This window comes from Paraburkholderia sp. UCT31 (assembly GCF_014397655.1).
In the GTDB taxonomy this organism is placed as follows: domain Bacteria; phylum Pseudomonadota; class Gammaproteobacteria; order Burkholderiales; family Burkholderiaceae; genus Paraburkholderia; species Paraburkholderia tuberum.
Genome location: NZ_VZQP01000029.1, coordinates 1 through 54993, shown reverse-complemented (window position 1 = coordinate 54993; position 54993 = coordinate 1). Strand labels below are relative to the sequence as shown.

The 54993-nt window shown below is 59.5% G+C and carries 59 protein-coding genes (1 of these 59 only partly in view); 29 read left to right on the top strand and 30 right to left on the bottom strand.

Annotated elements, in window-relative coordinates; translation table 11 throughout:
• The 7 genes from F6X40_RS23720 to F6X40_RS23690 form a co-directional block, all read right to left on the bottom strand.
• Positions 1-247 carry the 5' portion of a hypothetical protein gene (locus F6X40_RS23720; RefSeq protein WP_187629454.1) on the bottom strand. The gene continues 143 nt to the left of window position 1, outside the view, so the window shows 247 of its 390 coding nt (coding positions 1-247); its start codon is at positions 245-247; the stop codon falls past the left edge of the window.
• Between the two features lie 245 nt (positions 248-492).
• On the bottom strand, positions 493-2829 hold the full coding sequence (locus tag F6X40_RS23715) for an ATP-binding protein (RefSeq protein WP_187629453.1): 2337 nt from the start codon (positions 2827-2829) through the stop codon (positions 493-495).
• A 785-nt stretch (positions 2830-3614) separates the two neighbouring features.
• Positions 3615-4283, bottom strand: coding sequence for a hypothetical protein (locus F6X40_RS23710; RefSeq protein WP_187629452.1), 669 nt, complete (start codon positions 4281-4283; stop codon positions 3615-3617).
• Positions 4284-4312: 29 nt separating this feature from the next.
• Complete coding sequence (locus F6X40_RS23705) at positions 4313-4906, bottom strand: hypothetical protein (protein ID WP_187629451.1); 594 nt, start codon at positions 4904-4906, stop codon at positions 4313-4315.
• A 20-nt stretch (positions 4907-4926) separates the two neighbouring features.
• Entirely contained in the window at positions 4927-5085 is a 159-nt protein-coding gene (locus F6X40_RS23700) for a hypothetical protein (RefSeq protein WP_187629450.1), read from the bottom strand.
• 199 nt (positions 5086-5284) lie between these two features.
• Positions 5285-7243 carry a peptidoglycan D,D-transpeptidase FtsI family protein gene (locus F6X40_RS23695; RefSeq protein WP_187629449.1) on the bottom strand — a complete coding sequence of 653 codons (1959 nt, stop codon included), beginning with the start codon at positions 7241-7243 and terminating at the stop codon, positions 5285-5287.
• Positions 7244-7420: 177 nt separating this feature from the next.
• Positions 7421-8311, bottom strand: a complete 891-nt coding sequence (locus tag F6X40_RS23690; protein WP_187629448.1) for a hypothetical protein — start codon at positions 8309-8311, stop codon at positions 7421-7423.
• A 592-nt stretch (positions 8312-8903) separates the two neighbouring features.
• Between F6X40_RS23690 and F6X40_RS23685 the strand changes: the two genes are divergently transcribed.
• The 7 genes from F6X40_RS23685 to F6X40_RS23655 all read left to right on the top strand — a co-directional run bounded on the left by F6X40_RS23685 (position 8904) and on the right by F6X40_RS23655 (position 14215).
• Positions 8904-9422 (top strand): glyoxalase superfamily protein, encoded by a 519-nt coding sequence (locus tag F6X40_RS23685; RefSeq protein WP_187629447.1) that lies wholly within the window; start codon positions 8904-8906, stop codon positions 9420-9422.
• A 122-nt stretch (positions 9423-9544) separates the two neighbouring features.
• Entirely contained in the window at positions 9545-9724 is a 180-nt protein-coding gene (locus tag F6X40_RS23680) for a DUF3563 family protein (RefSeq protein WP_187629446.1), read from the top strand.
• 78 nt (positions 9725-9802) lie between these two features.
• Positions 9803-10054, top strand: coding sequence for a hypothetical protein (locus F6X40_RS23675; RefSeq protein ID WP_187629445.1), 252 nt, complete (start codon positions 9803-9805; stop codon positions 10052-10054).
• A gap of 102 nt (positions 10055-10156) precedes the next feature.
• Positions 10157-10783 (top strand): hypothetical protein, encoded by a 627-nt coding sequence (locus F6X40_RS23670; protein ID WP_187629444.1) that lies wholly within the window; start codon positions 10157-10159, stop codon positions 10781-10783.
• 196 nt (positions 10784-10979) lie between these two features.
• Positions 10980-11294 (top strand): hypothetical protein, encoded by a 315-nt coding sequence (locus tag F6X40_RS23665; protein WP_187629443.1) that lies wholly within the window; start codon positions 10980-10982, stop codon positions 11292-11294.
• Positions 11295-11697: 403 nt separating this feature from the next.
• Positions 11698-13698 carry an SUV3 C-terminal domain-containing protein gene (locus F6X40_RS23660; RefSeq protein ID WP_187629442.1) on the top strand — a complete coding sequence of 667 codons (2001 nt, stop codon included), beginning with the start codon at positions 11698-11700 and terminating at the stop codon, positions 13696-13698.
• Between the two features lie 115 nt (positions 13699-13813).
• Positions 13814-14215 carry a hypothetical protein gene (locus F6X40_RS23655; protein ID WP_187629441.1) on the top strand — a complete coding sequence of 134 codons (402 nt, stop codon included), beginning with the start codon at positions 13814-13816 and terminating at the stop codon, positions 14213-14215.
• A gap of 153 nt (positions 14216-14368) precedes the next feature.
• On the opposite strand, the gene F6X40_RS23650 is transcribed toward F6X40_RS23655, so the two are convergent.
• Positions 14369-14944, bottom strand: a complete 576-nt coding sequence (locus F6X40_RS23650) for a YpsA SLOG family protein (protein ID WP_187629440.1) — start codon at positions 14942-14944, stop codon at positions 14369-14371.
• 90 nt (positions 14945-15034) lie between these two features.
• On the opposite strand from F6X40_RS23650, the gene F6X40_RS23645 reads away from it, so the two are divergent.
• Positions 15035-16771 (top strand): ATP-binding protein, encoded by a 1737-nt coding sequence (locus tag F6X40_RS23645; RefSeq protein WP_187629439.1) that lies wholly within the window; start codon positions 15035-15037, stop codon positions 16769-16771.
• Positions 16772-16954: 183 nt separating this feature from the next.
• Here the strand turns inward: F6X40_RS23645 and F6X40_RS23640 are convergent, their stop codons facing one another.
• Complete coding sequence (locus F6X40_RS23640; protein ID WP_187629438.1) at positions 16955-17233, bottom strand: hypothetical protein; 279 nt, start codon at positions 17231-17233, stop codon at positions 16955-16957.
• Positions 17234-17408: 175 nt separating this feature from the next.
• Between F6X40_RS23640 and F6X40_RS23635 the strand changes: the two genes are divergently transcribed.
• Positions 17409-17861, top strand: coding sequence for a hypothetical protein (locus tag F6X40_RS23635; protein ID WP_187629437.1), 453 nt, complete (start codon positions 17409-17411; stop codon positions 17859-17861).
• 22 nt (positions 17862-17883) lie between these two features.
• Positions 17884-18519 (top strand): M48 family metalloprotease, encoded by a 636-nt coding sequence (locus F6X40_RS23630; protein WP_187629436.1) that lies wholly within the window; start codon positions 17884-17886, stop codon positions 18517-18519.
• A gap of 14 nt (positions 18520-18533) precedes the next feature.
• Here the strand turns inward: F6X40_RS23630 and F6X40_RS23625 are convergent, their stop codons facing one another.
• Complete coding sequence (locus F6X40_RS23625; RefSeq protein WP_187629435.1) at positions 18534-18941, bottom strand: surface-adhesin E family protein; 408 nt, start codon at positions 18939-18941, stop codon at positions 18534-18536.
• Between the two features lie 200 nt (positions 18942-19141).
• Here F6X40_RS23625 and F6X40_RS23620 point away from each other — a divergent pair, with 200 nt between their 5' ends.
• Positions 19142-19558, top strand: a complete 417-nt coding sequence (locus F6X40_RS23620; RefSeq protein WP_187629434.1) for a hypothetical protein — start codon at positions 19142-19144, stop codon at positions 19556-19558.
• A gap of 43 nt (positions 19559-19601) precedes the next feature.
• Here the strand turns inward: F6X40_RS23620 and F6X40_RS23615 are convergent, their stop codons facing one another.
• The 3 genes from F6X40_RS23615 to F6X40_RS23605 all read right to left on the bottom strand — a co-directional run bounded on the left by F6X40_RS23615 (position 19602) and on the right by F6X40_RS23605 (position 20906).
• On the bottom strand, positions 19602-20153 hold the full coding sequence (locus tag F6X40_RS23615; RefSeq protein ID WP_187629433.1) for an RNA 2'-phosphotransferase: 552 nt from the start codon (positions 20151-20153) through the stop codon (positions 19602-19604).
• Complete coding sequence (locus tag F6X40_RS23610; protein ID WP_187629432.1) at positions 20150-20518, bottom strand: hypothetical protein; 369 nt, start codon at positions 20516-20518, stop codon at positions 20150-20152. Before F6X40_RS23610 ends, F6X40_RS23615 begins: the two co-directional genes overlap by 4 nt.
• Before the next feature lie 106 nt (positions 20519-20624).
• Positions 20625-20906, bottom strand: a complete 282-nt coding sequence (locus F6X40_RS23605) for a hypothetical protein (RefSeq protein WP_262421522.1) — start codon at positions 20904-20906, stop codon at positions 20625-20627.
• A gap of 379 nt (positions 20907-21285) precedes the next feature.
• Between F6X40_RS23605 and F6X40_RS23600 the strand changes: the two genes are divergently transcribed.
• Together F6X40_RS23600 and F6X40_RS23595 are read left to right on the top strand one after the other, a co-directional pair.
• Complete coding sequence (locus F6X40_RS23600; RefSeq protein ID WP_187629431.1) at positions 21286-21561, top strand: HU family DNA-binding protein; 276 nt, start codon at positions 21286-21288, stop codon at positions 21559-21561.
• Positions 21562-21686: 125 nt separating this feature from the next.
• Positions 21687-23414, top strand: a complete 1728-nt coding sequence (locus F6X40_RS23595) for an EAL domain-containing protein (RefSeq protein WP_187629430.1) — start codon at positions 21687-21689, stop codon at positions 23412-23414.
• A gap of 12 nt (positions 23415-23426) precedes the next feature.
• On the opposite strand, the gene F6X40_RS23590 is transcribed toward F6X40_RS23595, so the two are convergent.
• From F6X40_RS23590 to F6X40_RS23575, 4 genes are all read right to left on the bottom strand, one after another.
• Positions 23427-24572, bottom strand: coding sequence for a heavy metal-binding domain-containing protein (locus F6X40_RS23590; protein WP_222946143.1), 1146 nt, complete (start codon positions 24570-24572; stop codon positions 23427-23429).
• A gap of 115 nt (positions 24573-24687) precedes the next feature.
• Positions 24688-25770 (bottom strand): hypothetical protein, encoded by a 1083-nt coding sequence (locus F6X40_RS23585; protein WP_187629429.1) that lies wholly within the window; start codon positions 25768-25770, stop codon positions 24688-24690.
• Between the two features lie 529 nt (positions 25771-26299).
• Positions 26300-26824 carry a glyoxalase superfamily protein gene (locus F6X40_RS23580; RefSeq protein ID WP_187629428.1) on the bottom strand — a complete coding sequence of 175 codons (525 nt, stop codon included), beginning with the start codon at positions 26822-26824 and terminating at the stop codon, positions 26300-26302.
• 348 nt (positions 26825-27172) lie between these two features.
• A complete protein-coding gene (locus F6X40_RS23575; protein ID WP_187629427.1) occupies positions 27173-27688 on the bottom strand; it encodes a hypothetical protein in 516 nt (171 codons plus the stop codon).
• A gap of 171 nt (positions 27689-27859) precedes the next feature.
• Between F6X40_RS23575 and F6X40_RS23570 the strand changes: the two genes are divergently transcribed.
• Together F6X40_RS23570 and F6X40_RS23565 are read left to right on the top strand one after the other, a co-directional pair.
• The gene (locus F6X40_RS23570; RefSeq protein WP_187629426.1) at positions 27860-28480 is read left to right on the top strand and encodes an HAD family hydrolase; all 621 of its coding nucleotides are present in this window, start codon (positions 27860-27862) and stop codon (positions 28478-28480) included.
• Between the two features lie 64 nt (positions 28481-28544).
• A complete protein-coding gene (locus F6X40_RS23565; RefSeq protein ID WP_187629425.1) occupies positions 28545-29333 on the top strand; it encodes a metallophosphoesterase in 789 nt (262 codons plus the stop codon).
• 131 nt (positions 29334-29464) lie between these two features.
• Here F6X40_RS23565 and F6X40_RS23560 read toward each other — a convergent pair whose 3' ends face one another.
• On the bottom strand, positions 29465-29707 hold the full coding sequence (locus F6X40_RS23560) for a hypothetical protein (RefSeq protein WP_187629424.1): 243 nt from the start codon (positions 29705-29707) through the stop codon (positions 29465-29467).
• A 265-nt stretch (positions 29708-29972) separates the two neighbouring features.
• Here F6X40_RS23560 and F6X40_RS23555 point away from each other — a divergent pair, with 265 nt between their 5' ends.
• The 3 genes from F6X40_RS23555 to F6X40_RS23545 all read left to right on the top strand — a co-directional run bounded on the left by F6X40_RS23555 (position 29973) and on the right by F6X40_RS23545 (position 33369).
• Positions 29973-30695, top strand: a complete 723-nt coding sequence (locus F6X40_RS23555; RefSeq protein WP_316251840.1) for an AAA family ATPase — start codon at positions 29973-29975, stop codon at positions 30693-30695.
• A gap of 154 nt (positions 30696-30849) precedes the next feature.
• Positions 30850-32598, top strand: coding sequence for an ATP-binding protein (locus F6X40_RS23550; RefSeq protein ID WP_187629422.1), 1749 nt, complete (start codon positions 30850-30852; stop codon positions 32596-32598).
• Positions 32599-32694: 96 nt separating this feature from the next.
• Positions 32695-33369, top strand: coding sequence for a hypothetical protein (locus tag F6X40_RS23545; RefSeq protein WP_187629421.1), 675 nt, complete (start codon positions 32695-32697; stop codon positions 33367-33369).
• Between the two features lie 221 nt (positions 33370-33590).
• On the opposite strand, the gene F6X40_RS23540 is transcribed toward F6X40_RS23545, so the two are convergent.
• A complete protein-coding gene (locus F6X40_RS23540; RefSeq protein ID WP_187629420.1) occupies positions 33591-34274 on the bottom strand; it encodes a hypothetical protein in 684 nt (227 codons plus the stop codon).
• A gap of 88 nt (positions 34275-34362) precedes the next feature.
• On the opposite strand from F6X40_RS23540, the gene F6X40_RS23535 reads away from it, so the two are divergent.
• The gene (locus F6X40_RS23535; RefSeq protein ID WP_187629419.1) at positions 34363-34947 is read left to right on the top strand and encodes a DUF262 domain-containing protein; all 585 of its coding nucleotides are present in this window, start codon (positions 34363-34365) and stop codon (positions 34945-34947) included.
• Positions 34948-35029: 82 nt separating this feature from the next.
• Here the strand turns inward: F6X40_RS23535 and F6X40_RS23530 are convergent, their stop codons facing one another.
• Both F6X40_RS23530 and F6X40_RS23525 read right to left on the bottom strand, forming a co-directional pair.
• Positions 35030-35542, bottom strand: coding sequence for a hypothetical protein (locus F6X40_RS23530; protein ID WP_187629418.1), 513 nt, complete (start codon positions 35540-35542; stop codon positions 35030-35032).
• Between the two features lie 9 nt (positions 35543-35551).
• Complete coding sequence (locus F6X40_RS23525; RefSeq protein WP_187629417.1) at positions 35552-35977, bottom strand: hypothetical protein; 426 nt, start codon at positions 35975-35977, stop codon at positions 35552-35554.
• Positions 35978-36415: 438 nt separating this feature from the next.
• Between F6X40_RS23525 and F6X40_RS23520 the strand changes: the two genes are divergently transcribed.
• Positions 36416-37225: a radical SAM protein gene (locus F6X40_RS23520; RefSeq protein ID WP_262421521.1), complete on the top strand. Its 810-nt coding sequence runs from the start codon at positions 36416-36418 to the stop codon at positions 37223-37225.
• A gap of 78 nt (positions 37226-37303) precedes the next feature.
• On the opposite strand, the gene F6X40_RS23515 is transcribed toward F6X40_RS23520, so the two are convergent.
• Together F6X40_RS23515 and F6X40_RS23510 are read right to left on the bottom strand one after the other, a co-directional pair.
• Positions 37304-37972: a glyoxalase superfamily protein gene (locus tag F6X40_RS23515; protein ID WP_187629415.1), complete on the bottom strand. Its 669-nt coding sequence runs from the start codon at positions 37970-37972 to the stop codon at positions 37304-37306.
• Between the two features lie 231 nt (positions 37973-38203).
• A complete protein-coding gene (locus F6X40_RS23510) occupies positions 38204-38914 on the bottom strand; it encodes a hypothetical protein (protein WP_187629414.1) in 711 nt (236 codons plus the stop codon).
• Positions 38915-39041: 127 nt separating this feature from the next.
• On the opposite strand from F6X40_RS23510, the gene F6X40_RS23505 reads away from it, so the two are divergent.
• Both F6X40_RS23505 and F6X40_RS23500 read left to right on the top strand, forming a co-directional pair.
• On the top strand, positions 39042-39677 hold the full coding sequence (locus F6X40_RS23505; RefSeq protein WP_187629413.1) for a hypothetical protein: 636 nt from the start codon (positions 39042-39044) through the stop codon (positions 39675-39677).
• 90 nt (positions 39678-39767) lie between these two features.
• On the top strand, positions 39768-42218 hold the full coding sequence (locus F6X40_RS23500) for a DUF2339 domain-containing protein (RefSeq protein WP_187629412.1): 2451 nt from the start codon (positions 39768-39770) through the stop codon (positions 42216-42218).
• 115 nt (positions 42219-42333) lie between these two features.
• Here the strand turns inward: F6X40_RS23500 and F6X40_RS23495 are convergent, their stop codons facing one another.
• The 5 genes from F6X40_RS23495 to F6X40_RS23475 all read right to left on the bottom strand — a co-directional run bounded on the left by F6X40_RS23495 (position 42334) and on the right by F6X40_RS23475 (position 47813).
• Positions 42334-42786, bottom strand: coding sequence for a phage protein NinX family protein (locus tag F6X40_RS23495; protein ID WP_187629411.1), 453 nt, complete (start codon positions 42784-42786; stop codon positions 42334-42336).
• Positions 42787-42833: 47 nt separating this feature from the next.
• Entirely contained in the window at positions 42834-43847 is a 1014-nt protein-coding gene (locus F6X40_RS23490; protein WP_187629410.1) for a sensor domain-containing diguanylate cyclase, read from the bottom strand.
• A gap of 236 nt (positions 43848-44083) precedes the next feature.
• Positions 44084-44842 (bottom strand): hypothetical protein, encoded by a 759-nt coding sequence (locus F6X40_RS23485; protein ID WP_187629409.1) that lies wholly within the window; start codon positions 44840-44842, stop codon positions 44084-44086.
• Positions 44843-44936: 94 nt separating this feature from the next.
• Positions 44937-46877 (bottom strand): type II secretion system protein, encoded by a 1941-nt coding sequence (locus F6X40_RS23480; RefSeq protein WP_187629408.1) that lies wholly within the window; start codon positions 46875-46877, stop codon positions 44937-44939.
• A gap of 120 nt (positions 46878-46997) precedes the next feature.
• On the bottom strand, positions 46998-47813 hold the full coding sequence (locus tag F6X40_RS23475; RefSeq protein WP_187629407.1) for a hypothetical protein: 816 nt from the start codon (positions 47811-47813) through the stop codon (positions 46998-47000).
• Positions 47814-48189: 376 nt separating this feature from the next.
• On the opposite strand from F6X40_RS23475, the gene F6X40_RS23470 reads away from it, so the two are divergent.
• The 5 genes from F6X40_RS23470 to F6X40_RS23450 all read left to right on the top strand — a co-directional run bounded on the left by F6X40_RS23470 (position 48190) and on the right by F6X40_RS23450 (position 51220).
• Positions 48190-48744, top strand: coding sequence for an alpha-ketoglutarate-dependent dioxygenase AlkB (locus F6X40_RS23470; protein WP_187629406.1), 555 nt, complete (start codon positions 48190-48192; stop codon positions 48742-48744).
• Between the two features lie 77 nt (positions 48745-48821).
• On the top strand, positions 48822-49073 hold the full coding sequence (locus F6X40_RS23465) for a hypothetical protein (protein WP_187629405.1): 252 nt from the start codon (positions 48822-48824) through the stop codon (positions 49071-49073).
• 107 nt (positions 49074-49180) lie between these two features.
• Positions 49181-50293, top strand: a complete 1113-nt coding sequence (locus F6X40_RS23460) for a saccharopine dehydrogenase family protein (protein ID WP_187629404.1) — start codon at positions 49181-49183, stop codon at positions 50291-50293.
• Positions 50290-50856: a DUF4166 domain-containing protein gene (locus F6X40_RS42495; RefSeq protein ID WP_187629403.1), complete on the top strand. Its 567-nt coding sequence runs from the start codon at positions 50290-50292 to the stop codon at positions 50854-50856. Before F6X40_RS23460 ends, F6X40_RS42495 begins: the two co-directional genes overlap by 4 nt.
• On the top strand, positions 50834-51220 hold the full coding sequence (locus F6X40_RS23450) for a thiol-disulfide oxidoreductase DCC family protein (RefSeq protein WP_187629402.1): 387 nt from the start codon (positions 50834-50836) through the stop codon (positions 51218-51220). The genes F6X40_RS42495 and F6X40_RS23450 overlap by 23 nt, the downstream gene beginning before the upstream one ends.
• A gap of 72 nt (positions 51221-51292) precedes the next feature.
• Here the strand turns inward: F6X40_RS23450 and F6X40_RS23445 are convergent, their stop codons facing one another.
• Both F6X40_RS23445 and F6X40_RS23440 read right to left on the bottom strand, forming a co-directional pair.
• A complete protein-coding gene (locus F6X40_RS23445; protein ID WP_187629401.1) occupies positions 51293-51535 on the bottom strand; it encodes a hypothetical protein in 243 nt (80 codons plus the stop codon).
• 72 nt (positions 51536-51607) lie between these two features.
• Positions 51608-53692, bottom strand: coding sequence for a YadA family autotransporter adhesin (locus F6X40_RS23440; protein ID WP_187629400.1), 2085 nt, complete (start codon positions 53690-53692; stop codon positions 51608-51610).
• Between the two features lie 308 nt (positions 53693-54000).
• On the opposite strand from F6X40_RS23440, the gene secB reads away from it, so the two are divergent.
• Complete coding sequence (gene secB, locus F6X40_RS23435) at positions 54001-54474, top strand: protein-export chaperone SecB (RefSeq protein ID WP_187629399.1); 474 nt, start codon at positions 54001-54003, stop codon at positions 54472-54474.
• Positions 54475-54798: 324 nt separating this feature from the next.
• On the top strand, positions 54799-54993 hold a 195-nt coding region (locus F6X40_RS23430), incomplete at its 3' end, for a hypothetical protein (RefSeq protein WP_187629398.1).

The following is a 54993-nucleotide window of genomic DNA, read 5'->3' as shown; positions in this document are numbered from 1 at the left end:
GCTCACGCCACAGGTCGACGTGCGCGAGCCATGCGAGGCGGCGCTGTTCCTTGAAGCGGGCCGGGTCCCAAATCTGTTTCGGCAGCATTCCGTTCTGGTCGTACAGGGCACCGTCGTGCGCGCGGAAAAGGTAGCCGAGAATGCACGGCTCCCCGCCGGCGGAGGCGCCCGTGTGCGCGACAGGATAGCCGGTGGCGGTGTGGGCGTCAGCACAGGCCTTGCGAGAAGCCCATAAGGCAACCGCCACACCTTCGATTTGCGCGATTACGCTGTGTGCTGAGTCCATTCTTTCCTCTGTGCGCCGAAGGCGCGGGGTAAAACTTGGTTCGAAGGTTCGGGGAACCCGATAGCCTCCATTGGTCGGCAATTTCCCGGGGTTCGGCTTTACATACCGGACCTGCTCTCGGCGGGGGTGCCGACGGCATCCGTACGGCGCGCACATGCTGAGAATTTAGCGACCTTAGTCAATTTTGTAAAGGAGACTAAGTGATGTCAACGGAAGTCTGCGACACTCAGGCTGACGTCGTCCGGTGAGTTCGACCGTAGCGCACGAGAAATTGCGACTTTTTCCGCTGCTCGCACGAAATGCACCAAATCCCGGCCTGACCAGCCTTCGGTCTGCCCTGCAACATGCTGGGCGAACGCATCCAGGTCAAATTGAACCCGCTTGGACCCAATAAACCGGCGTACCAGCCGTGCACGTGCTGGCAAATCCGGCAATCCGATAGTCCATTGCTCTGCGAATCGCGACAGGACGGCAGAGTCGATGTTTTCAGGTCGATTTGATGCGCCGAGCACGAACACCTCCCCCGGGCGACTGCGCACCCCGTCCATCTGGGTCAGCATTTCTGCGACGAGGTCGTCCGTGAAAGAGTCGCCTTTCTGTCCTCCGCGCGACGGAAACATCACGTCAGCCTCGTCGAAGAACACTATCGAGGGGCTGGCGGCGCGCGCTCGCTCAAACAGGGCAGCGAGCGCTGTGCCTGACTGCCCCACGAACCCTGCCTTGATATCAGCCACGGACACGCCAACGAAGGTCATCCGTGATTCGTTCGCAAGCGTTCGCGCAATTTCGGTCTTCCCCGTTCCGGGCGGACCGGCGAGCAGCAGCGTGCTGGTCACGGAGAAGCCTTTCGCTTTGAGCCGCTCCGCGTGCTGAAGGGTCAGGCATATCTCCTGAAGGCTCTGCTTCGTCGACGCGGGAAGAATCAGGTTGTCCCACGAAGACTCGCTGCCTACGGAGTGTCCGGCCTGTCTGCGCAGCGCGTCGGCGCGCGCCGCCAGCGCATTCGAATCGACAGGTGCTCCATCACGGGGCAAGTCCCGCACTAGCGCCTTGAGCTGTCGGCCAGAGAAGCTTTGCGTCGCAGCGGCGGCGGCCTGCGCCAGCTCCTGCGAGGGTTCCCTACGAAATACGTGCTGATATTCAAGACGGAAAATTGTCGCACGGCCCTGCTCATCCGGTAGGGCGATTTCCAGTTCCTTCAGCCGTCCAACGATGCGGGTATCGACCACCTCCTTGCGGTTGGTCGCGCCGATGAAAAGCACATTGCCGCCAGTCGCGGTACCGTCAAGCTCCGGGAGGAAAGAATTGACGATTTCCAGAACCATCGGGTCGTTTCGGCCGTTGTGCGGGTCGGCAAGTGCTGCCTCGCACTCGTCCAGGAAGATGATGGCGCCGCGCGCGCTAGCACGAGCTTGTCGCCACACCGATTGAGCGTGTTGTGCGCTTTCGCCGATATTCGACCGCTTGAGGTCCGCAAGGCTCAGGCTGAACAGTTGAGCGCCGGAGGCATCGGCGAAGGCCTTGGCAATTCGCGTTTTTCCGGTTCCGGCCGGGCCATGAAGTAGAAGCCCACGTGGCGTGCGGACGTCGCGCGTCATGAAGTCCGCCAGAGTCTCGTCGAGCTCGTCGCGGACAGCGTTTTGCAGATAGAGCGCATGCCACGGGTCTGAGGGGCGGCTGATGAGGGCCTCGAGCATGGATATTTCGGCGCAAATAGTGGCAAGCTCCCGGCTGAGCGCCGCAAACTCCACTAGCGCCGAACGAGCGCCGAGCTTTTCGAGATTCTCAACAAGAGCATCGCCTGCGCGCAGCCCATGCTCCTGCAACGGGTCCAGCTTCGGGGCCATCCAACTGTACTGGCCCGACTCCGGGGCGAGGGCAAAGAAGGGTATGTACTCGTGGGAGGCTGTCTTCCCGGGCGAGAATACGATGAGCGCCGTATGGTTGACTTCGCCGACCGCGTTCCCGACCGGAAAGAGGCGGGACCGTTGGATGGGCCGCCGCTCACCGGGAACCCAGCAGTCGCCGGCGAACGGATAGTCGTCGTCCTTCCCCATGTTTTCTGTGAGTAGCCAGAAAGAGAGCGGCGCGTCGGACAGCAAACCCACGGAGGGTCGTTCGCGTTTTGTACGTCTGACCAGCCCTCGCAGCAGTGGCCGAAGGCCTCGGGCCAGCACGGCGCCCGCCATCGCAGGAACGGCTAACGTTGCGAGGATTACAGGAGCGGCGGCGAATACGTGGCCGCCTGCGTATTCGCGTAATCCAACCAGTGCTCCGACAGTCACCCAGCCCAGCGTAAGCTTGGGCCGATGGCGCGCGGTGAATAGCCAGTTGCGGGCAAACCCCGTGACCGAGCGAACGGTTGCGGAACCCGGTACGCGCTGCTCTACCGGGAAGGCCTCACGAATGGCGCTCGTGCGGGCTTTCTCGATACGCGGCATGAGGGTTGGCAGCGCCTTTGTGGCAGACTTCAGATTTCTCTGGAGTTCAGCCCGGCGGGCGAGTCTGATTTCCAGCTTCCGGTTCAGGATGTCAACAAACATGTCGTGGGTAAAGGGTGACGATGTTTTTGTGTAGACAAGGGGTTAGTTCGACCGCCGGAACAGGTGGCGCAAAGAAGCATGGCGGCATTTTGTAAAGCTGCGCACCATGAAAATTGCCGACGAGTGGTCGGCAATTGAGTCCCCTGCGGTCCTGGACACGCTCTCGGCGGGGGACGCCGACGCCATACGTACGGCGCGCACGTGCAACGAAATCGGAGGTGGTGACCCGTTTGTCAGCGCGGCGGGAGCGCTCATTCCCCCCCGGTGTCTCCCAGGAGGCACGCCTGCTGTTTTGTCAGTCACCTACGGACGACGCGTATCCGTCCGCGCCCGAAGCACATAGCTCCGAGCGGTAAGCCGAAGTGCCTGGCGTTTCACCAGGTGCAAGACCGGACGAACCTTTGGATGCGGTTCCTTGCCCGGCGTGGTTGCCCACTTATCTCGCGCAACGCTCCCCATCTTTCGAAGCGGAGCTGCCCCCAGTACTGGGAAAGCACTTCAGCGGTAAAGCGCGGGGTATCACACGACATGGAGTCAAAGGCATCCACGGTGCTCCTACGCGGGCTATTGCTCCTTTGAAGCAGCCCGTTTCGCGCCCGCCCACAAGTGGGCGCCACCGCCGCCGCCGGCTCGCATAGCGTTACCGGCAACAACGGGGGCAGCGCCCTCCTGAGGTTCAATATAGAGAAGCGGTTTAAACGGCGTCGGCGGGAGCGGCGTGCGCTTCGCCCGAACACCGCTTCGGCGGTTTCAGCGTCCTCGCGGCGAGCTAACAGTGCCCGTGCTCACAGTGCGGGCACCCCTGGTCCGGCGTTGCGGACGCGATGCCACTTGGCGATTTTCTTCTCGAGCAACAGCAGCAATCGGTGCTCAAGTGCGCCGGCAGATTGCTCGGCGCCCCCTGCGATGCGCGTATGCATCATGCGCACGGCCATCTTGTAGGCTTCCAGCAGGGTGGTGCCCAGCCAGTCAGAGCGGTCAAGGTCCTCGGGCGCGTTGGTGGCTTCGACCAGCGCGTCCTGTGCGGTGAGCAGACGTCGGGAAAAGACCCACAGGCGTGCAGAGAAATCGTCAAAGGCGGCTGGCTCGCCGACGGTCCAGAGGATGGCGTCGGCGGATGCCCGCATGTGCATCCCTTCTTCCGAGCGCACCGCCGGCAGGTGTCGAATGTACTCGAACAACGCATCGGCCATTACGAGGAAAACGTCCACCACTTCTTCCTGAAGGTCGTCGAGCGTCTTGCCTTTTCCGTTCTTGCCTGTCAGATTGAGGAAGGCCTCCGCAACCTCGCCCTGCTCTTCCAGCGCTTTGATGAGACGGCGGGCAATACCGTCAGGCTGCGGCTCGACGCCGCCTACCTCCCATATAGCGGTGTGGAGCACGGTCGCGCGCTGCGGAAGGTTCGCGGGGCTGCCATCGGCGTTGTACGCGAACTGGGGAACGGGCTGTTGCATAGGTGTGTATGGAGCTCGTAAGAAAGGTGTCAATCCATGGACCGGAGCGCGTCGACGGCTTGGTCGAGCACGTCATCAGGCTCATCGCCGGTGTAGGCAACACCCTTGCCCACGTATGTCCAGGCCGACGCGTCCCCCACAGGCCCGGCCGACGGCGCCTCCACGAGCACCTGCAGCTTGATGGGACGTCCGGCGACCTTCAGGACGTAATAATGAGTTGGCGGCGCGTCTTCGGCCGTCGGAGCGGCGCGCTCCGCGACGAGCAGGTCGTCGGGAATATCAAGCGGACGGATGGACTCAGGTTCGCGCGTCTGGATGTTAAAGACGAGGCCATCGACCGTATGGTCGAACCCGCTGGGATAGGAAACAGCGTATTCGGGCGGCAGGATGCGCTTCAAAGTCTCGCGGACCTGCTCCCTGACCGGCGGCTCTTCTGTCAGCGCGCGCTGGGCGGAGTCGGTTCCTAAAAATCCGGCGGCGAGTTCGGCGATACGGCCGATGACGTCAACATCGGTTGTGAAGGCGAACAGGTCCGTTGCACGGGAAAAGCCGCTGTCTTCCAGATGCTGACAAAACGCTGCACCCAGACTGCGGTAGTTCTTCGTCTGCAGTTCTTGCATCATTGCGCCCCGTATGTCTTGCGTCAGGCCGTCGGCTTCGCGCCGGCGGCGGAAGCGGACTGACCGGCTCCGCCGACCTCGAGCAGGATGAGGTGCATGATGCGAGCAACCGTCTCCTCGCTCAGCGTGCCCGCATACTCGAAGCGGATGCCGCTAGTCGCCGTTTTCGTGCCAAAGTTCACGTGAGCCTGTCCTGGCGGCGGGGCTGTTCGCGGAAGGTGGACCTTACGCTTTACCGTCGAGCCGTTCTTCAATGCGGGTGATGACAAGTCGGGCATTTTTTGTTTCCTCGTAAGCCGGTGCGGGTAATGGTCCGGCGAAGCTGCCTTTACATTATACCACCAGCCAAAATTGAAAAGCCCCCTTTACAGGGGGCTAAAGTCAATGCAACTTTGCTGTGACAGAGTGACCGGGTGGCGGCGAATGGCCCTGCGCCGGGCCCGCCTTGAAGCCTGGCTGACCGTGGTTGGGCGCCGTTCTCGGAGCTGGCCTTGCGTCGGTCTTTGTCGCTACCGGGACCTCCTCCTCGCCGTCGTCGAGCGTCATGTCCGTCGCGATGTCTTCATCCTTGCCTGCTATCGGCGCACTCGCGGAGGCGGGTGCCGAGGCGGCGGCAGTCGAGGCCGGAACCGGCGGCTTGTACGGCTTGTAGTTCGGGTCATCCGGCGGAACGTTGTAGCGGATGACGGCTTCGGACAGAATCTTCGCGAACGCCGGTGCGGCGACGCCGCCGCCATAGAAGTTGGCGCCGCCCGGTTCGTCGACCATCACTCCGATGATGAAGCGCGGGTTACGAGCAGGGGCGATGCCCACAAACGAGGCTACGTACTTGTGGATGTAGTGGCCATGGTCGATTTTTCGGGCAGTGCCGGTTTTGCCCGCAACGGTGTAACCGGGAATCCGGGAGAGCGGCGCTGTGCCGCCCGGCAGCGTCACGAGCTGAAGCATGTTCATCATCTTCTTGACCGTCATCGAACTGTAGACCCGATGCGGCTGGTCTTTCGGCGGCGCGCCCTTAACAATCGAGAGCGGAAGCCACATGCCGTCGTTTGCAAACACGGTGTATGCGCGGGTAATCTGGGCGAGGCTGACCGACAGCCCGTGGCCGAAAGACATCGTCGCCTGTTCGATAGGTTTCCACGTCTTTGGGTCGCGCAGCCGGCCATTAACCTCGCCCGGGAAGCCAAGATGGAGTGGTACTCCGATGCCGACGCCATGATAGTACTTCCACACCTGTTCAGGCTTCATCAGCAGCGTGATTTTGGTCGCACCAATGTTCGAAGAATGCTGAATAATCTGCCATACGGGCATGCTCGGGAAGGGGTCGTCGTCCTTGATGGTGAAGCGGCCCATCTGCAGCGCGCCGTTGTTCGTCGGCAGCACCGTGTTCTGCGTGATTACACCCTCTTCCAGGCCGGCGGACACGCCAAACGGCTTCATCGTTGAGCCCGGCTCATACGTGTCGGTCACGGCCCGGTTGCGCGCAGCAGCGTGGTTAGCGAGCTGCGCCGGGTCGTTCGGATTGAACGTGGGCATGTTGACGAGCGACAGGACCTCGCCTGTATGAGCGTCCAGAATCATGGCGGCCGCACCCTTTGCGTGGGTCTTCTCCATCGTGTCGGCCAGCACGCGGTAGGTGATTTCCTGCAAATTGAGGTCAATCGTCAGTTGCACGTCGTCGCCCGGGGATGGCTCGACCTCGCCAAGCTCCTCGACTGCATTGCCGCGCATGTCCTTGATGATTTTCTTGTGCCCGTCTTCTGGCGCAAGCGTGTCGTTAAAGGCGAGTTCCAGCCCCTCCTGTCCCTCGTCGTTGATGTCCGTGAAACCCAGAAGCTGCCCCGTAATCGCTTCATAGGGGTAGTCGCGCTTGAACTCTTCCTTGAAGTGAAAGCCTTGTAGATTGGCGGCCTCGAGGGGCGCTGCATCATCGGGCGAAAGATGGCGCTTAATCCACACGAAGTGCTTCTTCTTGTCTGCGATACGCTTCTGGAGCCACGGCTTCGAGACCTTCAGGAGTTCGGAAGCCTGCGTCAGCTCGTCCTCGTCAAGGTCGGATTCAGAGGGGTCGGCCCAAACGGACAGCGTCTCAAGACTTCCGGCCAACACCTTTCCGTTGCGGTCGAGAATCTGGCCGCGCTCGGCCGAAAGCGGGATGGTCCGGGCATACCGGGCGTCACCCTGCTTCTGAAGGAAATCCTTGTTGTAGACCTGGATGTAGACCAGGCGTGCGACGACGGTCGCGAGCACGACGAGGAACATGAAGATAACGAACCAGATGCGCATCAGAGGCATCTTGAAGCGCAGTACGTCTTGCTTGACTTCGACTTTCGGTTTCATTGCACGAGGGGGATGCGGGAATGCCCCGTCTAGAACGCAGGTTTAGCCTTTTTGCCAAGAGAATGAAGGATTTTCACACGCGGTCCCGCCGGCACCGGCAAACTCGTTCGCGAAAAAATTAACCCCTTTCGCGAACGAAAGGGGTATGGGGTTGAATGAAATGAAAAGCCTATTGCGTCACGCCGCGCGAACGATAGGAGCAAGCTCCATGCTGTCGGGCATCAACGCGTCGCCGAACACGGGTTGCAGGTAACCAACTCCCTTCTCAGGGTGGGTGACCCACAGTGCCTGACATGGCATGTCCTCACGCAAGAGCCTGTCGTCGGGCCAGCATCGCGGTCCAATCAGCGAGCCGTTGACAATCGTTTCGTCGACGGACTTGAATCGAGGCCCTCGTCCGGCTAGCATCAGCCGGTCGTAGCCTACTTCCTCGCGCGTCGCCGTCCTTTGCGGGTTGTCCGCGTGGGATAGCAGGAACGTCGTGTCGTAGACTTTAAACAGCATGTCTGAGGACGTGGAAATATCAAACGTCACGTTGTCCAACGTACCCTCGAGCAAGTCGCGGGTGACGTCATACACAAGTTTGTCCAGCAAAACTGCCGGTGCGTCGTGCGCAGTCGCCTGGCGCGCAACACACGGAACGTACACCTCCGGAAACTCGCGTGAAAGCTGCGTAATCCCGTCGGCGAGTTCGTTGGCGACCGCTCCGACACGTTCAACAGCCTGCAATTCAGCGGCGTTGAACGCTTTAAGGAGACTAACACTGCCTTCAATAAACCCGCCGCCCAACGCGCAGACGAATGCCTCGTAATGGTGACCTGCCAGATTGTCCTTCAGTACCTCGAATGCCGATTGAAACACGCGCTGGGCGCGCTCCTTCGCTACATCTTCGTTGTACTCGTTGACGCCTGCGGTATCTTCGAAGGGAAATGCTGCTCCCCATCGCCAATCCGAAAGCATTAACACCGGAACGCCTCCGAGCGACGTATCTTTACGGCGTCGGACCTGAGGCACTGGCGGACGAACCGCCCGCAGCTCCCGGGCCAGCGCAGTAACTTTCGCCTTCAACGGCTCCTCAGAATGAACTGGCGGAGACACAACGCAACGCGTTATTTCGACCGTTCCCACCGTCGACTTCGAACTGAGACACCTATCCATCATAGTTTCGTTTACCTCTGAAGTGGCCTGATGCTTGTTTTCATGGTTCTATCCTGCTGTATGTAGCCTCACTTGGTTTGTTGCGGCGCCCGCCATGCACCCCACAAGGGAGCGTCGCTCCATCCAAAGCTTTTTTGTATAGTACCCAGAAAACATTACAGCGTTGTCAGAAAAGGAAGCGTTTGCGGTAAAAGTTACACTACCGGCTTCCTTTTTCCGCCGGTTGCCTATGAAATTGCAAAATTTGTCACCAGGGCGCGCGTTTGCATGTCGTTGTAAACGAGTGCGCAATGCTTTACTATACTGATTCATGCGGGACCTCCCGGGGCTCGACAGCGCCTGCAGTCTTCACCGCGAAAGCGGCATGGTTCAGTCTGTCACCTTGAGCTTTACACAAGGGCAATATCATGGAAATCCAATGTTGGGTTGGTTTCTATCGACAATGAAGACACTCGGTACATCTCTCCTCGAGGGGCCAACCCTCACATCGGAGTTCACTCACATGCTGGAAAAGGTCAAACAACAGGCAGTCATCCTGGAGCAGTATCTCGCCTCTATCCAACGCAAAGTCACTCGCGGACAAGCAATGGAAGCCATGGCGAAAATTTACGGCTCCAAGTCCTGGAATATCTTTCAACGGGAACATGAGAGCAAATTGCCGGGTCGTTACGCCCGTGGTTGCGGCGAAAGCGTCCCGGTAGCACAGGCGGTCTCTTCTCCCGCTCAGACTACGACGTCGCGCTTCGAAGTCGTGGAAGTGGCGATTCAGTCCTTGATGACTGAGGAAGAACTCGCCGGATACGACGGCCCGGAGGATTTCGAAGACTGGGCATGGATTCAGGACCGCGCGCAGTTCCTGCACCGTGGCAACAATCACGAGCCGGGCGTGTGGGAGTTCATGGTTCATGTTGACCCGGAGCATTGGGAAGACTTTACAGAACGGATGCCTCCTCGTCTGCTTCCTGTCTTTGAAGAAGCTCGCAGCATCGGAGCGCCCTGGGTGCTGTTCTACCAGGAATAAAGCTTCAGAAGGTTGATTCAAAAACGCGGACTCCGGTCCGCGTTTTTCATTTGGACGACCGGTGCATGTGACTATACATAGGGTTATCCCTACCTCGACCAAGCCCAACCGACCCGAAAACAATGAAAACGCTCGTTTCCAAGCTCATCGCGCTATTGAAGTTCAACCCCGAACAGAGCGCCCACGCGCGCCGCGACGCCTATCTTGCAGAGGCTACCGACCTTTACGATTTGGAGGCTCGCATGCGACATCTCGAGCGCCAATCCCTCTATCCGCGCGGGTTCGGCGGCCACGCCTGGTAGCTTTTTGTCTTGCCGGCTCGCCCGGCGGTCAAACTGCGAAAAGTGCATATACGAGAGAGAAAACTCTCGGAGCTAGTCATGCACATTCACGCACTGTACGACGAGCAAGGCTTCACGTTGCGCGTCTTCGATGACGTCGGGTTCGAACTCGAAGAAGACTTCTTCGGGAACAGTGCCCGCGACGAACGGGAGTGGTTTGAAACCGGAGACAGCAATGCGCTCTCCCTCGACGAAATCAAGGAACGCTGCACCCGGATAGCCCAGGAGAAGGCACAGATGCTCGGGGTGTTGTTTGAAAACATCACAATCCAGGAGGAGACAGACGTTTAGCATTTGTAAAGCCGAGCGGACTGTGAAATACTCCTTTACATCGTTTGTAAAGGCTCAACACCCCTCTCCCCTCTCGATTTGTTAAGGATTGTCATGAAGAAATTGGCACTTGCCGCCGCGCTGGCTCTGGCGTCCCTTGGCGCGCATGCGATGGAAGTATACGTGCAAGGCGGTACCGAAGGCGCGGGTATCGGCTTCGGCCAAACGTTGAACCAGTACAACGGCTTCCGTTCCGAATTCAACGGCTTCGGCCTCTCGCGCAGTTTCAGCGCAGGCAGCGTCAATTACTCCGCAAAGCTGTCGGTCGTGGATTTTGGCACGTACTACGACCTGTTTCCCTTCGGCGGTGCCTTCCGTCTGACGACCGGTTTCATCGTGAACAACGACCGCATCTCTGGCACCGCCTCTGACGCAAACGGCATCACCATCAACGGCACGACCTATTCGGGTGCTGGCGAAGGCATCTCGGCCACAGCGAAGATGCCGCATGTGATGCCCTACCTGGGGCTGGGCTTCGGCCACGGTGCCGCGACGACGAAGGGCTTTGGCTTGACCACCGACATCGGCGTTGCATTCGGGCGCCCGAGCCTCGACTACAGTGTGACGCCCGGCCTCGCTGCCGCAGCAGGTCAGGCGAACATCGACGCCGAGCGCCAGCAGGTCCAGAACAAGCTGAACCGCGTTAAGTTCTTCCCGGTTATCAAAGTTGGTATTCGCTACGTTTTCTAACGGATACTTTTGAACAGGTGGTGGTGTGAGTAACAGGCCCGTAACCTTCGAGGTTACGGGCTTTTTTGTGCCCGACGATTGTCGAGGACCGTGACGCGGCACTGAACGGTCAGCGGACCGAAGTCAAAGGACGGCTGAGTGCGGAAGTAGCATTTAAACCCCGCCGCTACATTCGGTTTATACGAAGGAGACCCTTGTGAGCCTGTTAATTACTGCGGCACTCCGCGCTGCGGCGGTCCTGGTCGTGATTGCGATGTACTCGCTGAACCCCGAGACAGCCACGTTCAATGACCTTTTCCAGTTACTGCTCCGAGGGATTCATAGCAAAAACGCACAGAACGCGCTCGCGATGTTGACGGTGCTTTTCTTTGGCGCGGAGATGGTTTTCAGTATCGGGTCGTATGTTGGAGCGAGCCCAAGCAGCGTGGTGGTCCTGGGCGGTGGCCCGGTGGAGCACCTGCGGAACTGGTTGCAGCAAAAGCGGGAGTCCGCGCAGAAACAACCCCATTGAGATGGGGCTACGAAGATGAGTTGCTTCGTTACCCCGTAGTTTTTTGTGCTCGCTTTCATCGTGCTGGCGGCAACCCCCTACTTCGCCGGCGAGTACCGGTCGGAAGCCGTCGAGTTCGTGCGCAGGAGCAAGGCGCGGAATGCCCCGGTTGACCACGCCCACAAGGAAGTAGGTGAAGGCGACCTGTCCGGCGCATGGCCGCGATGACCCGTATTCTTGTAAATTGAAAAGCGATGAAACGACAGCTTTTTTATATTGTAAAGTGTGCGGCCTGTATAATGAACTAAAACGTCGGGGTGGTGAGCGCTTGTAAATGGTCGGAGGCGTGCTTGACGAAACGGCTAGCTAGACTCGCCAGTTCCGCGAATCGGTCGCGGGCGCCATAGCAAAGAAAATATACGGGATGAACAAGGTACAACAACAGTCAGAATCAGGCGTTACTTCCTCCGGGTCCGAGTTAGACGGGCACCTCAAGAAGTTCAATGCGTCGCTCATCAAACGGGATGGCGTAGTCGCCGTCTCCTTCAAGGGCGCCGTCGACGTTGGCGGCGCGCGGGTCGAATATCACCTCATACCGGCTACGGGAACGCTCGCCAAGTCGGGGAAATGGGCCAAACTTTCGCCCGAAGACCACCTTCACATTGTCCGCAGCCGAATCAACGAGGAGGCTGTTGCGCAACTCGAGCGCGAAATTACCGGCTTCGTTCTAAAGGCGTCGTTGCTTGCCGGTCGCGGCGGGGTAGACCCGAAGCGATTCTGGGCAGGGCTCGTCAGCCCGCACGAGCGCGCGGTCGACCGTTTTTCAGTCGTCGAATCGCGGATTCTGGCCGCGACCGAACGCGAGAGGCAGGGAAACCTGGAGGGGCTGACGAAAGCGTCAGTTTCTTTGGCGCTGTATCCCGAATCGTTCGAGCTGGCCAATAGCCTTCCCCGCAAGTTCATCGCGGTGCTTGGCCCGACCAACTCCGGCAAGACTCACGAAGCGATGGAGGCTTTGGCCAAGGCGCGAAGCGGTGTCTATCTCGCGCCGCTCCGTCTGCTTGGCCTTGAGAACTACGAGCGGCTGAAGTCAGCCGGCGTGGCAGTCAGCCTCGTGACCGGGGACATGCAGCGCATCACCCCGAATGCAACGCATACCGCTGGCACCGTGGAGATGGTGAGCTTCAAGCGGGCGGTCGAAGTCGCGGTCATCGATGAAGTGCAACTGCTTTCCGACCCGAGCCGGGGTGCGGCATGGACTGCGGCCCTGTGTGGTGTTCCGGCCGAGACCGTTTACCTGGTTGGGGCCCTCACCGCGCGTGGGGCAATCGAAGCGTTCGCCAAGCGGCTCGGTGTCGAGCTCGAAGTGCGCGTCCTTTCGAGAAAGTCGAAACTGAGCGTCCAGCCTGAGCCAGTTGCCAAGATGTCGAACCTCAAAAAGGGCGACGCCGTTATCGCGTTCAGCCGGAAGGAGGTTTTGCGATGGGCAGAAAACATCAAGGCAGCCGGATTCTCGGTTGCTGTCATTTACGGCAACCTGTCGCCGGACGTTCGACTTAGCCAATCAGCGCTGTTCCGCGAACAGCAGGCAGACATCCTGGTCGGCACCGACGCAATTGGGATGGGGTTGAACAACCCGATATCGCGCGTCGTTTTCACCTCGGCCATGCAGTTCGACGGGTATGCCGAAGACCTGCTGTCGGTCGCTCTTGCGCAACAGATTGCCGGCCGGGCCGGCCGGTATGGCATGCACGATGAAGGCTTCGTCGCCGGCTTCGACTGGCCGACCCACAAGGCGATTTCGAAGCTTATGCGTCAGCAGCAGGAACCGCTGCCCTCCAGTGGCTTCTACGTTGCGCCTACCCTTGACCACCTCGAAAAGATTTCAGCTGCTACCGGCGAGCGCCGTCTCGCCGCGCTGCTCGAGCTCTTCGCGAAGCACGTTGACGTGAACGATGAGTTTTTCATCCCGGCCGACCTCACCGAGCAGATTGAACGCGCGCAATTCCTCGACGCGCTACCGTTGCCCCTTGAGCGCCGGTTTTCGCTGTCTCTGGTGCCTATCTCAAGCCGGGTGAAATCGCAGAACGAGGCCTGGCAGGGGTGGGCGCGAGCCCTGTCCGCAGGACGGGTTTCTCAGGTGGTCGAAGTCAACTACCGAAAGGCCGAGTATCGGCTGCAGGCGGCGGAGGACGCGTGTAAGGTGTATTCCGCATACGCGTGGCTTGGCTACCGGATGCCTGAGTACTTCCCGGACGGCGAACGAGCTATTGCCCTCGCTGAGAGCGTGTCGAAAGACATCCACCAGATGTTGCGAAGCCAGGTCACTTCACAGCGCTCGCCGGCGCGAGGGCACGGCCGGAAGGACGCAGGTCGTCGCATCGATGCCGGAATGACGAAGAGACCAATGCACCGCGCCGCCTAGCGGTCGAAACCATTTCAGCAATTGAAGAGGAAATTAGCTTCAGCCGTCGGCCACTGCGCGCGACGGCTTTTCTTTCGCTATACCTCCTAGGACCACTCAAAACCTTGGAGGAAATATGTTGGTACGCGGACTGAAGAGCGTTGGTGCTTTTTTTCTGGGCTTGCTGATGCTGATGGCTACGCCATTGGTCACCTGCGTGAGCAGGTACAGCACTCGTATCATCGCTGTCTGTTTGCTGGCCGTCTATTACGGGGTCCAGGCGTTTGCTTTCTGGTATCACGGCAAAACTGTGCCCAAAGAGCGCGTCAGTGACTCCATGATGCTGTTCTTTGCAATCGCCCTCTTCCCCGTGCTCTACCTTGGCTTCCACGCCGTTGTAGTCTTCATGGGGCGGCCGGACGTGCATCGAGCCATCAATCGCTTCCTGCGCGGAGTAGTCCAACTGTTCCACTGGTGTCGCTACGCAACTTCCGACTTTGTGCAACGCTGTGTTGCCGCCGGTCGGGGTCGTGCATAAGCGCTAGGCACGCAGTCTCCTGCTTTACAGCTCGCCCTACGGCGAGCTGTTTCTTTTCCCCGTACGTGACTGCCGAGACGCCTTCGGTCACATGTCTTCCCCGTCTGGCTTCGCGCGCGGAAAAAAGGACCGCCTTAGCGGCGGTCCCAAAAATCAGCGAAGCAATTCCGCATAGTCCTGCAGTTCTTCCAGCACCTCATCACGCGTCCGAGTGAAGTCGACGTGGTGCTCGTTGCGTTGGCGGAACCCGGCCGGAAACAGGCCGGCTACGGGGATACCCAGTGCCATCCCAGCAGCCAATCCGGCGACGTCAATGCCGGTCTGTCCGCCACTGCGAATGCTGCCAATCGTACGCGTTGCGTGCGCGTGTCGCAACACGTCGTACACCCAGCGGTTTGCCATGTGTTGCGTTATGCCTTTCTTGGCGAGCGTGGCGATTCCGTTGCCGGCGACGTTCAGCGTCAACGCATTTTTTCGCCACATGTAGTCCGACAGTTTCCGGGCGGCGTCATCGACGTTCATCCCGTAGCTGATGGCGACGTAGCGGTCCCCTGCTGCTTTCCTTGTAAGCCTTTCTCCTGCCGTCTCGAAGTCGACAGCAAACGCAACCGTCACGTCCGCGCCGTTCGCGTTGGCGAGCGTTCGAGGCTTGTACTCGCTTGACGCATGTGCTTCGAGGGTGACCGCTTCGCGCTTCTCTGTGAACTCTTCGAATAGTCCTGCTTGCATCGGTTTTCTCCGTGGTTGCCTTCAATGTATAGAGCGCCACCCTGCCCTTTCCTATACGTCGGAGGACAACCATTTTCGACGAGGTAAATTATGGCAGAGAAACAACAACGACGGTCCCTGAAGGTGCACCCGGCAATTCTGCACTCGGTCATCGGTGCTCAATCCGGGACGCTTGGCAAAGCGTTGCTCGAGGCTATCATGAACAGTCACGATTCCGGGTCTAAGGAATGCAGGGTCACGCTCACAAAGGCATCGTTTGAGGTCCGTGATGACGGGCGCGGTTTCCAGTCGGAAGAGGAAATCGAACACTGGTTTGAAACGTTCGGTACTCCTCACGAGGAGGGCGACGCCGAGTTCGGCCGTTTTCGCGTGGGGAGAGGCCAATTACTTAACTTTGGGGTTAACTTTTGGCGTAGCGGGACCTTTCGCATGGTCCTCGACTACAAGAAGGACGGGTTCGACTACGACCTGACTTCCGGGTTGAAAGCCTTCAAGGGCTGTCACATCAAGGCGGAGTTGTATAAGCCGCTGACGGACGATGAGATGTCTACCGCTGAAAGCGAATTGCGTCGTTTGGTACGTTATGCGCCTATCGCGGTTCGGTTGAATGGTAAGCTCATCAGCCGCGACCCCGAAAAGCTGAAGTGGGATGTCGTGACTGACGATGCGTACATCAAGATTGACCGGTCCAAGGAGCTGGAGGTATTCAACAAGGGTGTCTTCGTCCGGTCGTATCCTGAAGGCGACTTCGGAGCTGGTGGTGAGATTGTAAGCAAGCACCATCTCAAGCTCAATTTCGCGCGTAACGATATCCTGCGCTTCGATTGTGAGATTTTCAAACGAATCGAAGACAAGATAAAGGAGCGGTCCTTCGAGATTGTTCGTGGGAAGCGAAACCTCAACAAGGGCGAGCGCGAATTCCTGTCCCGGCGTGTCAATTCGTACGACACGCCGATGGACAAGTCGGTCGTGGCAGACCTGCCGTTGATTCTCGACGTGCAGGGGAAGGTCCGGACGATTCGCGAGGTCTTGGCTGCACCGCAGTTGGCGCTTTCCACCAGCAAGAAGGCTTTGGTCGGCCAGAAGGTGCAAGAGGACGGTCTAGCCGTTGTGCTTCCGTGGGAGACGCTCGAGCAGTTTGGCCTCTACCGGTATGAAGAAGAGACCGATGTCGACGTGCTTAAGCGGTTCATGCGGCGACTGGAGCTAGGGTCCGGGCTGTTCTTCGACGGCAATGCGGTAGAACTGGGCGCGCTGGCAGAAGGCCTTAAAACCGACTACCGCGTTTTCGAGGTATCTGAACTGGATGCGGGTCAGCGTGCGTTTCTGCACGTGCTCGAGCACTATCAGGATGCGTTCCTGAAACTCTTCCGGAAGGCGGAGCGCCCAGAAAAACGGGTGATGAAGCTTGGGGACTCGAGCCTTGCTCTGGCATGGACGGATGGGAAGTCGTACGTCACCTACACGGTCGGCATCGCAGACGGTGTTATCAAGGGCGGCGTTGACGAGATGTCGAAGGCGTTGTTGCTGCAGCTGCATGAATACTGCCACGATGACAATGACCTGGATGACCACGGTCATGATTTCGGCTTCTACCAGAAGTTTCATGATTTCGCACTGCATCGCATGACGCAGTTGAGCGAGCTCGCGAGAAAAATGGACAAGGCACTGCGCCGGGAGTTGGTCAAGACTGGCGCGATTGCAGTTTCGGCGTCGACCGAAGATGGTGCTAGCTCCGCTCGGGCGCGAAGCCTCAAGGGTCACGAAGTGCAAGAAGCAATGTTTGCAGCACGGCAGGTACCGTTGTTCGATGGGAAAGCCTCGTAATTTCGAAGCCCGCAGATTCTTGCGGGCTTTTTCTTTTTGGCTCGTCTCGTCTCGCCTCGAGGAGGGCTATGCAAGATGCTCTGGCACAAAAGCTCGGTTCATACGGTTCGACGAGAAAAGAATAAAGGCCCGATAGGCGGGCCTTTTAGAAATCAGTGCATGGCCTGACTTGTCGCAACGGGTTTACGCTTGGGCGCTATTTTGCGGCACCGGCCGTTCAACAGCGAAGAACGTTCCACCCATCTGTCCTTCAATATCATCCTTCAGGTCGACGTAGTCCGCTTCGATGTATCGCAGTTCCAGGCGATGGTTGAGCATCGCAACCTCACGCCACGAACTTTGGTACTGCGGCAAGATGTCCGCAGGGCGCTGGTTCGGCCGCATTGGGTAGGGGATGGCATACACGCGGCAGCTGTTGTAACCGGGTGCAATGTAAATCGTTTCGGTACGAGTTTCTGACATGGTTCCTCCAGTAAGATGGCCTTTGTCCTCCGTATAGCCAGGTTTCCTGCCCGGTCGGCGGAGCCGGGCAGGGAGAGCTAACGCGGCGGTGAACGCACGGATACGCCTTGACAAAACGGTCGCTTTCTAACAAAAACTGTCTGCGTCCTGCTAAACTGGTTGCACGGAGAAACCAATGAAAACAGTACGTTTCATTTCGAGGGCGGAAGCCGTCAGGCTGGCCGCAAAACGCGATGCAGCCGTTATATCCATCCACGACAAAAGCGAGTCGCCAGCGACGTTGAAGTCCGGATGGGCGGACGTACTCGTCTTGCGTTTTCACGACACGGACGGGCAACTGATGGGCCTGGAGGTGTTTAGCGCTGAGCAGGCGCAAAGCGTCAAATCATTCGTTGAGCGTGTCGGCCCGCGCATAGACGAACTGATTGTCCACTGCGCGCTTGGGCAGAGCCGCTCAGCGGGCCTCGCAATGTTTCTCGCGAAACACTATGGCGTCCCGTGCTTCAAGGGCCAGCTGCCCGTGTCGGAAAGCTACCGGATTTACAACAAGAAGGTTTTTAGCATGATGGATGAGGCGTACTACGGCCCAATCGGAAGTGCGTTTGAAAACCTTCCGCCGGAAGTCTAAAACCGGAACGGGGAAAGTGAAAATGAGAAAGGTCATTCTGAGCGGTGTGGTCGCGGGGCTTATGCTTGGCGGCATGCCGGCACACGCCGCAGCGCCCGCGACGGTCGCCCGCATCACGCAGCAGTACTCGGATGATTTGTGGGCCGACTACAAGGATTTTGAAGTTCCCCGCGACGACAAGTTCGCCGCGCGCGCGCAGCGCGTGGGAAATCGACTCACGGCCATCCTGGGCGAATCCGGACAATGGAAGGTGCTGGTATTCAGCGACAGGGAGCTGCCGCCGGCCACCGCTCTTGACGGGCGTCGCCTGGTTATCTCGAAAGATTACTGCGAATCCTTATCGGATAACGCCCTTGCCTTTGTTATGGCGCACGAGATGGGCCACGTGAAGCTCGGCCACGTATCCGCGAACATCGGAAATCTGCTCGACGCGGCGAAGGTGACCCCCGGAAACTGGCGGGACCTGTTGCCGTACACGCCCTACACCGAGGCCGCCCACCGGGTCATGGAAGAACAGGCAGACGCATTTGGCGCAAAACTGGCGACCCGGGCAGGCTTTGACGCAGTCGCGGGCGCGAGAGAGGTATTGGCGGGGATGGCGCCCGACAGCAACCATCCCGACCCGAAGGCCCGTGTCGCCGCCCTCACCGGCTTCTGACGGCTGGTTGCCCGTTAGAAGCCCGGTTTCGTTTTAGGGCACAGCAATCGCTCAAGGGCCTCGTCCGTGCTACCGGGCAGGACGGCGTCGAACCGAAGGGATGCCGGGGCGTCTGACATCCCCACGACGTCGCCCTGAGCATGGTGCTTCTCGAAGGACGTTGTGCGGCCGATGGCAACGGAGTGCTCTTCACACCGGAGGATTTTGTCGCCGATGACTGAGCGGAATGCTTCATGCCCGTCGGCAGTCAAGTGCGGGTCGCTGAGGTCGACCAGCACGCGCACGGTAACCTCCCTCCCGTTTGTCACCACCGTATCCCTATCGATTGAGAGCGTCGAGGGTGTATCGTCGACGACCGGTCCGGTCGCCGGAACGACTGTCCATTCGGCATGTGCATTGGACGCGGCCACCGCCAGCAACATTGAAACGGCCGAAGCGCGGAGAGACCGGTGGTATGAGGAAGTGAGCATGTTAGTCCGCAAAAAGGTTTTACAAAGCGTATCTGAAGCCGATTTATCCGCACGGCGTCGGGATAAATGCCGTGCCTTCACGAGGACAACATCTCTCGCCCAACTGCCGTCAGTCACCCATGAAGGACGAGATTTTCAGGAGCTTTATCAGGATGAAAACCACACTTCACGACGTCACCTTTGCCCCCTATCCAGACACGGATGGTGCCCAGTTCCGCCTGGTCACGTGGTACGGAGGCGTAGCAATTGACACGATTGGGCAGTCCCGCGTGAAGGTGGGCTACTCGCTCACCCAAGACGGCGGTGCGGCCCTGTTCGAGACACCCGCCGGCGAGGCGTCCTACCTCGCTTCGCCGAACCACCCGGTCGAAGGCCCGCATACGCCAGCGCACTTGATGGCCTATCTGACCAGCGAGTTCATTTTGCTGGACGCGATTGACGCTGAGGCGGACAAAAGCGAACCAAGCGCCGCGCGGCTTGAACTGCTGAAGGCGTTCCAGGCACACCTTGGTCCGTTGTGGGATTGCGTGGTCGCACGCTACGGCGTGGAGGTAGTGAACACGCCATGAGAGGGGGCGCGCGAACGCATGCCGGCAAGGCACTGCGCGAACGCTAAACGCGCAGAAACCGGGCCGGGACCGCATCCGCAAGCCAGACGTTGTTTTCCGAGATGTAGAACGGGTGGCCGGCCGCCAACATGCCCCGGGCATCAACGTTAAGAATGACCAGCTCTGCATTCTTGCGGCGCCCGCCCACTGCCGTCGCCGTCTCGACGTCCGCCGAAAGGTGCACGTGGTGACGGCGTTGGGGCGTGAGTCCCTCTTTCAGAATGGCCGGCAGCGCCTTACTCGACGTGCCGTGATACAACCTGGGCGGGGGTACGCCCTTCGAAAACGTGAGCGCAACCTGAAGGGTGGAATGCCCCTGGCAGCAGCGAATAGCGTACGCGGTCATCCCGTAGCGGCCCTTCTCATCCTCGCGAACGATTTGCTCGAGCTGCTCCCGGGTGAGCGCCCGACCGTTGGCGTTGCAGCGGGCGAGCAACTCATCAATGGCCACCCACCCCTGCTTGTCCAACTTCAGGCCAATCTTCTCTGGCCTGTGTCGCAGAACTCCGCAAAGGAAGACGCTCAACTTCTCAAGGTCGACATTGGCTGTGCTCATTCGCCGGCTGCCTTGTTAGGCGTGGCCTTTGACGGCAAGGCCTGAAATGCCTTTTCCACGGCGCGCTTCGCATCTTCGAGCTTTAAAAAACATCGGGTGTCCGCTTCCTTCGGACGGAAGCGCGAGTCGTCCATCTCTTCGGTCACAGTCCAGACCCAGCCGGGAATCTGGGCGACCCACGCGGATTGCTTGCCGATACCTTCAAGTTTCAGGACGGCTACCATGTCCCTTTTCACATGCGCGCCATAAACCTTCATCGGTGCGCCGTGCCATGTCAGTTTGCCGCGTGGAACACAGTCGGCCGCATACCAGCGCCCTAGCGCGGGAGGCGCCGACTTTTCATTAGAGAGTGCAGTTGAGTTCAATATTAAGCTCCGTGAGTCCTTTACATCATGTTCGCATTATAGCGGTATTTGTAAAGGATAAAAAAGATTCCGCGTCAAGGACTTAACCTTGAACGCGGAAATGGAATCACAGGTTGCCGACGAAGGAAATCGAGGACGCGAGACCGCTTGCCGGGTGGGTGCGTTTTTGCTGCCCTCCCGCGTTGATGCGGTCGAGTTCCAGGGTTGCGGCCGCGTGCGTCGGGAAATACTCACTGTCGCGGCTTCCCGGTTCATTAAAGCCGAGAGGGTTACGGTAACTCGTCCCGACGTAGTAACCCGCTGCCGACTGCATCACCTTGAGCGGCGAATAGCGGCCCTTGTCTTCGTCGGAAACGTAATCGGCTTTCTTGACCTGTTCGGAGTTCATTTTTCGTGTCCTTTAGTTTGACATAAGCGTCTTCCGGTATAGCGCACGCGGGGCGGTGCCGATAAGCGGCTTCCAGTCCTGAACGATGCGCAGTGGCGCGAAGCGGTAAAACCGGGTCCGCCCGGCGTAGCCGAAAATCGAGAATAACCCCTCAAACTGCGAATATTCCCCGATTTTGACTCAGCGCGAAGTGGGCCAACGAGCGGGTTTGATGGTTGTAGGAAAGACTTAACGCTCTTCCGACGACAGTACGACAGTTTTGTCAAGGAAAAGTCGTGAATACGGCTAAAAAGCCTCGCTATATGTCAAGTAGCCGTTGGACGGCACTGTGCGGCAACAGTCGCGCACAACCAACCTCGTAGCCTTTTTAAGGAATTGTATGACGACGAAAGCAGACATCATCGAGCAGGTAGCTGGTAAAACCGGTGCGACGAAGGGCGACACCGGCCGTTTCTTCGACGCGCTCGTGGAAGTCATCACGGAAGCGCTCGATGCGAACGAAAGCGTCTCGCTGACCGGTCTCGGAACCTTCTCGGTCAAGCACCGCGCCGCTCGCACCGCGCGCAACCCGCGCACCGGAGAAGCTGTGAAGGTGGCCGCAAGCCGCTCGGCACGTTTCTCGGTGAGCTCGACGCTCAAGAAAGCCCTGAACTGACAAAAAGCGGCAGGTCCCGCGCGCGCTACACTGAACACGTTGGCTGTTTCCCCGTGTTGACACGAGCTGAAGAGGCCGACGTAGAGCCGGCCCGCCGCGTGGCACCACGTTTCTAGGGGAATCCTTTGTCTACCTTGTCGCGCGACTATCTGTTCCAGAAGCTTGATACCGGGGAGGTGCGCTGGCGCGTGTACGCTAACGAGCTGATGTTGCATCTGTTCGGACGGTCGGGCGATTGGCAGCAGACGGTGGCGCTGACAGGTGAGCAGTTTGAGTCCGTCTCGCGTTTCGGCATCTCAACGTCGGTGTGTAGCTTGCGGGTTGAGTCGCCCGAAGGAACACTGAACATTCTTCTAGTTGGGCGTCAACGGGAACCCGGGGTTTGGGGAGGCACCGCTACGATTGCGTCAGAGAGCGTCAAGGCGGTGGTTCGCGAACTACGGCATTCGCTTGCGCTTGCCAAAAGAGGTGCGTTGCCGATAAGGCTGCCGGCCATTGTCGGAAAAGCTAACTCCCTTCAGCTTTGGGGGCGGTTCGTGCCGGCGCGGCACGGTTCAGCGCGAGCGACGCGCGACGCACTGACCGGCCTGCCAAATCGCGCAGCCGCTCATCCCCGCCTCGAGCTCGCGCTGAAGTCGGCACCTGAAAGGCGCTTCGCGTTGCTGCAGATTGGCCTCGACAATTTCAAGCGTGTAAATGAACACTTCGGCCATGACGCCGGAGACCGGGTGCTGCAGGGAGTTTCAGCCGCCTTGAAGGCGTGCGTGGGCGAGAGCGCGATGCTCGCGCGCATCGGCGGCGACGAGTTTATCGTCCTGGCCGAGGTCGACGAGCAGTATACGGGCCTCGAGGGGTTGGCGAATCGACTGATAGAAGCCCTGGGCGAGCCGTTCGACATTGGTGAAACTAAGCTTTACACCGGCTGTTCGATTGGTATAGCAGTGTCTCCCCAGCATGGCACGACTCGCGAAGAACTCGCGCGGCATGCCGATATGGCGCTCGACGCCGCCAAATGCGCCGGTAAAAACACCTACAGACTCTTTACCGCAGAGATGGACGACAGAGTCTCTGAGTACGTGTGGCTTGACCAAAATCTTCGTAAGTCGCTGGAAAACCCCGCGTTCGAGCTTCATTTCCAGCCGAAGATATCGCTGCGCAACGGCGCGGTCGAAAGCGTGGAAGCGTTGGTGCGTTGGAATAGCCCTGAGAAAGGCCTCTTGCGGCCCGACTCATTCATCCCTTATGCAGAGGAAACCGGCCTTATTGTTCCCCTCGGCAAGTGGGCGCTGAACGCGGCCGCGCGGCAAGCACGAATCTGGAAAGATGCCGGCCAGCCGTTGCGGGTGGGGGTCAATCTGTCCGGGCGACAGTTGCGGGACCCACGCCTCTTTGCCGACTTCGAAAGGGCGCTTGCCCTCAATGACTTCAGCGAATCTCCGCTCGACATCGAGCTGACTGAATCGTGGCTCATCGAGGACCAGGCGTGCGCTCTTGAGCTAATCGAGAAGTTTCACAGTCGGGGTGCCCAGGTTCACCTGGACGACTTCGGAACGGGGTACTCTTCGCTATCGCGTCTTGCCCAACTGCCCCTGGATGCCCTCAAGATGGACCGAAGCTTTATCGACACCGTGCAGTCGGACGTACGCGCGCAAGCACTGGTCCGGTCCATCGCTACCGTCGCGAAGGAGTTGAACATCGCGGTCATCGCGGAGGGCGTCGAAACGGCAGAGCAAGGGAAATTCCTTGAGCACATCGGCGTCGAATATGCCCAAGGATACCTGTACGCCCGCCCTATGACCGCGAAACGTTTTGAGAAATGGCTTGCCGCGTGGAAAACTGACAAGCCCTCGTGAAGGTTTGTAGCCCTATTCCCGTTGCGAGTCGCCACTCATCATCGAGTCAAATGAGTTCCGGAAGGTACGGCGGTGCGCCACAGCAGCTTGAGCCGGAAGAACCGGGCTTTCTGTCGTCACGCCATCGGCCTTGCGAACCGCAGTGCCCACGGCGAGGAACTCGACAATGCCACCGCCGAAATCGTGGATGTACAGGTCCGTACCAAGAATTTCGTCTGCGCCGGCAGCTTGTGCTTCCTGCTCGAGGAGGTCCAGCGCGTGCTCGCGAGCCTCGTACATCATCGAGGTCAGTTCAGGAATCTCGCCCCGTTTGAAGCTCTTGAAGAATGAGGTGATGCTGCCAGCGAGTCCAAGCGAGTAAACGGCGGTGCCCATTACGATTTTGACGGGTACGTAGCCCATTTGTGTCAGGCTCCACAGCTCGTCACAAGTCAGGTCGCAGCTGACGGGGGATGAAGCGTTGATGGCCGGGTGATACGCGGCCGTGCCCGTCATCAGCATTTCGTGGAATCCCATGAACGGAAGAAGGTCGATTTCCACGCCGACTACTGCATTTGCGCCCGCCGCCTTCGCCTCGGCCAGCATCCGTTGTAACGCAGAGTGCCGGGTCTGGTTCAAGATGGCGCTGAATTCAGGAATCTCGCCGCGCATCATCGATTTCAACGCGCCAGAGAGGGAGCCGCCCATGCCCACTGAGTATGCGATGTTGCCAAACGCAAACCGGCGCGGCTGATAACCAGCGTCCATCATGCAGAACAGCTCTTTGCCGTCGAACGAGGAGGTAAACGGATGGTGCGAATCGTCGCGGGAATGCACTGCCGAACCTGTGGACAGGAAGTCCATATAACCTTCGAATGACGTCAGTTCAGACATCACGCCAGTAATACCGGTCGCCCCGACCTGGTCAGCTTCCGCCTGGAGACGCGCGAGAGCCGCGTCCCGGCCGTCTTTTACCAACTTGGTCACTTGAGGGCATTCGCCGCCCGCCAGATTGCGCATCCCCGCGCCGATAGAACTCATGAAACCGAGGGATTGCACGCTGTTACCTATGACCATTTGCCCCGGCCGAAGGTTTTTTTGACGCAGACAAAAGGCTTCGTTACCTCCCAAACCGCTGATGACCATTGAGCGCTGTGTGGCCGAATGTGGTTTATTCATGTTCAACTTTCTCGTTAAAAGGTTTTGTTTATGTAGGCTGCTCACCTTTCGGCGGCAAATAGATAGCTTCACGGCTAACGGAGGCAGGAGAAATCCCGCCTCCCGACTCACTCGCTTAGAAGAGCTGAACCGCGCTGCCCTCCTCAAGTGCAAGTTCGAACGAATCACCGTGCTGCGGCGCGCAACTCTCCGCCGCTGGTGTGCCGTCGGAGCCAGGCGCCGCTGCGTCGGCCTCGGGTTCTGCCGCGCCGGCGGGCGTCTCTTCTTCCGGCTCATCTGTGGCGAAACAACCGCGCGTGTTGACTGCTGAAGCCTGCATGAAGTTGAAGTATTGTTCTTGGTGGTACTCCGCGTGTGCGGCTTCCACAGCCTGGGCAGCGGGACTGTGGGGTGCCTGGAGATACTGTTGCCAGAAACGCCGCCAGAGGTCCAGCATGCCCGGCGTTTCCCAGACGAGCATAGGAATCACCAGGCTCGGCGCCCGCTTTCCGATAAGCCGCAACAGCTCCTTGCAAAGAGGCAGCGTACCCGTCTCTCGGCAAAAGCTCTGCAACGCAGTCCGGGCGCGAGAGTTCGGTTCCAGGCCGGCGCAAATAAAGGACTCGCTGATGTGCTGCACCCGCGAACGCGTGACTCCCGGCGCATGTACGAGCAGCGGGAGGACGTTGTCGGGGTCGCCTTTGACGATATCGTACGGCCCGCTCATCAACGAGACAATCCGGTTCCACTGCTCCGGGGGAAGCGCTGGATGCCCCTCGTCGCGGCGGCGCACCACGTCTTCATATGTCAGGGCGCCCTTGACCTTGTTAATGCGGGTCGAGATGACGGCAAGATTGCCGGGCGCATACGCGCCGTCGTTCAGAACCCGGTCGACCGACCAGTCTGTAGGCAGACCCGTCGAGCGCGTGAGTTCGACAAGCGAGATGGGGCAAATGGATACGTCGATGCTTTCCAGATAGTCGGGCGTCACCTCGGGGTGAACGAGCCGTTCCCGCAGCAGTGCGTTCAGTCGCAACTGCAGCCATTTCCGCTCATAACGGCTTGGCCGCGTCACCGTGACCATCCGCTCTTTAGCGGCATTGAAGCCTTTCTCCACTGACGACGGGGCCGCCATGTTCGGCGTAATCCCGAGTGCGTAGAAGTCCCAGCCGAGTTCGAAACCCGTCTTGTCTATGTCAAGTGCTTCATTCCAGGTCATGTCGAGGTCTCCTTCGCGACGTCTGAAGCCCTGTCGTCGCACAAAGGGCCTGCCGGATGCGAGCCGCGCCGCCGAGGGATAGGCCAAAACAGCTGGTCCGCGTGCCGTAGGGCACACGCCATCTAGGTGCGGGTCTTTAGCAGGTGTTAACGGCGTTGATTCTAGCATGCACAACGCCTTGTGAATTAGTAAAGGGACCAGTTGTAAAGGAAAAATCTGGAAATGGCAGGCTGGGTGGGCCTGTGAAGTGTCCGTATCCGTTACAAAACATAAGAAGCCCGCTTGCAAAGAGCGATGCGTGCTTGTAAAATCATTTACATGTTGCTAACCCCCGTAAGCAACATTGGCTTTCCCTCTCTCAGGTTGAGCTGTTTTTTTAGGCCCGCTGCGACACCGCGCGGGCCATTTTTTTGTTCGCTGCACCCAACCGGGGCCGTCGCGCGGGACAAAGAAAAACCGCCAGCAGAGCTGGCGGCAAATAAACATCACGAGGTGGGCTACGACCGCGAAAGATTGATTGGGGCTAACGTCAGCCACCTAACGGTTCGTCTTCATCTTCACCCTCGTCCGGTTGACCTGTGGCTTTCATAAGCAGGTCGCGCAGAACGTCCGAGTCTTCACTGCAGCCCTCATATCCCCCAACGAACTGGTGAAACACGCTCGAGACGATTTCACGAGGAAGCTCCCCCTCAATCTCGTCTTCCCTCATGTTTTTCAGGTGGTCTACCCCGAAGGTGTATGGTGCGCACCACTCTTCAAAGCTCTTGAGCCGCTCGACGAGCGTTGCTCGTTCAGGCGTGTTCTCGGGGATAAACTTCAGCGCCTCGGCTGCAGCGGAAAGCAGGTTACTCACCTCGCAATCCTGTGGCAGGAAGTCGAACTGCACTTCTCGCGACTGCGTGGTCTTGCGACCGTGGGCGGTGTTCCAGCAGCTGTCGCCGCGCGCGTGTGCAACGACTTCGAGCGAGCGCGAGTGGTTCAGGCGGATTCCTTGACCTGCGAGGTGGTCCGCGACGCGGCGTGCTGCTGCTTTCATTTCCTGATTGTTCGACATCTTGGTTCTCCGATACAGGTGGCCTCTTACTTCGGCACTCCCTCTTACCGACACAAGGCCACCCTAAGGTTGACCGCATTGTCGAAAGAAAAATGTGTTATCCCTATTCGCGCAAGCCTTTCGGCCGGGAGTGGCAGGCGGGGCCCGGGTGGCATAACCACTTACAGTGTGTAGACACCTCCAACGGCGGCCCTTGCCCGGTCACAGGCGCACTGCCCGGCAAGGGACCTTTGACGGCCTCCCACCCTAAAGATTTCGAGGCTTTCCGCACGAGGCCGGGTAAACGAAAAAGACCTCCGCAGTGCGGAGGTCTGAAAAATCAGCCGGATAACCTTCGAGCGGAGCGAACTAGAACCCTTGTGCAACCGGCTCGAGTGTCGATGCGGACTTTACCGTCACAGGCAAAATTGCCGGGTCCGGTTCATCCAGAGGTATTACTGCGCGCCCGTCTTGCCCAAAAACCGTGGCGAAAGACAGATAGGAAAGAAAGACCTTAATCGTGCGCTCGCGATAAGCCACCTCTTCGCGTGCGTCGATGCTCTGGAATAGTCGTTTGACGTGAAAGGCAAGTTCCTCCGACTCCTGACCGCGCTTTGCTTGTTGCGGCTGTCCACCGTCGACGGAAGCCGGTGTAGCGCCATCCATCTCGATGAACCTGTCGGTAACCTGTTGCACGAGGTGCTTCATGACGATGCCGAGCATGACCTCAAATACGTCCCGCTCCGTTGCGCGACCGTTGTTCGGGTCGCCGAAGCAACGGTGTGCGACAAGGCGCTTCAAATCGTCAATCAGATTGTCGCTGCGGGCATAGTGGTACTTGGCGTACAGCCAGAAATGGCTGTCGGGATTTACGGGTTTGCTCATGGACATGCTCCTGAATAATTGGCCTGGTAATCCGTGTAGGGACCTGGCAAGCGCGACGTTATCCAGCTTGCGCAACTGTTGGCTGGCGGCCGGCCGGGCTTCAGTGCGGACACCCCCTTTCTGACCACATCGCTACACGGTTTCTCAAAGGAAAAGAGGCCGCATTCTGCCATGACCCGGTTCCATGCTGTAAAGGCTGTTGCCTTCGATTGCTTCGGCACGCTTGTGCATTTCAGCCTGCCTCCCGAAGCATTCGCGCGGGTACTTGAGTCTCGCCGTCGCCACGACCTGCCTGCGCGCGACGTAATGCGGCGGCGCTGGACGCTCTTCGAGGCAGCCGAGGCGTTCGAGGCAAACCTTGGGGATGCCGAGCTGCTGGCGCTTCAGGAACGGCTCGATGCTGAAATAGCATCCGTTGAGTTGTTTCCCGAAACGCGTGACACGCTTTTGACTCTCCGAGAACAGGGGTATCGGGTTGCCGTGTGCTCGAACCTTGCCATGCCCTATGCCCGCGCGGTTGACCGTCTGGTTTCCGACCTCATTGATGCCCGCACGTGGTCATTCAACGTCGGCGCGACCAAACCCTCTCCCGTCATCTATTCGGCGCTGTGCGAATCCGTTCGGTGCCCGCCGGCCGAGGTACTCATGGTCGGGGATTCGCTCCATGCGGACTATCAGGGTGCCCTCGATGCGGGGCTGGCCGCGCTGCATCTGGTCCGCACGGGAAGCCCATCCGGAATGCACCAGGTTCGCACGCTCGCAGAAGTCCCTGCCATGCTCAAGAAATGTTAAGCTTTACAAATTCCCCGCGCTACCGGCAACTCACGTCCCGCGCGCTTTCACATACGGAAAATCCATGAAGTTTCAAGTAGCGTCCGACCTCCACCTCGAGTTTCTCCAACGACACTTCCCCGGCTACCGGGTCATTGAACCCAATCCGGAGGCCGATGCCTTGATATTGGCCGGTGACATCCATTCGCACACGCATGCCTTGGACGCCTTTGCTGGCTGGCCGGTCCCCGTCTTCTACGTGCATGGCAACCATGAAATGTACGGAGCCCACTATTGGGGGCTTCTCCAGCAAATGCATGACAAGGCTGCGGCGAACGGAATTCACCTGCTTGACGACTCGGAAGAATCGCTAGGCGAAATCCGTCTCCTCGGGGGGTGCCTGTGGACTGATTACGCTTTCGCAGGTGACCCTTCGATGGGAATGCATCTCGCACAGCGCAACTTGAATGACCACCGGCTCATCCGCGCGGGGGGAAATGCGCCATTTCGCGCGGCAGACGCGCTTTCCGAGCATCGAAAGACACGCGGGTGGCTGAGCAAGAAACTGGCAGAGCCGTTCGAGGGAAAGACAGTGGTGGTGACTCACCACGGCGTGCACGCGAATTCAGTTCACCCTCGCTTTCAAGGCAGCGACCTGAACGGAGCCTTCGTTAGCGACCTCACACGCCTCGTGGAAAAAGCAGACGTCTGGATTCATGGCCACGTTCATAATTCTGCTTTTTACTCCGTCGGGAAATGCCGGGTCGTCGTCAACCCGCGTGGTTATCCGTTGAACCTCGGACTCGCGGGTGCAGTCGCAGATATCAAGTGGGAGAACCCGGAGTTCGACGCAAGCTTGCTGGTAGAGGTTTAAAGAGTGGCTTTACAGCAGCATTGGAATGACCTGCTGTAAAGCTCGGCAAAAGAAAAGCGCCCGTCAAGCCAGGCTTGGGGCGCTTTTGCAATCAAATGAAGCGGGTTAACTGAAACCTGGCCGGTTCGCGCTCACTCAACGAGCAGCTCGGCTGCGTCGCGCCCGCGACTCAATGTTACGATGAGCGCATCAGCATCGTATCCTGCGTCGACGCTCGCCTGCCGGTGCTTGTAGCGCCGGAGAAGCGACCGATTGACCAGGAAGCCTTGTCCGCGAAGCTCAGCCTGAAGCTCGTCGAGCCATTCGGGTGCGCCGAGAATGACGAGATTGTGTGGCTGTTGCTCCATGCGAACGCCGGCCAGCTGCTGGTCCAAGGCATTCTGGACGCGCTCCCGCAGTAGCTCGAGGGAGGTGCCAGTGTTCGTCGGTTGCGCACGGTGGCGGGGCGATTTGATTGCGCCGTGAAAGTCGGCGGCACTAATGGGAAGCATTCTTGTCCTTTATGGGTGTTGCGTAAATTTTGTATAGGCACATCCGGGTTTGGGCCATGGGGGGCCGCATTTGGCTATACCGGCGTAGGCCCATAATGTAAACGAATTCCAGAGGTATTCAAAATCATGTTAACTCCAATCGAAAGAGCTGTTCCCCCGCGTCCGGCGCCGCCCCCTGCTTCCCCTCACCCGTATCACCGTGTTGGTCGGACCGAACGGCAGCGGCAAATCGACCTTCCTGGACGCGTTTCGCGAGCTGGTTCTGACTCCGAACCCGCGCTGGACGGAGGAGTCCGCGTTGGTGCTCCCGACTGGCGACTGCAAGGCCGTGATGTTCATGTCCAGCGAGCTGGATAACCTCCGGCTGTTCGCCAAGCGTGACCATCGTGGCCGGCTCATGCCCAACGGTTCAATGACGGGCCGTGAGCTGGGGGTCGCGATGTTGCAACGTGAAATGTCCCATGGGCAGGCACGGTACAGCGAGATGCAGGATGTGTTCAAGAGTGACGAATTCGACGTCGTGGTACTCGACGAACCGGAAAGTGCCTTGGACCTGGACGGACTCGGCTGGCTCCATCGCGAGGTCCGGAAAACGACGAAGCAGGTCATCATCGCTACGCACAACCCGCTGCTACTAAGCCTGGAGCGGGAGCACGAAGGGTCAGTGCAAGTGTTTGGCAACGACCCCGACTACGCGGAGCGCATCATGGCGGTGTACGAGCGCGTGCTGACAGGTAGAAGCTTTGGCAAGGTCGAGGCGCGGTTGCCTCGGCACGCGGTCTCAAAGCGCAAGCCATCTACCAAACCCCCTCGCCCGCTTCGACCGCCGAAGGAAGTGCTCGACATGGTGAAGCATTGCAAGACGGTGTGAAGCGCAGGACCTACCTTAATCGCAGTTGACCTTTATTTAGCCGCCGGCGCCTTGTGCGCCGGTTCTTTTTTAAGCGGGGTTGACGCCAACGGGCGTCGGCGCCGCGTGGATTCCTATACCTCGAAGGACCAACTTCCTTAACGAGGACAATACGATGGGACAGAATCAGGAATACCAGAACTTCGAACTCGACCCGGCAATTTTGTGGGACATCATCAGGTCGCAGGCTGGAACCCGGGACAAGGCATTGCTGGAAATCGTCATGAACTCGGTCGATGCCGGCGCTACCCGCGTTGATATCACGCTCAACGAGCGCGGCTTTGGTGCTACCGACGACGGTAAGGGCTTCGCGGACAAAGACGAGATTTTGCGTTTTTTCAAACGCTTTGGTACTCCGCACAAACAGGGCGACGCAAAGTTTGGTCGCTACCGTATGGGTCGAGGACAAATCATGTCGTTCTCCTTGAATAGCTGGAGAAGCAGCACCTTCCGCATGGACGTCAACATCAAGGAAGGGTTGGGTTTCATGCTACACGAAAACCTGCCGTTCCAGACAGGTTGTGTCATCGAGGGGCAGTGGTACGACAAGCTTCGGCCATCCGACTTTCTGGTCCTTAAACAAGGCCTCGAGCAGCTGTGCCAGTACATCCCTATTCCGGTGTATCTCAACGGCGAACGCATTTCCGTCGAGATGGATAAGGAGAAATGGACGCTGGTCGATGACGATGCCTATTACCGGCTTCGTCTCGACGGAAACTCACTGACGGTCTACAACCAGGGCGCCCTCGTTCGAGCTTATCCCAGCGGCCAGTTTGGCGTAGGGGGCGTGGTCGTGAGTAAGGGCCAATTGCAGGTGAATTTTGCCCGCAACGACATCCTGCTTCAGGAGTGCGAGGTCTGGAAGCGTGTTGCCGCGAAGCTGCGAGCATACGCGCGCGAGCGTCAGGAGAAGAAGCCCGTGATGGACGAGCCGTATCGCACATCGCGCGCGTATGCGCTCACATCGGCTGACTTTCCGAATGCGATTGAGTTCGCGCAGGCGGTGGACGGCGACAAGGTCCTCACAGACATCACTGGTAAGCACCTGTCGTTCGGTGAGCTCGTCAGCCGCGTCAGCAAGTCGGCGAATAAGCTGGTGATGAGTCCGCAGGCCGGCAGCGTCATTGCTGACAAGGTGCATAAGTCAGGCTTGGCAGTCGTGCTTTCCCCGAAGACTCTGGAACGGTTCGGCGCACGTACCTTGCCGGACCTGCTCAAGCGAGTTATCGACGCGGGCACGGCGCGGTTCAACGCTCCGCATCTCGTTGGAAACGTGCAGTTCGCGCTCGCAGCATACCAGGAGTTTGAGTTCGTTGCTGCGTCGCTGAGTGAGAACTACGAGCCGGTGGAGGATAAAGCGCTGAGCGCGAAAGAGTTGATTGTGTTGCGCGCCATCCGCGAGGGCCACGAGTCGATGTTCTGGCAGTTGCGTTCGCGCTTTCATGGCAAGAAGCTTCGCCAGATTCGCATTGGGGAGTCGGACACCGCTGCCGCGTGGTACACGGGAGCAGACGTTATCTTCCTTAACAGGGAGAACTTGTCTTTACCCGGTCACAAGGGTGCTCTGGTTCCTCACTTGACGAAGGTGGGGGCGTACTTGATTCACGAGAACCTGCACGACACCCAAAGCGCCGCCGCGCATACGCATGGCGAAGAGTTCATGATGGAGTTCCACGAGCTCGTCGTCAGCGGCGCATTAGGGACCTTCGTGAATCGTGCGATGGACGCTTATCTCGTGCTGAAGGTCAAGGAAGCGAAAAAGACGACGCTGGGCGACCGCAAGGAGATGGACCGTCAAGCTGCGCTCGAAGGTGACCTGCCTGAGGAAACGTCGATAACAGAAGGCTCGCTCCTTCCTCTTTGATGATTGACTCGCCCCCGCGATTTTTGCGGGGGCGTTTCTTTCGGCTGGTCCGCTTCGCTATACCGGATTCACGAGGCCAACTTAGGAGAAAACCGTATGTCGTGTTATGAATGGGAATCAGGGACGCTAGTTATTCCGTCGGCGGATTGGGCAAAGTTCAAGGCTGCACTGCGCGACGCTTTCAACAAGGCGCAGACGCATGACTTCGAACTTGCGCAGAAGGCATACGACGCCCTGCTCGCAGACGCAAAGGGCAAGCGGGGCTACGACTGGCTTCTGAACTTCAAGCGCCTGCTCACGGCGTCCCAGCAGTCACCGCTACGATACACCTACGGCGAGGTGAAGGTTTATCCCTTCAAGTTGCGCTCCGCCGAGGAGGTGTTCTACTTGCTTACGCCGAATCCTGCGAAGCCCGGCGACAAACCGCGCCGCCCTCTGAAAAAGGACTTTCCTTTGGCAACGGGCAAGACGGTGGAATTTGACGCTGGCGACGGAGGCATTACGCTCATCGAGGAAGGCCGCTCTGTACGCTGGGCAGTGAGCGAAGGCAATCGCGCGTGCGAGCGCGCACGTGAGTCGTACATGGGCAAGCGCTTTTTCGAGTTGCTGCGCACCGTTAAATGGACGCGTGGAAGCGGTGGTGACATCGTTGGAAACAATGAGTACAACCGGGACGACATGGAAGAAGGTGGTGGGGGTAACTTGGTGACAGGCTCGTACGGGCCTACGTCGAAGGACGGTTTTCGCAGTTTCCGTGTCCGTCTTTACTAGCCCGCAAAAAAGCTGCATCATTCGAGTCCCCGTCAGTTCGCTGGCGGGGCTTTTCTTTCGAGTTCTGCTGTTCGCAGCCCGTCTCCGCAAAGTGGTATTTTTCGTCGGCTCTTCTAGACGCGCGCCCGGCACCTGACCGCAGTCGTTATCGGCCGCCTGCTCGCGTAGGGGGAGCGACAAAAAATCCCCCGGGAAGCAAGCTTGCCGGGGGATTACGCAAATCAATTTACAGCGGTGTTGCTGCCAGCGGCTTCGCGGGCCTCGTACTCGAGAACCTCTAGTTCGAGCAAGAGGGTGAACTCCGCATCGAGACCCAAATCACCCACGGATGACGGAGTGACAGGAAGATTGAACGTGTAAGTGGCAACCGCGCGCACATAACCCTCCATCACCAGTTCAGCAGAAGCCGGACCGCCGTAGCGTTTAACCACGTCGGCGCGCCGCTCCTGAAGCGCGGTAACCAGAGTGCGCAGGATTGTCATGCCCTTCTCCACCTCGCCGGCCTTGATAGCCTCGTACGCCACAATCTCTGGCGCAGTGGGGAGCGCCGCGTGCAACTCTACTTCGTGCACGGTGCCCGGCACGTAGTCGCGCAACGCCTCATGCACGTCGTACTGGTGCAAGCCCAGCGTCTGCGCACGCAGCCGGGCCGTCGACAGGTGGTCGATGCGGCCGTAGGAGAAACCGTCGAGACCAGAGCTGTAGTTCGGACCTTCGCTGGAGAAGCGCGCGATTACGGTCTTTTGGAAATGGCCTCCGTGGTAGTACAGGTCGCAGGAGCGCCCTTCCTCGTTGACGTACCGGCCCAAAAAGGCGCAGGCGTTGCAGTCGTGCTGGAATTGCGGGGTTTCGCCGGCGGGTGCAACCAGATTAAGGTTTTCCGGGATTTGCGGCTGGTAGCTCATAATGCCCTCAAAGAAATTGAATGGTCCAGCCTCGTATAGCGTCTCGGCGCTATACGAGGCTAGGCACAACCATTTTTCAAAGGACACAATGCGAATCGACTTAATACGCAAGGACGCCAACGAGAACTCCGATGTCCGGATGCCTCGGCCGGACGTTCAGGCCACCCTTCGGCAGACCAACATCGAGGACCTCTTCAATCGACTCAGTCACTTCGAGGAAGACCGCGCACTGTACCCGTGGGCTGACCGGTTTGTGATGGGGCTTCCGCTCCCGTCATGGCAGCGAGCCTTCAAGTGGACGCACACGCAGCAGGTGCGGTTCATCGAAAGCATCTGGTTGGGAATGGACCTCGCGACGCACATGGTCAATGATTTCGAGATGTCCGACGGGAAGAGCTTCGACAAGTTCAGCAATATCGTCCTTGACGGGCAGCAGCGACTCAGGACCATTGAGCGCTACATCCTCAACGAGTTCGCGGTTCCTGACGAGCAAGGAAAACTTCGGCTTTGGTCGGACCTGGGCGTGCGGGAACGCCGGCGCTTCGCCAGAACCTCGTTTCCTCGGAACGAAACGAGGATTTGGGACGAGGCGACGCTCTGTGAGATTTACAATCGCCGCAACTACGGCGGTACTGCGCATCTGGAGGACGAACGCGCGGTGCCCGCAGGCTGACGCCGGCGGGCGGAAGGTAGCCGGCCCGCATTCGGCAGGCCAGCAAATCGGGATAACGGCCTCTCGACTTATTTAGCCAGCGCTACGCGCTGGCTTTTTCTTGGTCGCCGGGCGGCGCAATGCGTTCAGAGGGATGGTCGGCTAGCGCATCAAACCAGAAGGTGGTCGGCGCCTTGTTCTTCAGGTCCCACGCCTGGCTCCAGAAAACCGGGCTATCGAACAGCCCATAGACGCCCTTCTCCCGGACCAGCGCCAGTACGGGTGCAGTTTTGAGGGCGATGCCAAAGTAGCGGGCGGTCTCGACAAACGGCCAGGTTGTGTCGATTACGTGCCCGTCCCTGTCGATGCACCATGCATGCGAGACGGGCACCGGGTACTCCGAGAACGCCAGACCCTCGACGTACGTGAGGTCCGAACGCTCGGCGGCCAGAAGGGTCGCGTTCATGAAGCAGCTTTGCGGCTTCCCTCGCGATATGCCGGTCGGAAGCATAGACGGCATATAGGGCTTTCCGTGACGAGTCATCAGCACGGCCGGCACGTTGCCAAAGCGCGCCGCCGCCTTGAGATATGCAGAGATACCGTTCGCGTTTTCCATTCGCTGATTCTACATGACGGCGGCCGGTTCAACGTGTGAGAGAATGAGCTGTTCGAATGGCCAATCGGCATCAACCTGGTAAGACTTTGCCTCGGATACGGAGGCGTAGGTCCGGCCAGTCCGCCAGTAGTCCGGTTCGCTCGGTGCGTTCGCGTAGGGACGCACTATCACGGGAGACGCTTCCCTAAATTGTGTCGCGGTTACGTCCACCAGAAACCCCGCGCATGTCACGAACATGTGCGAGTCGTTCGCTGATACGTGAAGGAGCGGCTCCAATCCTGCCGTCTCACAAAGCCGATGAATGCGGGCCGAAGCAATGCCGCACATTCCGCCTAGGTCGAGGTCAAAAGGCTGCTCGGGATGGCTTCGGGCATATTCCTCTGCCCAGCTTCGAACGCCTGTTGCAATACCGCGCAGCGTCTGTTCCATGTCCATTGTTGGCCATTTGTTGTTGCTTGTTTGTAAAGTATAGTGGAGCTGCAGCGCGCCATCAAGGCCGGCGGGCGCGGCAGGCTTTACAAACACTCCATCTGACGGCAATCGAGGAGTACATCAGCGGCGGCTTGGCCGTTCCGGATGCGTCAGGAACACCGCGTCGCTGGTCGGAGCTTGGAAAGCGTGAGAGGCGCAGGTTTGCCAACATGACCTTTCCTCGAGCAACCATCGTGACGTACGACGAAGCACTTCTGCGCAAAACGTACAACCTTCGCAACTTCGGCGGCACAGCGCACGAAGAGAGCGAACGAGCTTAAGCTCGGCAGTTGATTAACCCGGCCCGCCTTCCATGGCGGGCTTTTTCTGGCGAGTTGATTCTGTCGAAGGCGAGCTAAAACCGGGCGATATACCCGATTTCTGGCGCTGGGTGCTTCTGCGATGGAATCGGGTTTTCTAGGCGTAAGATTTCGCCCAGTGCTTTTCGAAGGGTATCGGACGGGTGCAGTCGACATTGGTCTTGCGGACAGGCGCATCATCAGTGTGCCGTCACAATTGGGCTGCCGCGTGGCTTGTACATTCTGCATTTCGAGCGCGACTCGGCTGGTTCGCAATCTGAGCGCCGATGAGATGCTGCAACTTGTGCGGACGTGCCTTGACGGTGCGCCGCCAGACGACCGTCCAATTGAGCTCTCTTTCACAGGTGAAGGCGAGCCTGCGCTCAACTGGCGCGCCGCCGCACAGGTGTGCAGTGCACTGCCTGATATCAGCGCAAATTTCGACTGTGTGCGCTATTCCTTCTCCGGATTGGGAGCGGCGTCGCTCCTCGGGAAGCTCGATGGCGGCGGCTACCCTACCCGGCTTCAATTTTCGCTTCACGCCGCACGCGATAGTGTGCGCTCTGCGCTGGTACCTCGTACCGCGCCGCTGGCGGACATTCTCGAGGCCATGCGCCGGCACCAGTCCCAATTCTCGGGTGTGGAGCTCAATGTCGTCCTGCAGGATGGCGTCAATGACTCGGACGAAGACCTGGATGCGTTGATAAGCTGGGGGGACGCCGCGTGGCCTATCCTGCTGAACCCGCTCCTGAGCGACGGGACCGAGAAGATGGCGGCGCGTACAGAACACTTCCGAGAGAAACTGTTCGCTGCCGGCCGCGTCGTCCGGCAGTATCGCAAGATTGCGGCGCAGATAAGTCGAGAGGGCGTGTACCCCCTCATGACTGCGCGCGCGACAAAGGCTGCGTACTGATGGCTGATGGCTGATGGGCGCGGGGGCTGCACGGGGTGCTCAGAAAAAAACCACGGCTGTCAGGCCGTGGTTCATAAATCAAGACTTCTGAGCAGCAAGTAGCTCCATTGCCAAATCGTGTGCCGACTCATTCGACGATTCGAACAGTGCGGCGTGGTCGTCCTCGTCCATTTCGAATGTTTGACCGGGCAAGGCGTCGAAAACGACCGTCATTGAGTCTCCTGAAAGGTCAAGACTCGGGTCACCCTCAACGATGAACGAGCGGTCGCCGCCCGCTTTCCACTCCGCGCGAACGGACCGTCGCGTGCCGTTGCCCCCCGTGTACTGAATCGTGCACGGAAACCGTCGACGCGGATAGGCGTAGTCGGCGTGGGACTGGAGCACATCGTAGGTGATGCCTGTTGTCGCGTCATGCTCCCTCAGTGCGATATGGAGCACGTCGAACGCCTCGTCGTCCGTCAGGTCTGCCCGGACAGAAAGGACATCACCGATGGACCACGTCACAGCAATCTGCTGGTTAGGGTTGTAGTTGCGCAAGACTGCGCCGTCCACTTCCCTTTCTGGAGCAACCGTGTTCACCGTCCGCTTTCGTTTAGCCGGTGTTCCCTGCATGACATTCCAGTTTCGGAAGCCCTGCAGCTTTGCCACGACATCGAGTGCGTGCTGGTTTTGAATTTCAAGTCCGAGGGCTTGGAGTTCCTCGACCAGCAGGCGTGCTTGGGACTTTGCATCGGGAATACGCAACATGTTACTTTCCTCTGAAAATCGCGAAGGCGATTATCTGGTGGGGACCTCTCGTTGCCGACACATCGCCTTCGCTTTCGCAAAGGATGAAGTGATGGTGGTTTTGCTTCGCCAAACTTCGCCATACCCGTAAGGGCGAGAGGAGCGGGCGTTGGTGGCCTAGGTTCGTATAGCGACGATTGAGGAGCGGCGAAAAAGAAAACGCCCCGGACAGAAGCCGGGGCGTGAAACAAATCAGGCATCAAATCGATACGGTCGACCCTCCATTGGCCGGTGCGTGAGCACGACGCGATGGTCGGTCAAACTTGCGCTTATGACGAGTTCGTCACCAAGTTCCGCGCGCTTACGTAGCTTTTCCGCTCCGGTTGCAATCGGGTGGAAAAGCTCAAAAGCCGCACCGTAATTGTCCGGAAAGCGACGACGTCCGTCACGATATCCCGCGCGAATCCACGCCTTGATGGCCAAGAGATTGCTGGCATCGGTAACTGCCCCGGTCCCGTCGGATTCCTCGCCCGGGCCTGCGTTCTCCACGGCGAACTTCGAAACGAAGTGCTCCATGGCGCCTTCCAGAACGGTTTCCTCACCTGGGTCGAGAAGCGCCGAGCGGTGCTTGCGCGGCTGCAGCAGACACCCGTCGGGGCCGGCACCGGCATCGTTGTAGACTTCGTTGATGGTGCTAAGCACAGTGCTGCCGAGCGAAATCGCTTTCGGATAATGCAACGTCGACCAATAGTCGGCATACCCACTTTCGAGGCGTAGCCACCAGAACCGGCCGAGGGCCATCATTTCCTCTTCCAGCGTTCCAGAGTCCCCGTGCGCGTGCTCGAGTGCGTCGTGCGCGGCAACATAGCCGGTGCCCGGGTCAAAGCTATTTACAAAAAGCGGTTTCCATCCCTGAAATCCCTGTTCGAAGTCTTCTTCCAATACAAATTTTCGCGTGAGCATCTTGTGTCCTAGAAAAGTGGCTGTCCTAGTACGTGTAGCGCTAAAGAAGGCGGAACCGTTAAGAGACTCCCCGGGTGCGCAGCACAGCAGCGCGTGGCTACACAAGGCAACACCCTTGAGGACAACCATGCAAAGACCCACAACGCTGTACCACTATGCAGCCCGGGACCGCCGGGAAAGCATCCTGCGATTCGGGTTGAGTACTCATTTTGATAAGACCGGCTTCGGGTCGATTTTCCTAACCGACACGAGGGAGAAACAGTCGGTCCACCTGGACTGCTGGGCCGTCGATGTTTCAGGACTTACCGCGCTGGTGAACGACCACACCACCGAACCGACAGATGGAACGTGGTGGATGTATCCGGGAACCATCCGGCCTCGGCGCCTTCGGCTGAGTTCGCCAGAGGAAGACAAGACTGTGGAGATACAGGGTGGCTCGCCGGCGTCGCATTTGATGTTCGCCGCAGCAAGTGAAGAAGCGGATTACCCGTGGCGAAATGTCTGGCCGACGGCTTTTCAGGTCGAGATGTGTGGCGATGAGGCGACGTATGTCGAAATCACCGTGTTGCCCGGCGAGAAGCCAGCCTGCTACTTCGCGTGGCTTGACTTTGACCGCGACGAGTTGCAGTTCATATATCCGTCGCAAATGGAGGTCCTCATCGCTTCGCCAGACGGCTTCGAGAGCGCGGTTAGACGCGGTGAAGGAAATATCGTCCCGGTGTGGATACAGAGGTTTGATATCAAAAAAATTGATGGACTGTAGTTATTCACGGCTGCGCATCTTCGCGCAGCTTTTTTTGGAGCGCTTGTCCTTCGGCTAGGCGTGCCCATTAATCAACTTCAGGCGGCCCAGATGGTAATAACGCTGGTTATCGCGCTTGTTGGCGTACTTTTGTACGTCTCAAATCTGCGCGGTCGATTCGAAATCCTGACGCGTCTCGTGGTACAGCTTCAAGAGCGCGTTGAAGCCCTTGAGTCGGGCGCGCTGCGAGCATCCGGGGCCGTGCAAACGGCGGCGACGCGCGAAGCGGACAAGGTCGCGCCGGCAGCGACTGCCCGCCCTGCTTACATTCACGTCCCGAAAGGAGTGGCCCCTGACCACCCGGCGACCGTCCCCGATAACGTCCCCGATATCGTCCCCGATACCGACAAGGATGGTGGCGTCGCGGAGGAGGAGCGCGACTGGCTGGGTCCGGTGGCAGAACGGCTGTGGACTACCCTTCGCCGCAATGCCTTCGCGACAGTCGGCGTCGGCCTCGTTCTGCTCGGCTGTTCGTTCCTCTTTCCCATGCTTGTCTCGCATGGGTTCTTCCCTCCTTCGATGAGAATTGCGCTGGCAGCTCTTCTCGGCGCGGGGCTGACGGGCGCGGGGCTACGGCTGGTTGAGCGACGACCGGATTACGCGCAAGTGCTTCAAGGTGGCGGCGCGGCGGTCCTGTACCTCACGGTATACGCCGCGATGGCCTTTTACGAGATGGTGCCGACTCCCCTCGCATTCGGGATATTCGCTGTGCTCTCAGCTGGGGTTATAGGCCTGAGCCACCGGCAGGTCGCCAAACCGCTCGCCTTTCTGGGATTTGCGGGCGCGTACCTCGCTCCCGTTCTGACTGTACGCGGCACTGACCACCTGGGCGTTGTCCTCGCCTACGGGCTCCTCGTCAACGCGGCGAGCCTCTGGATAGGCCTTCGCCAGCGGTGGCTCGAGATGGCGGCTCAGGCTTTTGTCTGGTCCCTCCTCGTCGGCCTTGGCGTCTATACGGGCGGCTCGGCCCCGTTGCCGCTGGTGGCGCAACAGGCGTTTATCGCGGGCTACGGCCTGATGTTCGCGCTTTACCCGGTCCTGTACGACTTCGAGTCCATTGTGAGCCGTGAAGAGCAGCTGACGCTTGAGTTGATGACCGGCATCTTGACTCCGGTGGTCTTGGGCCTTGAGTATTGGGTCGGCGGTCGTCTGGGCCTGTGCGTAGCCTCGCTCCTTGCGGCTTCTTTTCACGGCTGGCGGTATTTTGGCGGCCAGAAGCCGGCGCAAGAGTTTCAGGCCATCCATGCGCTGATGGCGGTAGCGAGTCTGCTCACTGCCGTCATTGCGCCGGGGCTGGACTCAGCATTGACCGCGTTGCTAGCCGGTTCCGTCGCGGTTGCAGCATACCTGTTGCTTCCCGGGGCGTTGCGTCTGGTCGCGGCCTTGCCGGCAGCTTACGCGCTCACGGTGGGATTAGACCCGCTGACGGCCGTGGCAGCAACCGTCGCGGCCGTGACAGTTCTTACGATGGGCTGGGTTGCAGTAGCGCGCCGCCGCGTAGTGGATGCCTGGGTCTTGCACGCAGCATCGGCTGCGCTAGTGCTTGTTGCGACGATGAAGTCGCTCGAGCAGTTTGCATTCGGTACGTCCGTGGCTTACGCCTTGGCCGTCAACGGACTGGTGGCGGCTTCTGTTGGACTTTGGCACCGCCGCGAAAAGGACTGGAGCGCGCTCGTTTGCCATGGACTGGTGACCTGCGGTTTGACTGCGGCGTCGCTACTTGCCGCTCCGGTTGACCCCGTCGCCAGCCTTGTTCAGGTCGTTGCCGTTCTCGGCGTTTGGCTACTCGCAGCAGTCGTTGCCCATCGGGAAACCCTTCCTCGCACGCCAGAATTGCGGCTTGCAGTTGTCTTGTCTGGGGCGCTCGCCATCGGCGCCCTAACCTTACAGCATGTGCCAATGACGCATGACGCCTCGAACTTGACGGCGCTCGCGTGCTGGATACTTCTCGCGTTGGCCTTGGCGCTTGGACTGCCGATAGTCCGCAATTGGGTATCTGACTGCGAGGATGCGCGCTTTGTGTCTGCGACTGCACTGTACGGTCTCGCGTTTGGGTTCGTCGCCCAATGGGTTGGCGCAGTCATGTTTAACACGCGCCCGGGGTGGGTTCCCATGCAGGCGGTATGGATGTGCGTCGCACTCGTGGTGCTCGGCCGTGAGCGACCCATGTCCGAGCGGCGCGCCGTGGTAGCCGGCGGCGCGGCACTGATAGTGGCGTACCTGCTCGCAATCGGAAATGCCTATTCCGTAATCACCATCGCGTGGGCAGCAACCGGCCTTTTCGCTGTTGTCATAGGCTCACGGCTAGGTGACCGTACGCTGTGGCTCGCGGGGGCCTCCATTAGCACGGTGGTGGTGGCGAAGCTCATCCTTCTCGATATGAGTGCTGCCAGCCCGATGTGGCGCGTGCTGTCCTTTATCGGAAGCGGTCTGATTTTCGTTTTGGCCGGATACCTTGCGCCGTCGCCATCGCGCGAGCGGCCAAGCGGCCGCTTGGAGTAACTTGCCCCCGGCGCCCCCAAGCCCCGCTCGTGTTTTGGCGGGGTTTTCTTTTGTCTCAGCTCAAAAGGCCTTCAGGAACAAACGCGAGTCTCGCTCATGAGCGATGCGCACGAGCCTAGTCAGCCTGCCCCCATGCACCGGGGTCCGGCAACGCAGCAAGCGCGGCTGGTTCGTACCGCACTTCGTCATCAGACCTGGCCGGGACGTCCTCGCCGAAGTGCGTGGCAACGAAAGCCCGCATCAGCCACTTCAGATTATCGGCGTGCGTTTTAGCGGCCCACGTCGGGCCAAACCACCCGACCAGTTGGCTGACGATGGTCTTGGCGTACCGGTCAAACACGGGGCCACCGGTCGCCCAGTCCCGCGAAAAACGCAGTTCCGCGTGCTTGTCGAGCGTGTCGTAAGCTCCCGCCCAGCCAAGTTCGAAGAAGGTGACGCGTCCGTCAGCTGACCGGCAAAACCAATCTGTACTGGTTGTCGGCTGGTAGTGGAATGTGTATCCGAGCGCCTTCGCGACCCAGAAGTCGAGACGATTTCCGGAAAGGCTCTGTGTCTTGATATTCGTCATTGATGCCGCCAAAAACCGGGTTGTGAAGTTCAGTGTACCTCCGGGACTTAGACCGGCCCGGTGGGTTTGTCGGCTGCCGGACTTGCTCCGCCCTTCAATAGCTCGGCAGTCTCGACGCGCCGCCGTCCGGTCTGCTTCGCGCGATAGAGCGCCTTGTCGGCGCGGCGGAGCACCTCTTTGCGCATGTCGGCGCGCAGGACCTCGGTAACACCCGCAGAAAATGAAAGGCTCTCATCTGCGCTGCGCTCATCCAGCACAACCGCAGGGATTGTGCTAAGAATGCGTTCGATTGCCGTCTTCGCGTCGGCTGACTGGGTGTTCGGAAAAACGATGACGAACTCCTCGCCTCCCAGTCGGCCGAAGACGTCGTCAGGGCGAAGACGTGAAGCGCAATGTTGGGCGAAGTGTCGTAGCGCGCGGTCCCCTGCCTCATGGCCAAACCGGTCATTGATGGTCTTGAAGTGGTCGAGGTCCAGCAGCGCAACGCTCAGAACGGTGCCGTCGCGCTCGGCGGTAGCCATCAATGCGTCGAGTTTCAGAAGCGCGAAACGGCGGTTCGCTACTCCCGTAAGCTCGTCAACCTGGCTAAGCAGTAACGCATGGTCCCGCGCTGCTACCAGTGCTCGCTCACTGTGCTTGAGCGGCGTAATGTCCGAGCCGGTAAGGACAATCCATCCGTTGGCAAGCAACGTTTCGGAGCACCAGAACCACCTGTCGTCCACAAAGTCGACTGGAAAGGCACGTTGACGCGGACTGGTGGGATGCGCCACGCGCCGCCGCGCTTGAACCTCTGCAATAAACGCATGCGGGTCCCGCGCGTCAATACGGACGCCCTTCTTGCCTCGGGCGGAGCTAAGGATGATGCTCGAAAAAGTGGCGACCTGACCCGCCTCGATATCGAACGCCTGAAGGAAGCTGTCGCTTGCGTACCGCAGATAGTCCCGGTCGTCGTATATGCCCACGAACGAATTGCCGGCAGTCATGGCTGTCAGCAGAGCAAGCATTGCTTCGGGCATATTGTTCTGCGCATCGAGGCGGACAATTTCTGGAGGAGCGGACATAGCTGGCGGTTTTTCTTCTCTCGAGGTTCGACTCAGTATTTCACAGTGACACTGCGCTGCGACTGGCATACCCGGATTACTCGCTAACGGCGCGGCACCGAAAAGCTGAACTGAGGGCACAACGCTACTCACGGTTCCCTGGTTCCTCGCTATCGTCCGGGCACTGAGTTCGTGCCCGTTCCGCCTTCCTAACGATGTTAGCCGATTCGCGGTGCCGCGCGACGCCGCGCTTCCCCTTATTGTCGTGTCGCCGCTGCGATGCTTGCGGGGTCGCCCATGTGATGGTACGAGCCGGTGTGCGTAACCCGCATGCCCGCGTACGCCCAAACCTGACCACCGATAGCTCGCCAGCGGCGACAGAACGTCAGGTCCTCCGAGAAGTGCTGCTTGTCGACGATTGAAGTCTCGAAGAGCGCGTGATAGCTCGAAATGCCCGGCAAAAGCCGAGAGATTGCCCCAGTTACCGAAACCTCGGTTTCGGGATGGGCGGCAATGAGCGCGAGGATGGTCTCTCTCGCAATCAGCATGATGCCCGTGCCGATGGCCTCGACCTCGAAGGGCGCGTCAAGTGGAATAGCTGAGTCTGGCTTGAACTGGACCGTGCCCGAGTATTTCCCCGCAAGAAGCGGGTAGCTGTCAGGCGCGATGTCCGGCCGGCTGCGCGCGACGCTGGCGACGCGGTGCCAGTCCATTTCCTTTCCGGGGCACAGCGCGGCGATGAGCGGCTTCTCAGCTTCGAGCATTGCGAAGATGCCTTCGGGTGCAAAGCCCATGTCGGAATCAACAAAGAGCAGATGGCTCGCGCCCGACTGGAGGAAAGACGCCAATGAGACATTACGCGCGACCGTCACGAGACTCACGCTATTGACCCAGGAATACTGGAAAGGGACATTGCGCTCAAAGCAGGCCTGCTGCAAGGAGAGGACGCTCTGTGCGTAGGTGCTGTGGCATTGCCAGTCCAGCATCGGGGTAGCGAGGTATAGGCTTTTTTTCATAGTGTAAATTGTGAAGGGCGCCGCCTGTTTTGTAAAGCCGCCATGAAAAAGAGAAGCGACCCAGGAGGCCGCTTCTCTTTGAGGCGCAAACTAATCAGTTTGCTTCGAGGGCGTTTATCGTCACGAAAGCCCCGCGCCTACCGCCGCCGCGTAGCTGGACGAAAGCAGACCCGTCAATCATCGGGATGGTAATGCTGGAGTCGGAATCCATGCCTGAGCCGCCATCGTTACCACTGGTGATGTTGAACCCCGAGACTCGCGTCCAACCCCGCATCAGCCCTCCCCCTGCATTAAACCATTGGACTTCGAGGTATGCGGGTGACGAGCCAAAGGATTGCGAATACGAATCCCCAAAGATTTTGGTGACCGTTCGGTTTGTGTACCAGCGCGGGTCAAAGGTCGTAACGGGTCCGCAATAATCGCACGAGCGGAGGTCCGCCGCCCACCCCATCGAAACAATGGACGGCGCCAGCGACATCGCCGTCCAGACTCCGCTCACGCAGTCCAGGATGCGTCCGTTGCCGTCCTGAGCAATAACTCCCCAAGGCCCGCAGCTGCCGCCCACTCCCGCGACTCCCGTCGGTTGAAGCGTGTTCGCCGACATATTCCCGTCTACCCGGGCACTGCCCCATGAGTAAAGCCAACCGGTATTGACCTGTCCTGACTGCATGTTGTTGCTGATGTAGGCATTACCGCTCCACGTGCTACCGGCGATAGTTGCGTTTCCATTGTCCGTGATATCCCCGGTATTCAGCGGTGCTGCCGAGCCGTCAAAGTGCTGCACGAAAAGGCCGCCATTCTGGCGTACGGCAGAGTTTGTGCCGTCGCCATAGTAGGCGCTGCTTCCGACACGCAGGTTGTTCCCGCCGGGTACCTGAACGCTGTTGGCCGTGATGTTCCCGCCGACCCATTGATTTCCCGTGACGGACTGGGTGCCAGAGACCCACTGGCTGCCGCCGACGGTCTGGTTGCCCGTGACCGATTGTGTCCCGTTGACCGTGTGACTTCCCCAAATCACCGTGTTTCCGGCCGTGAGCGAACCATTGACCTGCGCGTTACCGGTGACGGTCTGGCTCCCATTGACCGTTTGCGCCCCGTTGACCGTGTGGCTTCCCCAAATCGTCGTGTTTCCGGCAGTGAGCGAACCATTGACCTGCTGGTTCCCACTGACAGTCTGGCTGCCACCGACGGTCTGGTTACCTCCGACAGTCTGGGTGCCTGTGACCGTCGATGGGCCATTCACCGTCGAAGGCCCATTGATTGTCGCGCTGCCAGCGGTCAACGCACCGGTGACCGTTGCGGCGCCTGCCGTTACAGTGCCGGAAAAGGAGCCGTTTGTCGCATTGGCGAGGGCGTTGTTGCCCATGTTGAGGTTGGCCGTCATCGCATTCGTGCCGTCGCGACGCAAAAAGATATTGCTCGACGCACCCGCGACGGCATTGTTCTGCATCGCGAGAATCCCCGCCTTGCCTGCGACCGGGTTCACGAGGTTCCATGTGCCACCGGACCCTGAAATCTGGTTCGGGTTGGCCGCCGTGCTGTAGCCGCCGTTTCCGCCCAGTCGATTGACGGCTTCGCCAAGCGCTGCGCCGTCAATATTGCCGGGCTTCGAGAGGTCCGGAATCGGACCATTGATGTAGACGACGCTGCCGACGTTGCAGGTCGCGGGCGTGCACGCAGCCGGCCATTTCTGGAGGGCAACCTGGTACTGTAGCCCGTTGCCGTAGAGAGTGACGTTCTGAAAGTTAGGGTTCAGGTAGCCACCCGCCTGCAGCTCCGCGAGCGTCGGCGCAAGCGGGTTCGAAAAGCCTGGAACGGAGGGGGCCGCCTGTTGAAGGGTCGCGTAGTTCGCGTTGACGTAAGCGGTTGCCGCGCTGCTCAGTTCGTTAAGTCGGTCGGCCTGCGCGTCCGCAACCTGCGAGCGCGCGTTTTCCGCAAGCGCCCAGAGTCCGCCCATGGCAAGCATGGCGGAAATGGCGGCGGCCATGCCGACCTCGACGAGGGTGAAGCCGGCCTGTTTGAATTTCAAGCGCATTTTTATTTTCTCCGAAGCGTTTTCTTGTGTAGCGAAAAGCTTCTTCGGTTTATTGCGACATGGCGGAGCAGCCCGCTCCAGCGTGTATGTCGAGCCCCACCGCGTCAACGGCGCCACGGCCTATAACGAACGCGCGACGGGAGGGGGCAGTAGGCGCTCATCTTCGACGCCCCCTATCTCGAGGAATCGACTGCGATGCGTTGCGCGCACGGCAGCCGCGCTGGCAGCTGCGACCTCCACAAGTTTTTCGTGCGCCTTGGTCCATGACTGGCTCCTGAACGCCGAGGAGACGCGCGTCGTGATGTTCACAGGGGTTTCGACTTCGCCAGCGAGCGGCGCAAGGCTATGCGCGAGGTGACTTAGCCCCTCCTGGATGGCGAAGCCCGCGTAAGTGACCATCGCATTGGCAGCGCCCTTCACGCGAAACCGCTTTCGTGTGTAGATGTCGGTCAGCTCGACGTTAAGCCGAACGGTCAGCGCCTTAGTGCTTCCCTGAAGGTCGGCCTCAAAAGCTGGCGCGATGCAAAGTCCGAACCCAATGTAGCCGGCCGCCTCTCCTGCCTCATTGCTTGCAACCAGGCAGTAGTCGGCTCGCTTCGCGGTTTTCTTTAGCCCGCGTGGGAAGTCAGCAAAGCGTGGACTTCCACAATCGGCATAGAGCGCCACGCTGGAAACGGCCTCTGCCTTCTCGAAACCAGCGAAGGGGCGGTTGTACCGGATTGCGGACTCTTTGGCGAATACCTCGCTCAGACGCGCGACATCGCGGCCGGCGTACGCCGCCTCCGTGACGGAATAGTAGTTGACCTGGCGCCCCGCCTCGAACCGGCCAGGGACGATGTCACGTTGATAGAGCGGCGGGAGATGACTCAGGCGATGCGATGCAAGCGCGGAAAGCAACGGCTCGACGCACTGCGGCGCCGTGGTACTGGACGACATGGATGACTGCTTTGATTCGAAAGAGCGGGATTTTACAATAAATTCGGGATTTGTAAAGGCGTGTCGGCCTCAATCGGGCGATTCTGAAATCGAAAAGGATGCACGTCGATTGCGCGCCGGGGCGACGACGGTCTTTTGGGCAAAAATTTTGATTGTGCAGTCTAAAATTCGATGCATACACAGTCCGCGCCGCAGCGGACCTAGAACCTGTAAACCTAGAACTTAAGGTTCTATGTAAACGACTATCTATGTCCAGGGTCCTGAACTTGCCGCTGAGGCGCCATCAAAATAATTCGTCGGCGCGCCTGGTGTTTTTTCCTTGCAAAGGTTGTAACATCTGCAGACCACAAAAATGCCAATGCAGGCCCGAACTGCCATGACCACACCGATTTCGTACTACGCCGATTTTGTAAAGCACCCGGCTGCTGCGTTCCGCGCTCTCTGGGACGAGCTGGCGTGGGAGCGACGCGGCAACACGCCCCGGCGTGAGTACTACGCGAACGATGTGCCGACTCCGTACGTGTACGGTCGCGGCGTCGGACAGCGCGAATATCTGCCGCAGCCGTGGCATCCGGTCATGCTCGACATCCAGCGCGACCTGGAAGAGCTGGCCGAAGTGCGCTTCGAGGTCTGTTTCCTGAATGGTTACGAGAACCAGAAGGACCAGCTCGGATGGCACGCGGACGACGGCCCTACGATGGACCCGAAGCGCCCTATCGCGATTGTCAGCCTGGGAGCTGAGCGCCAGATATGGTTCCGGCCGGCGGGCAGTCGCTACGAGGCCGACAAAATGAAGCTGATGCTGGCCTCCGGCAGCCTTTGTCTGATGCATCCCGGGATGCAGCAGACGCATGAGCATCGCATTCCAAAGGCGGACTACGACTGCGGGGAGCGCATCAGCCTGACCTTTCGGGGCTACTCGCCGGTGTAAGGGGAGCTACGGCCGCCGCGAGGCTTCGCCCGTGTTGCCGCGTGTCTACACTGGCTTTACCCCTGAGGACATTTGAAATGACGCAAGAAGGCACGAGCATGCGCGAAATCATCGCTGCGGACGTTGTATACGCTAGCGACGTTGACATCGAGGTCGACAGCGCGATGAGCACGGTATCCATAGGCGGTGCCGACGGTATCTTTTTGCAAGGACATGAGGCAGACGACTTTGTCGAGCGCGCCCGCGCGCTTTACGAGGAGCTCGGCGATGTGACGATGCCGGAGGTTTACGCCCACCTGGCAAAGCCGTACATCGACTGCCTCGACTAACCAGTCACAAAAGCTCATTCGCCCCTCGGCGCCTTTACGGGCTTCGAGGGGTTCTTGTTTCTGTGCGCGGGTGGACCAAATCTCCCCGGTTCTCGCCTACACTGAGCATGGCAACCCAAAATCTCAAGGTTCTCCTCATTGGGGGCTACGGCTTCTTCGGCCGGCGCCTGACTACGCTGCTGCTGCGGAACCCGCACGTTTCGCTGGTCCTCGCAGGCCGGCGCGTGCCGCCCGCGCCCGACAACGATGGCGCACTGCCCCGCGTGAGCTCCATGCGGCTCGACGTCTCGTCAGAGTCGTTCGCCTCCGAGCTCGCATGCATCGGTGCCGACGTCGTCGTGCACCTGGCCGGCCCTTTCCAGGCGCAGGACTACCGGGTCGCGCAGGCGTGTATCGCAGCGAAGTGCCATTACCTCGACCTTGCCGACGGCCGCGATTTTGTTGACGGCATCTCGCAGCTCGACGCGAAAGCGAAGGACGCCGGAGTGATGGTTCTGAGCGGCGTGAGCACGCTACCCGCGCTCTCCGGTGCCGCCATCGACCAGCTTGGGCGCACATTCTCTGATGTGTCGAGCATCGATATGGGTATTAGTCCCGGCAACAAGACCGACCGGGGACGAGCGACTGTTGCGGCCGTTCTCGGTTACTGCGGCGAACCCATTCAGGTTTGGCGTCATGGAGGGTGGACGCATGAGTTTGGATGGTGCGCGCAAGCCGCGCACGACTATCCCGCGCCTGTTGGTCGGCGTTGGTTGTCACTCTGCGACGTTCCCGACCTCGTGATTCAGCCCGCACGGCACCGGTCCGTTCGGTCGGTTACTTTTCGTGCGGGCCAGGAGTTGCCCGTGCTGCACTTTGGACTTGCGGCGCTCAGTTGGCTACGGCGTTGGCGGTTGCTGCCAAATCTGAGCCGCTTCGCGCCGGCGCTGCACTGGGCGAGCGAGTTGCTCCTGCCGTTTGGGTCCGACGCCGGTGCCATGCATGTTGAGCTCGCCGGAACCGACCAGGACGGGCAAGCCGGGCGCCGCCGGTGGACGATAGTGGCCGAGCGAAATGATGGCCCCTTCATCCCGACGCTTGCCGCCGCAATCGTACGCAAGCTCACCGAGGGGCAGCTTGATATTCGCGGTGCCAAACCGTGCTGCGGAGTGCTGCAGCTGGAGGATTTTCGGCGCGAGTGGGCGGGCCTGGCGGTTCGCGACCATGAGGAGGCCCTTTGAACCGCGCGTCGTTGTACCAGCGCTGTCTAGGGGCGGCGTTCGAGACTTTGCCGTCCGAGGTGCAGGCATTCCACGCTCTCCGGGGCTGCCACTGCCTTTCCGGTCAGGTGTCCATTCGCGGCGCCGAATCCCGTATCGGGACGCTTCTTGCGAAAGTGATGGGCTTCCCTGGTGCGGCGCCGGCGCAGCCCTTCGCGTTTCTACTCTCGGCCCAAAGCGATGCCGAGACGTGGACGCGCCTTTTCCCTACCCGGCGGATGACCTCACGTCTCTCGCAGCGCTCGGGTTTTCTGAGCGAAAGGCTGGGTCCCGTCACGCTGTGGTTTACGCTCGAGGGCGGCCCGAAGGGACTCGTCATGCACCTGAAGCGCATCAGCTGTCTGGGAGTATCGGTTCCGGCCTTCGCGATGCCTCGTGTTCGGGCTGTGGAGAGCGGTAGCGAGGGCCGCTTCCGCTTCGATATCGAGGCGCACTGGCCGCGCAGCCAGCTTATCGTGTCATATTCGGGGTGGCTCGCGCTGCCGCGCGGGGAGAACGACGGTGGTAGTCGTATTCGATGCTGAGTGCTTGCTGTGCAGCGGGTGGGTCCAGTTTCTGTTGAAACGCGACCGGCGGCGCGTATTCCAATTTGCGTCCATCCAGTCGGCGGCCGGCGCCGAGTGCCTCGCGCGTGCGGGCCTGCGGGTCGATTGCCTTGAGACGTTGCTGCTCATCGACGGCGAGAAAACGTTCCAGCAGACCGCCGCCATATTCCGTGTCTTACACGAGCTGGGGTGGCCGTGGCGGCTCTTCTGGATGGGCTGGTTGGTTCCCGGTCCCTTGAGGAACTCCCTGTACCGCTTCGCGGCACGTCACCGATACCGCATCTTCGGGCGCCGCGACACATGCTTTTTGCCGCAACCGGAGCATCAGGGAAGATTTCTCTGAAAGCTTGAACCGGACGGCGATGCCTCTCTGACTGAAGGTGCCCGCCGCCGCTGATGCAGCCTTGCCGGACGGCTATCGTGTCGTCGCTTCTCTGACAAGCAAAATGCTCGGCCCAAAATGCGCCTTCGCCCAGGCCATCTGGAAAACCCGGGAGCGCTCGTCACAGTGACTCAACGCTTCGTGCATCTGCACTCTGCAAAGCTCTGGATACACCCAGAACTGCAATTTGTTGAAGGTGGCAATAGGTTTGCCCCCTCGAACTTCCATAAGGGGCTTGCCAACAAGGTGCCGGAAAATGTTGGAGATAACGCTCATTCACAATCTCGCAAGAAAACGATAAGCGCGGGACTCTACGCGACCTCACGTAAAGTCCCGCGCGATGCCGATTTACCAGCCGTAATTCACGCCGGCGGCGACAGCGGTCGTCGAACCCGAATTCGGCGAATACGACACGCCGATTTTGATGTTCAGGTTTTGCGTGACGCGCTGGCCGTAGGCAATCGCCACACCCTGCGAGTGGCCGTAGACCGCCCCGCCGATACCCATCACGTGGTCCTTGTCAACCATCGGCACGATGGAGGACAGGGCCATCGCCTGTGCCACACCGGCTTCGTACTGACCAACGGTTGCAGCGTCGTCCGACGCACGGCCGGCGCTCATTTGCGTGATGCGACGGTTGCCCACGGCGACCGTGTTCGCCTGGTTGTTAATGGTGCCGTGGCCAAGCGCAACCGAGTTGTCCGCGTTCGCTTGCGAATCCGAGCCGATGGCGACGGCGTTGGGCGACGACACTACTGCGTTCGCGCCGATAACCACCGCGCCGTCCGCCTTCGCGTTCGCGTTCGTGCCGATTGCCGTATCGTTCGTCTTGGCTTGCGCGCCTGCACCGATAGCAGTACCGCCCGAGCCGGATGCGACTGCCTTCGCACCGTATGCCGAGCTGTTGTCCACGGCGTTCGTGATGTCTGTTTGATAGCCGGTGCCCACGTTCGTACCATTCCCCGCCAGGCCGGTACCCTGCCCTGCGCCCGTGAGGTGGAGCTGGCCGTTGACCGTCAGGTCTCCGTTGACCGTCGCGTTACCCGTGACGTGCAGCGAATCGGTCGTCGTTCCGTTTGTCACTTTGAGACCGCCGCCGACGTCGGCCGAACCCGGCGCAGCGATGCTGCCACCCGACATCGTAGCCTTCCCGTCAGTCACGGTTGCGCCTTGAATAACGCCCGTGGACGTGACGCCGGTCGCGCCAGTGATACTCGCGCCGGAAACGACACCGCCTTGAATTGTGAGGCCCGTAGCGACGCCACCGTTGATAGCCGCACCGTTGACCGTTGAGTGGGTCATGGTCACGCCGTCGACAACACCGCCCTGAATGGTCCCGGTGTTAGCGGTTGTACCTGCCAACGTGACGCCCGTGGCGGTCCCGCCGTTGATAGCCGCACCGTTGACCGTTGAGTGGGTCATGGTCACGCCGTCGACAACACCGCCCTGAATGGTGCCGGTGTTAGCGGTTGTACCTGCCAACGTGATGCCCGTGGCGGTCCCCCCGTTGATAGCCGCACCATTGACCGTTGAGTTGGTCATGGTCACGCCGTCGACAACACCGCCTTGAATGGTCCCGGTATTGGTCGTTACGCCCGAAAGCGTCGCGCCGTTGATACCGGCGCCGTTGATGTTGCCACCGGTGAACGTCGAGTTCGTGATTGCCACGGAATCAGCGGTGCCGCCCTGAGTTGTCGAGTTCGTCAGAGTGGCTGCATTGATACCGCCGCCACTGATGACGCCCATATTCGAGATGGTGCCCGTCAGCAGGCCGGAATCGACACGGGTGTTGGTAATCTGTGCCCCGCTAATCTGGCCGCCCTGGAGTTGGGCGTTCTGGTACGTACCGCCGATGAGCGTGCCCAGGTTGCTGTTCGTGCCGCTCAGGGTCGTCGACTGAATCGTGCTGTTCGACATCGTGCCACCAGTGAAGGTGCTCGACTGAATCAGCACGCTGTTCGCCTGGCCACCCTGGATAACCCCGAAATTCGAAGTCGTGCCCCACAGCGAGGAGTTGTTGACGGCCGCGCCACCAATATTGCCGCCTTGAATCGAGCCGGAGGAGTTGTCCAGCACACCAGCATTGTGGTTGGTGCCGGTCAGCGTGGTGCCCGAGACCGTAGTGCCGACAATCTGACCGCCCAAAATCGCACCACCGCTGGTCTGGTCGATGACTCCTGTGTTCGCATTGACGCCCGATAGCGTATTGCCGGTCATGCCGCTGTTGGTTACCGTGCCGACGTCGAAACTGCTGTTAGTGATGGCTTCGTTGCTGACAGGTGTCGGGGCCGTCTGTGCGATTGCTGCATTCATATAAAGTGCCGCACTCGACACCGACAACAGGGCGATAGCGAGGCGCGCGGCCGGCCGCAGAGCCGAACGGGGAGTGGACTGGGCGCGTTGGTTGCGTGCTGCGGGGATACGGGTGTTCATAACTCTCCAAACGGGGAAGGATTGGCGGGGTGCAACATTTTGTTAAATGAAAAGAATCGTGTGTCGGCGACAGCAGCCGAAGAGGTCCGTCCAACAAGGCAAAGAGGGATTCTATAGATGTTTGTTAAATTGACAATAGGCTTTCGTAAAGTGTGTAGCAAAATAGACATCCCTTACTGTGCTTTGCAGCTTGACAGGCAGCCGGGTCCATTGAGACCATTATGTAAAGCGTGTCGCCCAGAATGTTTTGAAAAGCCTGGCTAAAACGTATCGCTGCACTCACTTCCTCCCTCAGAACGAGCTTTTCCATGTCCGACGTGACCCTTCCCGAAAATCAGCCCTTCTTCAACCTCGCCCGTGCGTTTCTGAAGGGTGCCTCGCTGGAGATGCCCAACGCGCCGACGATGTTTCTCGACGAAAGCCCTGCGAACCTCGAGTTCAACCTGCAGCCGGCGAACAAGAAGCTGGACAAAGACCTGTACGAGGTCGCCTTGCGCTGCACGCTGACGGCAAAGCGCGGAGAAAAAGTCGTCTACCTGCTCGAAGTAGAAACGGCAGGCGTCTTCGAGATTCGCAACATCCCGGATAACGAGAAGACGGGTCTGCTGGAAGTGCACTGCAACGCGATTCTGGCGACATATCTGCGCACGCATATCTCCGACTTCCAGACGCGCGCAACGCTGCCGGTCTTCCTGATTCCAGAAATCAATTTCGCGGCGATGTATCAGCAGAAGCTCGAGCAGCTGGCTGCCGCGCCGGCTGGCAGCTCGCTCATCAACTAGGCGGTCTCTCCGTCGGTAACCGCCACACTGCCTCATTGAAAACGGCCTGCCTGACAAAAGGTTTGGCCGTTTCCTCCTTAGCGCGAGGGTGCTGACTGCGCCCTACTCGCGCTGTCTCGCCCGTCGGAGTGTCAAGGGCGCTTAGTTACCGCGAGGCGTGTGCGTCACGCGCTCCAGGAGGACGACGTAGCTCCGAACATCATCCAGCGAACGAGACGCTGCCATTGGGGATGAACAAGTGGGAAGGGCCATGGAACTTGTCTTGGGGTTGCGAGCGGCCTAGACTCCAGAAGCAGGGGTCCTCTTTCGCAAAGGGAGTGTGCCATGGAACACGATGTGGAAGCGCTCATGAATTCTCGTCCCCAGGCATTCGGACTGGTTGTGCGGGCGCACGACGGGCGGCTTTTCTTCATTACGGACGAGCAGGCCGAGAAGGCGCAAATCCGGGAGACTGGCTTATATGTTGCGTACCTCGCGACGCAGCGCCGCACGCTCGCATCCAGTTCCCCGCCGTCGACC

What these genes read in the sequence shown, in the direction of transcription:
- F6X40_RS23715 (WP_187629453.1), bottom strand. Translation starts at nt 2,829, where the DNA reads ATGTTTGTTGACATCCTGAACCGGAAGCTGGAAATCAGACTCGCCCGC.
- F6X40_RS23710 (WP_187629452.1), bottom strand. Translation starts at nt 4,283, where the DNA reads ATGCAACAGCCCGTTCCCCAGTTCGCGTACAACGCCGATGGCAGCCCC.
- F6X40_RS23705 (WP_187629451.1), bottom strand. Translation starts at nt 4,906, where the DNA reads ATGATGCAAGAACTGCAGACGAAGAACTACCGCAGTCTGGGTGCAGCG.
- F6X40_RS23695 (WP_187629449.1), bottom strand. Translation starts at nt 7,243, where the DNA reads ATGAAACCGAAAGTCGAAGTCAAGCAAGACGTACTGCGCTTCAAGATG.
- F6X40_RS23685 (WP_187629447.1), top strand. Translation starts at nt 8,904, where the DNA reads ATGCTGGAAAAGGTCAAACAACAGGCAGTCATCCTGGAGCAGTATCTC.
- F6X40_RS23680 (WP_187629446.1), top strand. Translation starts at nt 9,545, where the DNA reads ATGAAAACGCTCGTTTCCAAGCTCATCGCGCTATTGAAGTTCAACCCC.
- F6X40_RS23675 (WP_187629445.1), top strand. Translation starts at nt 9,803, where the DNA reads ATGCACATTCACGCACTGTACGACGAGCAAGGCTTCACGTTGCGCGTC.
- F6X40_RS23660 (WP_187629442.1), top strand. Translation starts at nt 11,698, where the DNA reads ATGAACAAGGTACAACAACAGTCAGAATCAGGCGTTACTTCCTCCGGG.
- F6X40_RS23655 (WP_187629441.1), top strand. Translation starts at nt 13,814, where the DNA reads ATGTTGGTACGCGGACTGAAGAGCGTTGGTGCTTTTTTTCTGGGCTTG.
- F6X40_RS23650 (WP_187629440.1), bottom strand. Translation starts at nt 14,944, where the DNA reads ATGCAAGCAGGACTATTCGAAGAGTTCACAGAGAAGCGCGAAGCGGTC.
- F6X40_RS23645 (WP_187629439.1), top strand. Translation starts at nt 15,035, where the DNA reads ATGGCAGAGAAACAACAACGACGGTCCCTGAAGGTGCACCCGGCAATT.
- F6X40_RS23640 (WP_187629438.1), bottom strand. Translation starts at nt 17,233, where the DNA reads ATGTCAGAAACTCGTACCGAAACGATTTACATTGCACCCGGTTACAAC.
- F6X40_RS23635 (WP_187629437.1), top strand. Translation starts at nt 17,409, where the DNA reads ATGAAAACAGTACGTTTCATTTCGAGGGCGGAAGCCGTCAGGCTGGCC.
- F6X40_RS23630 (WP_187629436.1), top strand. Translation starts at nt 17,884, where the DNA reads ATGAGAAAGGTCATTCTGAGCGGTGTGGTCGCGGGGCTTATGCTTGGC.
- F6X40_RS23625 (WP_187629435.1), bottom strand. Translation starts at nt 18,941, where the DNA reads ATGTTGCTGGCGGTGGCCGCGTCCAATGCACATGCCGAATGGACAGTC.
- F6X40_RS23620 (WP_187629434.1), top strand. Translation starts at nt 19,142, where the DNA reads ATGAAAACCACACTTCACGACGTCACCTTTGCCCCCTATCCAGACACG.
- F6X40_RS23615 (WP_187629433.1), bottom strand. Translation starts at nt 20,153, where the DNA reads ATGAGCACAGCCAATGTCGACCTTGAGAAGTTGAGCGTCTTCCTTTGC.
- F6X40_RS23605 (WP_262421522.1), bottom strand. Translation starts at nt 20,906, where the DNA reads ATGAACTCCGAACAGGTCAAGAAAGCCGATTACGTTTCCGACGAAGAC.
- F6X40_RS23600 (WP_187629431.1), top strand. Translation starts at nt 21,286, where the DNA reads ATGACGACGAAAGCAGACATCATCGAGCAGGTAGCTGGTAAAACCGGT.
- F6X40_RS23590 (WP_222946143.1), bottom strand. Translation starts at nt 24,572, where the DNA reads ATGAATAAACCACATTCGGCCACACAGCGCTCAATGGTCATCAGCGGT.
- F6X40_RS23585 (WP_187629429.1), bottom strand. Translation starts at nt 25,770, where the DNA reads ATGACCTGGAATGAAGCACTTGACATAGACAAGACGGGTTTCGAACTC.
- F6X40_RS23580 (WP_187629428.1), bottom strand. Translation starts at nt 26,824, where the DNA reads ATGTCGAACAATCAGGAAATGAAAGCAGCAGCACGCCGCGTCGCGGAC.
- F6X40_RS23575 (WP_187629427.1), bottom strand. Translation starts at nt 27,688, where the DNA reads ATGAGCAAACCCGTAAATCCCGACAGCCATTTCTGGCTGTACGCCAAG.
- F6X40_RS23570 (WP_187629426.1), top strand. Translation starts at nt 27,860, where the DNA reads ATGACCCGGTTCCATGCTGTAAAGGCTGTTGCCTTCGATTGCTTCGGC.
- F6X40_RS23565 (WP_187629425.1), top strand. Translation starts at nt 28,545, where the DNA reads ATGAAGTTTCAAGTAGCGTCCGACCTCCACCTCGAGTTTCTCCAACGA.
- F6X40_RS23550 (WP_187629422.1), top strand. Translation starts at nt 30,850, where the DNA reads ATGGGACAGAATCAGGAATACCAGAACTTCGAACTCGACCCGGCAATT.
- F6X40_RS23545 (WP_187629421.1), top strand. Translation starts at nt 32,695, where the DNA reads ATGTCGTGTTATGAATGGGAATCAGGGACGCTAGTTATTCCGTCGGCG.
- F6X40_RS23540 (WP_187629420.1), bottom strand. Translation starts at nt 34,274, where the DNA reads ATGAGCTACCAGCCGCAAATCCCGGAAAACCTTAATCTGGTTGCACCC.
- F6X40_RS23535 (WP_187629419.1), top strand. Translation starts at nt 34,363, where the DNA reads ATGCGAATCGACTTAATACGCAAGGACGCCAACGAGAACTCCGATGTC.
- F6X40_RS23530 (WP_187629418.1), bottom strand. Translation starts at nt 35,542, where the DNA reads ATGGAAAACGCGAACGGTATCTCTGCATATCTCAAGGCGGCGGCGCGC.
- F6X40_RS23525 (WP_187629417.1), bottom strand. Translation starts at nt 35,977, where the DNA reads ATGGACATGGAACAGACGCTGCGCGGTATTGCAACAGGCGTTCGAAGC.
- F6X40_RS23520 (WP_262421521.1), top strand. Translation starts at nt 36,416, where the DNA reads ATGGAATCGGGTTTTCTAGGCGTAAGATTTCGCCCAGTGCTTTTCGAA.
- F6X40_RS23515 (WP_187629415.1), bottom strand. Translation starts at nt 37,972, where the DNA reads ATGTTGCGTATTCCCGATGCAAAGTCCCAAGCACGCCTGCTGGTCGAG.
- F6X40_RS23510 (WP_187629414.1), bottom strand. Translation starts at nt 38,914, where the DNA reads ATGCTCACGCGAAAATTTGTATTGGAAGAAGACTTCGAACAGGGATTT.
- F6X40_RS23505 (WP_187629413.1), top strand. Translation starts at nt 39,042, where the DNA reads ATGCAAAGACCCACAACGCTGTACCACTATGCAGCCCGGGACCGCCGG.
- F6X40_RS23500 (WP_187629412.1), top strand. Translation starts at nt 39,768, where the DNA reads ATGGTAATAACGCTGGTTATCGCGCTTGTTGGCGTACTTTTGTACGTC.
- F6X40_RS23495 (WP_187629411.1), bottom strand. Translation starts at nt 42,786, where the DNA reads ATGACGAATATCAAGACACAGAGCCTTTCCGGAAATCGTCTCGACTTC.
- F6X40_RS23490 (WP_187629410.1), bottom strand. Translation starts at nt 43,847, where the DNA reads ATGTCCGCTCCTCCAGAAATTGTCCGCCTCGATGCGCAGAACAATATG.
- F6X40_RS23485 (WP_187629409.1), bottom strand. Translation starts at nt 44,842, where the DNA reads ATGAAAAAAAGCCTATACCTCGCTACCCCGATGCTGGACTGGCAATGC.
- F6X40_RS23480 (WP_187629408.1), bottom strand. Translation starts at nt 46,877, where the DNA reads ATGCGCTTGAAATTCAAACAGGCCGGCTTCACCCTCGTCGAGGTCGGC.
- F6X40_RS23475 (WP_187629407.1), bottom strand. Translation starts at nt 47,813, where the DNA reads ATGTCGTCCAGTACCACGGCGCCGCAGTGCGTCGAGCCGTTGCTTTCC.
- F6X40_RS23470 (WP_187629406.1), top strand. Translation starts at nt 48,190, where the DNA reads ATGACCACACCGATTTCGTACTACGCCGATTTTGTAAAGCACCCGGCT.
- F6X40_RS23465 (WP_187629405.1), top strand. Translation starts at nt 48,822, where the DNA reads ATGACGCAAGAAGGCACGAGCATGCGCGAAATCATCGCTGCGGACGTT.
- F6X40_RS23460 (WP_187629404.1), top strand. Translation starts at nt 49,181, where the DNA reads ATGGCAACCCAAAATCTCAAGGTTCTCCTCATTGGGGGCTACGGCTTC.
- F6X40_RS23445 (WP_187629401.1), bottom strand. Translation starts at nt 51,535, where the DNA reads ATGAGCGTTATCTCCAACATTTTCCGGCACCTTGTTGGCAAGCCCCTT.
- F6X40_RS23440 (WP_187629400.1), bottom strand. Translation starts at nt 53,692, where the DNA reads ATGAACACCCGTATCCCCGCAGCACGCAACCAACGCGCCCAGTCCACT.
- secB (WP_187629399.1), top strand. Translation starts at nt 54,001, where the DNA reads ATGTCCGACGTGACCCTTCCCGAAAATCAGCCCTTCTTCAACCTCGCC.